Here is a 40,793-nt window from a genome sequence, read left to right as displayed (position 1 = left end):
GTGGCGCTACGGGTGGTGGGTGGCGCGGACGTGCTCGCGACGGTCGTCGGGGCGATGGTGGGCGACGCGGTCGGCCCGGTGGCGGGCTGGCCGGTGATCGGTGCGACCGGCTCGGCACCGCAGCCGGCGAGCAGCGCTGCCGTCAGGGTGAACGTGACAGCGACAACGGGACGGGTGAACATCGGGGCCTCCTCGGCGCGAACGGTCCTGCCTGGTTCGTCCGCCACGCACGCGCAGCGGTTCGGACGAACAAGGAAGCGCCACCTGGTCGAATTGAGGTGCTCGAACATCCCGAAGCCTGCCAGGCTGTGCGGCATGGACGTTCGTCTGGAGCCTTGGTCGGAATCCGCGCTCGGCCTCCTGCGTCGGATCAACTCTGCGCAGATGCGTCGATACGTCGGTGGTCCGGAGCCGGAGGAGAAGCTGCTCGCCCGGCATCGCCGATACCTTGCCATGCCGGCGACTGGCCGCGGTTGCATGTTCGCCGTTCTACGTGGTGACGAGATGGTCGGCAGCATCGGCTACCACCAGCGTGACTGGCGAGGCAGGCAGATCTACGAGAGCGGCTGGAACGTCCTGCCGCCCTTCCACGGTCGAGGCATTGCCACCGCGGCCGGCGCCGCCCTGCTCGCCGTCGTCCGCGAGGCCGCCCGCCAGCACGATGCCCCCCACAGCCTGCACGCCTTTCCCTCGGTCGAGAACGTCTCCTCCAACGCCCTCTGCCACCGCCTTGGCTTCACTCTCCTCGGTCCCTGCAACTTCGAGTACCCGCCGGGCAGCGGCTGTCTGATGCGCAGCAATGACTGGCGCATCGACCTCACCTGCCCTCATGGCGTGGCGTGACGCCGGCGACAGACGGTGATCACCGCCGTTTGGGGATCACGTCCTTGTGGTCCGGCACCGCGCTGCGGGTCGCGCGCAGGCTGGTGACGGTGACGATGGTCAGGACCGCGATGATGACCAGGAGGGAGAGCTCGGTGGGGATCTCCGGGACGCCGGACCAGATGCCGTGCGCCCAGTGCAGGGCGAGCTTGACGCCGATGAAGGCCAGGATGACGGCCAGGCCGTAGGTGAGGTGGACCAGTCGACTGAGCGCCGCGTGCAGCACGAAGTAGAGGGCGCGCAGGCCGAGCAGCGCGAAGGCGTTGGTGGCGAAGACGAGGTACGGATCCGCGGTGATGCCGTACACGGCCGGTACCGAGTCGATGGCGAAGACCATGTCGGTGGCGAGGACCGCGACCACCACCAGCGCCAGCGGGGTGAGCGTGCGCCGCCCGTCGACCCGTACGGTCATCTTCGTGCCGTGGTATCTGTTGGCCACCGGCATGATGCGACGCAGCAGGCGTACCGAGCGCATCCGATCGATGTCGACCTCCTGGTCGTGCCCGCAGAGCGCGTCGCGCAGCAGCTTGGCCGCGGTGAACAGCAGGATCAGCGCGAAGATGAGGAATGTGAAGTCGAGGATCTGCAACGCCGCGTGGCCCAGGGCGATGAGGACTCCCCGCAGCACCAGCGCGCCGGTGATGCCGAACAGCAGCACCCGCTGGGCGAGTGGGCTCGGCACCGCGAAGGCGGCCAGCAGCAGCATGAAGACGAAAAGGTTGTCAACCGACAGCGACTTCTCGACCAGGTAGCCGGTGAGGTAGTCGAAGCCTCGGTCCGAGCCGAACTCGGACCAGATCCAGGCGCCGAAGGCCAGCGGCAGCGCGATGTAGAAGGCCGACCAGCCCAGCGCCTCCTTCAGCGACACCTCGTGCGGGCGGCGGGTGATCACGAAGTCGAACACCAGCAGGGCGATCACACCGGCGATCGTCACCGCCCAGAGCGATGGTGTACCCAGCGACTCCAGGCCGGCGGCGGCATAGGACTGATCAGGCACGACTCCTCCTCGAACACCGTGTCCTGTTCGAGGTCTCCTTCACCCCGTTTCACGGGCGACCACCCGAGGCGCCCTGCGCTGTGCCGGAGCGACCGGGGTGGTTCGTGGGGAGTGCTCCCCTCGCACTGACCAGGTTAGAGCAGCCGGCCCGCCCGCACCGGGTACGACCCATCCGTCGCGAACGCAGTTGCCATCTCCTGCGGTGGCCCACCTCGGAGTCGTCCCGACAGCGCGGTCAGTTGCGGGTCGCGACGAGCCGGATGCCGAGCCCGATGAGCGCGACACCGGTGACCGCGTCGATCGCCCGGCGTACCGGTGGCCGGTCGAGCAGCCGCCGCATCGCCGCCACCAGGTTGGCCACGGTGAAGAACCACAGCAGGGCCACCGTCGCGGCGACCAACGCCAGCAGCACCGCGGCGGCCGGTGCGGCGTCGGCGTGCAGGAACTGCGGCATCAACGCGACGAAGAAGACCGCCGCCTTCGGGTTGAACACGTTGCAGAGCAGCCCCTGGCGGAACGCCGCGAGCAGCGACAGGTCGCCTCGCCCACCGGCCACCCGCAGCGAGCCGGCGTCGCGGCTGGCGGCGACGATCGCCCGCACGCCGAGCCAGGCGAGGTAGGCGGCGCCGGCAGCCTTGACGACCGTGAAGGCGACCGTGGAGGCCGCCAGCAGCGCCGCCAGCCCGGTCGCGGCGGTGACCGCCCAGACGAACACGCCCGCCGCGATCCCGGTCGCCGTCGCCATCCCGTGGGCCCGCCCGGACACCGAGTGGCGTACGACGATGGCGAAGTCCGGCCCGGGGGAGAGCGCGCCCACCGCCATCACGGCGGCGAACCCGAGCACCTGGCCGACGGTCAGTGTCATGAGCCCGCGCGGTCTGCCACCGGCGCCACCCGGTCGGTCAGCTTTCTCGGCGCCAGGAGGCAGTAGCTCTCGGTCAGCAGCTCCGCGACCTCGCCCCAGTCGGTGTCCTCGTCGAGGACCATGCCCAGCACGTCGTCGCCCCAGCCGGGCCGGTAGAACGGTGGGCCGCCGGCGACCAGGGCGTGCGCCTCGACCACCGGCGCCCGCAGGATCAGAACGGCGACCGGTTGGTCGGGCGGGGCTGCCCGGTGCCGGGCAGCCTGGTGGTCGGCGTCGACGGTGAGCACGTGGGCGAAGGTCCGCTTGCGGATGCGCCACCGGACCCCCACCCAGGCCGGCTCCTCGTACGTCTCCGGCAGCCGCAGGCAGACCAGCCGCAGCCGGTCGAGAAGCTCGGGTGCGACATCGGCAGGACTGCTCATGCACAGCACACTAACCGGCCCTCCCGACAGGTTCGCCGTCACGGCTCGGGCCGTGGCACGCCCGCCGGCACCGGTCACCGAGCGCGCGTACGGCGTCGACCAGTTCGGGCGGCCCGGTGACAGTGAAGTCGACGCCGATCACCGCCACCATCCACGCCAGGTCCGTGGCCGTCTCGGCGCCGAGGTGCAGCAGGCAACGGGCGGCGTCCACCGCCTCCACCGTGCCCATCCCGGGCCAGACCCGCTCGGCCACCACGGCGGCCGGCTCGTGCATGGTCACGCTCGTTCGTACCGGCCAGGGCCCGACGGACAGCTGCCGCGTCAGGTACGCCACCGCGTCCCCGCCGGGTGGTTCCCGGCGGACGAACCGGGGGCCGGTCGGGGTCCAGGGACGCAGCCGGTCGACTCGGAAACACCGCCAGTCGTCGCGGGCGGTGTCCCAGGCCAACAGGTACCAGTGGCGCGCGAAGCTGACCAGGGTGTGCGGCTCGACCAGCCGCATCGACCGGCCACCGTGGTGGTCGGTGTAGTCGAACCGCAGCCGCTCCCGCCGGTAGCAGGCGGCGGAGATGGTGGCCAGGACGTCCGGCCCGACGGTCGGTCCCGGATGCCCGGCGCGGACGGTCGCGTGCTGCACCACCGTCACCCGCTGGCGCAGCCGGGCCGGCAGGACGCCCTCCAGCTTGGACAGCGCCGCCGCGGCGGTCTCGTCGATGCCGGTCACCCCGCTGGCGGCGGCGGTCCGCAATCCGATCGCCATCGCGACCGCCTCGTCGTCGTCGAGCAGCAGCGGCGGCAGGACCGCGCCGGCGCCGAGCCGGTAGCCGGTGTGGCCCGGGCTGGCCTGCACCGGGTAGCCGAGCTGCCGGAGCCGCTCGACGTCCCGGCGCACCGTGCGCACGGTGACGCCGAGCCGGTCGGCCAGTTCCGCGCCGGAGCGGTGCCGGTGGGACTGCAACAGGGACAGCAGCTGGAGCAGCCGTGCCGAGGACCTCACCATGACGGTGAGGATGCCAGCCGGTTGGGACCGATCCTGACCTGACCGGCTCCTAACGTCGCTTGCCGTGACGACCACATCCCACGACATCCGCCCCTTCCGTATCGCGATCCCGCAGGCCGACCTGGACGACCTGGCGGCGCGGCTGGCCGCCACCCGCTGGCCCGAGTTGCCCGACGTCGGCTGGCAGCGCGGCGTCCCCGTGCCCTACCTGAGGGAGCTGGCCGGTTACTGGCGGACCGGGTACGACTGGCGCAAGCACGAGGCCGCGCTCAACGACCTTTCGCAGTACGTCACCGACATCGACGGCCAACGCCTGCACTTCCTGCACGTCCGCTCACCCGAGCCGGACGCGACGCCATTGCTGCTGCTGCACGGCTGGCCGGGCTCGTTCGTCGAGTTCCTCGACACCCTCGGCCCGCTGACCGACCCGCGGGCCCACGGCGGCGACCCCGACGACGCGTTCCACCTGGTGGTGCCGTCGCTGCCCGGGTTCGGGTTCTCCGCCCCCCTGGCCGGACCCGGCTGGGGCACCCAGCGGATGGCCGGGGCGCTCGGGCAGCTGATGGCCCGGCTCGGGTACGACCGTTACGGGGTGCAGGGCGGCGACACCGGATCCTGGGTCGCCCCGGCGCTCGGCCGGCTGGCCCCGGACCGGGTCATCGGCGTGCACGTCAACGCGCTGTTCACCTTCCCCACCGGCGCCGAGGGGGAACTGGACGGGCTCACCGAGGTCGAGCAGTCTCGGCTGGAGAGCATGGCCCACTACAACGACGGATACCTGCAGATCCAGGCGAAGTCCCCGCACACCCTGGCGTACGGGCTGCACGATTCGCCGGTCGCCCAGCTCGCCTGGATCGTGGAGCACTTCCAGCGGCTCACCGACCATGCCGCAGACGGGCTGCCCGACGACGCCGTCGACCGCCTGCTCACCAACGTCACCCTCTACTGGCTGACCGGCACGGGCGGCTCCGCCGCCCAGGTCTACTACGAGGACATCACCGCCGCCTCCTGGGGCGACGCGGCGGACGGACGGGAGGCGGCCGGTCGGGGCGTACCCACCGGCGTCCTGGTCGCGACGGCCCGCGACTTCACCGTCCGTCGCCTCGCCGAACGAGACCACCACGTCGTGCACTGGACCGAGTACGACCGGGGCGGGCACTTCTTCGCCATGGAACAGCCCGGCCTCTTCGTCGACGACCTGCGCGCGTTCTTCCGGACGCTGCGCTGAGCCCGACCCGCACCCGCACCCGGCCGGCCCACCGGCCGGGTGGGCGTCCGGTCGCTACCCGTTGTCGGCCCGCTTCAGGAGCACTTTCGCCATTTTGCGGCCATCGTGGCGACCGGGTCGCCACGATGGTGGCAGACCCGTAGGGCGGTCCGGCCTGCGCCCGGGGCGGCGAGGGGGATGACCATGCAGGACGTGGCGGCGGCGAGCACGCCCGTCGGTGCCGGGACACCGGGCCTGGCCGAACAGGTGTGGATCAACGCACGGGAGGATCCCGGCGCGGTGCAGTTCATCCGCCCGGCGCCGGTGTCCCGGGCCTGGCCCGCCCGGCGGCCGGTCCAGGGCACCGCGCTGCCGGTGACGTGCGAGCAGTTCCGGGACGACGTGCTGGTCCTGGCCCGGGGCTTTCTCGCCGCGGGGGTGGCACACGGTGACCGGGTCGCCCTGCTCAGCCGGACCCGCTACGAGTGGACCCTGGTCGACTATGCGCTGTGGGCGATCGGCGCGGTGACCGTGCCGATCTACGACACCGCCAGTGCGGAGCAGGTCGGCTGGATCCTGGCGGACTGCGGCGCGACGGGCTGCGTGGTCGAGCAGCCCGGCCACGCCGAGATGCTCGCCGGCCTGCGGCCGGACCTGCCGGCGCTGCGGGAGGTCTGGCAGATCGACGCCGGCGACCTGATCGCCCTCGCCGGGCAGGGCCGGACGGTGGACGACGCGCGGGTGGCGGCCCGCCGCGCCCGGGTGACCGGCGGCGACATGGCGACGATCGTCTACACCAGCGGCACGACGGGCCGACCCAAGGGATGCGTGCTGACCCACCGCAACATCCACTGCGACGTCACCGCCGCCGTCGACGTGCTGTCGCCGATCCTGCACCCGGGGGCGTCGACGGTGCTGTTCCTGCCGCTCGCGCACGCGTTCGCCCGGCTGATCCAGGTGGGCATGGTGCAGACCCGCGCCACCTTGCTGCACAGCGCCGACGTCACCGGCGTCCTCGACCAGCTGCGCACCCACCGCCCGACGTTCATCCTCGCGGTGCCCCGGGTCTTCGAGAAGATGTACAACCGGGCGCGCGACAAGGCGGCCGACGCGCACCGGGGTTGGTTGTTCACGCTGGCCGCCCGGGTGGCGGTGTCCCACAGCCGCGCCCGTGACACCGTCCGGGGCCCCGGCCTGCCGCTGCGGCTGGCCCACGCCGTGTGCGATCTGCTGGCGTACCGGAAGATCCGGGCGGCGTTGGGCGGACGGTGCCGGACGGCCATCGTCGGCGGCGCGCCGCTCGGCGAGCGGCTGGGGCACTTCTTCCGGGGTGCCGGGGTCACCGTGTTGGAGGGGTACGGCCTGACGGAGACGTCACCGGCGCTGACGGTGAACACGCCGTCGGTCCAACGGATCGGCACCGTGGGCCGACCCCTGCCCGGCGTGCAGCTGCGCATCGCCGACGACGGGGAGATCCTCGCCCGGGGCGACGTCGTCTTCCCCGGCTACTGGAACAACCCGGACGCCACCCGGGCGACGTTCACCGCCGACGGCTGGCTCCACACCGGCGACCTGGGCAGCTGGGACGACGGCTGGCTGCGCATCACCGGCCGCAAGAAGGAGATCATCGTCACCGCGGCGGGCCAGAATCTCGTACCCGGCCCGCTGGAGGAGGCCGTGCGGGCCCATCCGCTGGTCAGCCAGTGCCTGGTCGTGGGGGACGGTCGGCCCTACCCGGCCGCGCTGGTCACCATCGACCCGCAGGCATTTCGCCGCTGGCGTGCCGCGCGCCGCCGCCCGGACGTCTCGGTGGCGCAGGTGCGGGACGATCCGCAGCTGCGCCAGGCGGTGCAGGTCGCGATCGACCGGGCCAACGAGACGGTGTCCCACGCGGAGCAGATCAAGACGTTCCGCATCCTGCCCGAGGACTTCACCGAGGAAGCCGGGGAACTCACCCCCACTCTCAAGATCAAGCGCGACGTCGTCATCGAGCGGTACGCCGCCGACGTCGACACCCTCTACCAGGGCCACTGACGCCGTCCCGGCTGCTGCCGGTGCCCCTCACCGCGCCTCGTCACGGGTGAGGACGAACATGAACGGGTGGGGGGAGCCGCGCGTGTCCATCGCGCCCAGGACGGTGTCGTCGTCGATCCTCCGGAAGACGTCGTGGACGGGGAGCGTGTCGTAGCACATGGTGGCGGTCACCACGCCGCGGTACTCGGTCATCCGCAGCCGAGCTGTCGGTCTCGTCGTGGTCAGCAGCGGCCGTACCAGCCGGAACGCCTGCGCCGCGACGGGCAGGTGGGCCAGTCGCGGGAAGCGCAGCAGCGAACCCAGCGGGATCAACGCGGGGTCGAGGCTCACCACATTCCCGCCGGCCGTGCCGAACAGCAGCGGGTGAGCGGCCTCGGAGGTCTCGAACCGTTTGCCGTACCAGCCGGAGCGCTCCAGCAGCCCGTCCATCGGGTGGCGGGTCGCCAGCCCGATCCCGCGCCACCGGCCCAGCATCTCGCGCACGGTCACCGGCGCGAGGGAGTCGAAGTACCGCAGGGCGGGCCGGATGTCCCGCTTGGCCCGCAGGTCGTCCAGAGCTGATCGGCGCGGGTGGTCGGCGGTCACGGTGGCAGCTCCTTGGTCGGGCGCGGCGCGCGTGGCGGAAAGGGCGGGAATGTCGGTTGTCTTTGACCCGGCGCAGGGTGACCGATCATGCTGGTGTCGTGATGCGACCGTCTTCCGGCAGGCCGGCCCGGCAGCGGCGGGATGCCGTTCCGAGTATCCGTGACGTGGCGGCCGCGGCGGGGGTTTCCTACCAGACGGTGTCGCGGGTGCTCAACGATTCCCCCAAGGTGCGCCCGGACACCCGCCGGCTGGTGCTCGATGCCATCGACCGGTTGCAGTACCGGCCGAACCGGGCCGCCCAGGCGCTCGGCCTGGGGCGGGCGAACGCGGTGACCGTGGTGACCGCGAACACCATGCTGTACGGGTACGCCAGCACGTTGCAGGGCATCGAGGAGTCCGCCCGGCTGGCTGGTCTGGCCGTCGGTGTCCGGGTGGTGGAGTCGGACCAGGACGTCGACGTGCGCCACGCCGTCGAGTACGTCAGCGACCCCAGTGCGGGCAGCGTCATCGTGGTCGCCTTCGATCCGGCCGGTGCCAACGTCCTACGGGCGTTGCCGCCGGACGTGCCGGCGGTCGCGGCGACGGAGGCCGGTGGGGTGCCGGGCAGCGAGCGCACCATGATCTTCCTGGACGAGCGGGAGGCCGCGGCCGACGCCACGCGGCACCTGCTGTCGTTGGGGCACCGTACGGTCCACCACGTGGCCATCCCCTCCGAGACGGTCGCGAGCGCGCGCCAGGCGGGATGGCGTGGCGCGCTGGAGGAGGCAGGTGTCCGGGTACCGGCAATCCTGTCGGCCGACTGGGATCCCCGGTCGGCGTACCTGGCCGGCCGGCGACTGGCAGCGGACGAGGGCGTCACGGCGATCCTGTGCGGCAACGACGACACCGCGCTCGCCGTTCGCCGGGCGCTGTACGAGGCGGGTCGGGACGTGCCGGGGGACGTGAGCATCGTCGGCTTCGACGACCTTCCCGGGGTGGCCTACTGGACGCCGGCGTTGACGACGGTGCGGATGGATTTCGCGGGTCTGGGCCGGGCCTGCCTGGCGGCGCTCGCCACCGAGCTGACCGGTGTCGTCCCGCCCGCGGTGACGCCGGAGGCGCCCCGCCTGGTGATCCGTGAGTCGACCGCACCGCCGCGCGGGCGGTAGGACACCTGCCGGTAACAGAATGGTAACGACCACTTCCGGTGCATCATGTGACCGGTCACACTCGTCCTCACGCCAGACGTGAGGCCGCACTTGCCGAGCCGCCCACCACACCACCGGCACCGACGGCAACCGCAGAGGCCGTCACCGGAGCCGGCCCCGACCGCCCGGCACGCGGTCACGAGTTCGACCAACGACAGGAGCAGCAGTGAGCTGGCGCGACACCAGTCTGATGTGGGGACACCGGGCGTTGCAGTTGACCATCGACATCTCCGGCGACGGCCCCGTCGCCGTCCGGGCCCTGTCCGACGGCGACCGGCGACACCACACCCGGGCGACCCAGCCGATGGTGGAGCTGCTGATCGCCGGCGCGGGCCGGGCCCGGGTCTCGCAACGCTTCTCCGAGACCACGCTCGGCCGGCGCATGGTCTACGCCGGCAGCCAGCAGCGGCGCGACGGACAGTGGCACGAACTCCGCGTCGACCTGCGCGACGAACAGACCGGCCTGCTGGCCCGGACCGTGTTCCGCTCGGCCGACGGCACCAGCGCCGTGCAGGTGCGTACCACCGTGACCAACCACGGCACGCAGCCGCTGCCGTTGCTCGGGGTCACGTCCTTCGCCGCCGGGTTCCTCGGTCACCCGATGGAGAACATCGACCTGGTCCGCGGCGACAGCGAGTGGCTCGGCGAGGGCCGCTGGACCCGCCACCCGCTGCGCGACACCGTCACCGCCGACCTCAACCTGGCGATGCACGGCCAGGACGGTCGCGGCCGGCTCGCCGTGGTCAGCACCGGGACCTGGTCCACCGGCGCCCACCTGCCCACCGGCGGCATCGTCGACCGGGACAGCGGACACGCCTGGCTGTGGCAGATCGAGCACAACGGGCCCTGGCGGTGGGAGGTCGGCGAACGGCTCGACGGGGCGTACGTCGCGCTGCTCGGCCCGACCGACATCGACCACCAGTGGCAGCAGCCACTGCTACCCGGCCAGTCCTTCACCACCGTGCCGGTGTCGGTCGCCGTCTCATCCGCCGGTCTGGACGGTGCGGTCGCCGCCCTCACCGGCCACCGGCGGACCCTGGTGCGCCCGCACCGCGACCGGTCGACGCTGCCCGTGGTCTTCAACGACTACATGAACACGCTGATGGGGGACCCCACCACGGCGAAGCTGCTGCCGCTGGTCGACGCGGCCGCCGACGCCGGGGCCGAGGTCTTCTGCGTCGACGCCGGCTGGTACGACAACGACCTCAACTGGTGGGACAGCGTCGGCGAGTGGCAGCCGTCGCAGACCCGCTTCCCCCGTGGCATCCAGGAGGTGCTGACCCGCATCCGGGACCGCGACATGGTCCCGGGCCTCTGGCTCGAACCCGAGGTGATCGGGGTACGCAGCCCGATGGCGGACAAGCTCCCCCCGGAGGCGTTCCTGCAACGCGGCGGCGTCCGGCTGGTCGAACACGACCGCTACCACCTGGACCTGCGCCACCCCGCCGCGGTCGCCCATCTCGACGAGGTCGTCGACCGGCTGGTCGAGCAGCTCGGCGTCGGCTATCTCAAACTCGACTACAACATCGACCCCGGCGCCGGCACCGACCTGGACGCCGACAGCGTCGGCGGCGGACTGCTGGCCCACAACCGCGCGCACCTGGCCTGGTTGGACCGGCTGCACCACCGCCACCCCGACCTGATCCTGGAGAACTGCGCCTCCGGCGGCATGCGCATGGACTACGCCCTGCTGTCCCGGATGCAACTCCAGTCGACCAGCGACCAGCAGGACTACCGGCACTACCCGCCGATCGCCGTCGCGGCGCCGATGTCCGTCCTACCGGAACAGTCCGCCAACTGGGCGTACCCCCAGCCGGACATGCCCGACGAGCAGCTCGCCTTCACCCTGTGCACCGGTCTGCTCGGCCGCCTCTACCTCTCCGGCCGGCTGGACGCCATGCGGCCCGACCAGTTGCGGGCGGTGCGCGACGCCGTCGAGGCGTACCGGGGCATCCGCGCCGACCTGGCGGACACGGTGCCGCTGTGGCCGCTCGGCCTGCCCGCCTGGAGCGACCCGTGGCTCAGCCTCGCGCTGCGCCGCCGGAACGTCACCTACCTGGGGGTGTGGCGGCGCGCCGACGCCGACCGGTCGGCCACGCTGCGCCTGCCGCACCTGACCGGCCAGCAGGTCACCGTCGAGCTGCTGCACCCGCGTCACCTGTCCCCCTGGACCTGCGCCTGGGCGTCCGCCACCGGAACGCTCACCGTGACACCCACCCACCCGGAGCCGTTCACCGCGCGGATCTTCCGCATCACCACCGAGGCACCCACCCCCTGACCAGCCCCGGCTCCCGGCAGCTCGTCCCCCATTACGGAAGAAGGTTCAGCACGATGAAGCGATGGACCCGCACCGTCGCCGTCGCGGCGGCGCTCACACTCGGCCTCGCCGCCTGTAGCGACCCCAGCGCCGAAGGCCCCACCGACACCACCGTCTCCTGGCCTGCCCCCACCGGCCGGCTCGACGGCGTCTCCCTGACCATCTGGGCCGCGCAGAACAGCAACACCGTACCGAAGAAGGTCATCGAGGGATTCCAGGCCGCGACGGGGGCCAGAGTCGAGGTGGTCACCATCCCCGACCCGTACGAGCAGGGCATCCAGACCAAGGTCGCCACCGGCGACAAGCCGGACCTGGCCTTCTGGCAGCCCACCGCGTCCATGCTGACCGCGATCAACGCCAGGAGCAACCTGCAGCCCCTCACCGACGCGCCGTGGCTGCCGGCGATGGCGCCGCAGCTGCGCGACATCACCGGGCTGCTCGACGGCACCCGCTACGCCGCCCTGGTCACCAGCCCGGCGGTCGAGGGTGTCTACTACAACAAGGAGGTCTTCGCCGCCCACGGCGTCACCGCCCCGCCGAAGAACTTCGACGAGATGGTCACCGTGGCCCGCCAGCTCAAGACCAAGGGCGTCACCCCCTTCTACGAGATGGGCGCCGACCGGTGGGCCACCCAGTGGTGGGTGCAGGTCCAGCTCGCCGACGCCGCCAAGAACGGACTGTGGGACCGGATCAACACCGGACAGGAGAAGTTCACCGACCCGACCGTGCTCGGCGCCATCAAGAAGTACAAGGCGCTGATCGACGAGGGGCTGTTCAACCCCGACATCAAGACGGCGAAGTTCGAGGACCAGGGTGCCGCGCTGCTCGACGGCAAGGCCGCCATGGTCGTGCAGGTGAACTCCTTCTTCGGTCAACTGCAGGCCAAGGCCGACACGGCGACCCTCAACAAGAAGATCGGCTTCTTCCCGATCTCCCCGTCGGGCAACGTCGGCACCTTCATTCCCGACCAGTCCAACGCCCTGGTCGCCTTCGCCACCGGCGAGCCCAAGCGGGAGGCCGCGGCGCGGCAGCTGCTGGCGTACTGGATGGGTCCCGGCTACCAGAACTTCCTCGCCGACCGCAACACGGTGTCCCTGCAGACCGCCGTACCCGACCCCGCCGGGGTGCCCCAGGCCCTGCGTGACGTGCACGCCGCCCTCCCGGCGTCGGTCGGCTCCATGCAGGCACAGGCCGTCGCCAACCCCGACCTGTTCCTCAACCTCGCCGACATGATCGCCGGCACCACCACCCCCGAACAGGCCGCGAAGGCCACCCAGGACCAGTTCGCCCAGCTGGCCAAGGCCGCAGGCGTCTCCGGCTTCTAGCCGGCCGCGCACCGCTCGGCGTACGCAGGCGCCACCGCGCGCCTGCGTACGCCAGGAGTCAAGGGAGCCCACCACCCGATGCCCACGGCAGTACACGCGCCGGCGCCGGACCGGCTCGGTCCGCGACCGCCCTCGACCCGCCCCGGGCGCCGCGCCACGGGACCCATCCACCGCCGGACGCATCCGATGTGGTTCCTCGTGCCCGCGTTCGCCATCCTGCTCGTCTTCTTCGTCCTGCCCACCCTGTTCAACTTCGTCTACGCCTTCACCGACTGGTCCGGCTTCAAGAGCGAGATCAACCCGGTCGGCTTCGACAACTTCGCCGACCTCGCCTCCAACGGCACGCTGTTCAGCGCACTGCGCATCACCGTCGTCTACGCGGCGCTGGTGGCCGTCTTCCAGAACCTCTTCGGTTTCGCCCTCGCCGTCCTGCTCGAACGCGACACCCGACTCAACCGCGTCGCCCGGGTCTTCTTCCTGATTCCCGTGTTGATGTCCGCCCTCGCCGTCGGCTACCTCTTCCAGGCGTTGCTCAAGCCCGACGGCGGCGTCAACCAGCTGATCAGCGCCGTCGCGCGACAGCCCTTCGACTACGCCTGGCTCGCCGACACCACCTGGAGCATCGTCGTGGTCGCGCTGATCCACTCCTGGAAGTGGATGGGGCTGTCCATGCTCATCTACCTCGCCGGCCTCAAGACGATCCCCGAGGACGTGATGGAGGCCGCCCGCATCGACGGCGCCTCACGGTGGCGCACCTTTTGGGCCGTCCGGTCGCCCCTGCTCGCGCCCGCGGTCACCTTCAACGTCGCGACCGCCCTGCTGGGCTCCATGAACGGCTTCGACATCGTCCAGGCCACCACCGGCGGCGGCCCCGCCCGCACCACGGAGATCCTCAACATCTTCATCTACCGCACCTTCGGGCAGGGCCTGTTCGCCCAGGCCACCACCATGAGCCTGGTGCTGTTCCTGCTCGTCGCCCTGATGGCCTTCCCCGTCATCCACCTGCTGCGCAAACGGGAGGAAATCCTGTGACCGCCGCCGCGCCCCACCGTACGCCCCCCGGCCGGCAACGCACCGGGATCAGCGACGCGCGGATCTGGACCCGGCTCCAACCCGTGGTCGCCGCCGCTCTCGTGGTGGCCCTGATCGGCGTCCCGCTCTGGCTCGTCCTGGTCACCGCAGCGAAGTCCCAGGGCGAGGCGATCACCCCCGACCTGTCGTGGCCCGACGACTGGCAACTGTGGGACAACCTCCGCCAGGTCTGGACCGACGCCGACGTCCCCGCCGCGTTTCTCGGCAGCCTGCTGGTCGTCGTGCCCACCGTGGTCGGGGTGCTCCTCTGCGGGTCGATGGCGTCCTGGGTGCTGGCCCGCCGGGCGACCCGCCTCACCGCGGCCCTGTACGCCATCGCGATCAGCGGCATCATCCTGCCACCCGCCGTGGTCACCGTGGTGCTCCTGCTGCGCCAGCTCGGCCTCGCCGGCACGGTCGTCGGGATGATCGGCGTCTACCTGGGCATCTACCTGTCCACGGTGATCTTCTTCGTCACCGGGTTCGTGCGCACCATCCCGACGTCGCTGGAGGAGGCGGCCCAGACCGACGGCGCCGGCCCGCTGACCGTGTTCCGGCGGGTCGTCCTGCCGCTGCTGCGGCCGGTGCTGGCTACCGCGACCATCCTCATCTGCCTGTACGTCTGGAACGACGTCTTCTACGCCTTCTTCGTCGTCGGCAGCCGGCTCGACACCCTGCCGCTCAACCTCTTCCGCGTCGCCAGTGCCGGCCTCTATCTCAACAACTGGCACCTCATCTTCGCCTACGTGATCCTCATGAGCCTGCCGCTGATCGCCGTCCTCGCCGTTGCCCAACGGAAGATCATCTCCGGCATCACCAGCGGCGCCGTCAAGTAGAGGGAGTACCGATGCACACCTTCGTACGGCTCACGGCCGCCCTGGCCGGCCTGACGCTGGCCGCCACCACCCCGATGCCGCCACCCGCCGAGGCCGCCGACGCCACCAACGACGTGCTCGGCGTCGACTTCGCCCGCACCACCGGCGCGTTCCGCGGTGGCGCGACGGGCACCCTCTACGGCTTCGGCGACGAGGGCGCGCCCACCCAGGCGCTGATCAACGGGGCGCACATCACCAACACCTCGCAGAAGGCGCCGTACGGCACCCAACACCCGAGCGGTGACGCGATCAAGGTCGAGGACGGCTTCTTCCGCAAGCACGGCAAGGACATGTACATCTACGTCCAGGACTACTACCCGGACTGGCCGTACCACGGCGGTCGCCGTCCCGGGGACAGCCGCACCTACCGGCAGGCCGACGGCACATACACCAACACGCCGAACGGCGTCTGGGACTACCTGGAGGTCGTGGAGTTCGTGGCGGAAGCCGTCGCCACCACCTCGGCCCGCCCCCGCGACTACGTGTTCATCCCCTTCAACGAGCCCGACGGCGGCAACTGGTACGCCGACTGGAGCGGGTTGGGGGACACCTTCCTGGCCGACTGGAAGGCCAGCTACGACACGATCCAGAAGGTCTACGCCCGCCACGGCCTCGGTCACGCGCGCATCGGCGGCCCTGGCGACACCCGGTGGCAGCCGGAACGCTCCGCCGACTTCCTGCGCTACGCCAGGGCCAACGCCGTCCTGCCCGACGTGTTCATCTGGCACGAGCTGGGCATCGACAACCTGCGCACCTTCCGCTCCCACTACGCCGACTACCGGCAGCTGGAGAAGGACCTGGGGCTCGACCCGATCCACGTCAACATCACCGAGTGGGGGATGCTGCGCGACATGGGCACCCCCGGGCAGCTGATCCAGTGGTTGTCCATCATGGAGGACCTCAAGATCGACGGGCAGACCGCGTACTGGAACTACGCCGGTAACCTCAGCGACAACAGCGCCCGCGCCAACGCCGCGAACGCGGGCTGGTGGATGTTCAAATGGTACGGCGACCTGGAGGGCGCCCGGACCGTCGCCGTCACGCCACCCGCCCTCGACACGGTGGACACCCTCCAGGGCATCGGCGCTGTCGACGTCGCCAACAAACGGGCCACCGTGCTGTACGGCGGCGGCAGCAAACCGGTGTCGCTGCGCCTGTCCGGTCTGGACCCCCGCGTCTTCGGCTCGCGCGTCGACGTCGAGGTCCGCGAGATCACCCTGTCCGGCGCGGAGGGTGTCGCCGGCGCCCCGCGCGTGGTCAAGGTTCTCGACGGCGTCCGGCTCGACCGGAAAACGATCAACCTCGACGTGCCCACCTACGACCGGTACGCCGCGTACCAGGTGCTCATCACCGCCGAGCAGGACCGCACCCTCGTGGCCGGCGGTGTCTGGACGGCCAGCACCGAGGCGGAGCACACCACCCTGACCTCGGCCACGGTGTACGACCAGGACCCGCAGGGCAGCGGCGGGTGGAAGTTCCTCGCCTCCGGTAGCCGCGACGTCGGCTCCTTCAACCGGCCGACCTCGAAGGCCGACTGGACGGTCACCGTCCCGCGCACCGGCCGCTACCGCTTCCAGGTCATCGGCGGGGCACCCGGCGTGCCGGGCCGCCACGCGCTCTTCGTCGACGGCGCCAACCCGACGATCGTGCAGTACACCGCCAACCTGGCCCTCGGCTCCCACCAGAGGTGGCAGTACCGGGGCAGCGCCGAGGTGACCATCCCGCTGACCGCCGGTCAGCACACGCTGTCCCTGCGGGCCAGCCTGGACGGCACCTCCCTGCTGCCGAACGCCGACATCACCCTGGACAAGTTCCTGCTCACCGACGTCACCGACGGCGAGCCCACCAACTACCCGGCCTCGACGCTGCGCTACACCGGCGGCGCGCGGCTCACCTACCGCAGCCCCGGGGCCCGCGGCCACGCCGACATCCGCGGGGCGCTCGCGCGCGCCGACGCGTACGTTCACGCGTGGGAGACCGGCTATCACGACCTGAGCCTCGACTACCGCAGCACCGCCGCAACGGCCGCCGAGGTCACGGTCAACGGCCGCCGGGTGGCCACGGTCGCCGCACCCCGCCGCGGTAGCTGGCGCTCCACCGTGCGCCTGCACCTCAGCCAGGGCATCAACGAGGTCGAGATCCGCTCGACCAAGGGAATCCTGCTCCAACAGTTGACCACCACCCGGGCCGCCGGGGCCGACACCGCCGCGGTCACGGTCGAGGCGGAGCACGTCATCCGCCGGGGTGCCGTCAGCATTGCCCGCTACACCGAGGCGTCGGGCAGCAACGCGTCCGGGCTCGCCGGCCTGGGGCACGTCGGCAACGGCACCGCCAACACCTTCCAGGTGCCGCGCCGGCCCGGTTTCGACCGGCCCGGCGACTACGACATCGTCGTCACCTACGCCAACGCCGAACTCGGCGGCAGCCACGACTACAACCCGCAGGTGATCGACCGTCGGCTGAACGTCACGGAGACCGGCGGCGGCAGCACGCACGCCTACTTCCGCTACACCTACGCGTGGAACAGCTTCCTGGAGCGCACCATCCCGGTGACTCTCTCTACCGCCGACGGCCCGCTCGTCTTCGGTAACCCGGACGCCTACGCCCCCGACATCGACAAGATCACCATCGCCCCGGTCACCCTGGGCACACCGACCACAGTGCGCCGCTGAACCGGCCGACCAGCAGACGCGGCCCGGGGCGACCCCACGTCGCCCCGGGCACGCCCGGGCGGGACCCGGCAGGCGGCCTACCGGCGGGCCGCGGGAGCGAACACGGTGTCCCGCCAGCGCAGCAGTTCCGCACGCGCCGCGGCGAGCTGCCCGGCGGTCACCGGTGCTCCGGACGCGGCGCCGACCACGAGTGCGACGTGCACCGTACCGGCGGGGGAGTCGGCGGCGTCGACCAGCAGGCGCTGTGCGGTACGCGCACCGACCTCCCGGGTGACCGACACCGGCCCGGCGGCGGGTACCCCGTGCACGGTGGCGACGTCGCTCACCACGGCGGTGCCGGCGGCCGGGAACGAGGCGGGCAGGTGCAGCTCGGTCGGACCGTTCGGGCGGGTGGCCGGCTGACGCCAGACCAGCAACCCGTACTGGCGGCCGGCCACCAGCGCCGACACCGCCGGCATGGTGGCCGGCGGGGTCAGCCACGCGCGCTGCTGTCCGGCGCCACCGTAGCCGGAGCGGGCCAGGTCCTCGTAGGCGAAGGCGAGGGTGTCACCGGCCACCGCACTCGGGTAGAGCCGGTCGAGCAGCCGTCGGTCCAGCCGGAGCGTCACCGCCCCGGCGTCGTCCATCTCGACGACCGAGTGATCCTCGTCGTTCCAGGCGTCCCCCTCGGTCTGCACCTTGTCCGGGTTGCCGTTCATCAGCTCGTGGTGCCGGTCGTGGTAGATGTCCCACTGCCACTGGGTGCCCGACAGCACCGTGCCGCCCGCGCGGGGGTCGGCCCACCACCGGGCGCCGGCCACCCCGGCGTCCATGCCCTGGTACATCGCGCGCAGCATCCACGGGGTCCGGTCGCTGCCGTGCCCGGAGAGCTTGTTGCCGAACTCGGAGACGAACGGCGCGGTGGCCAGGTCGCCGGCCCGGTTCCGGATCCGGTTCATCGCCGTCGCGTACGTGCCGTCGCCGGCGGGGGAGGGGTCCAGGGTGATCCGGGCGCCGTCGTAGTAGTGGCTGTTGAACACGAAGCGCGCGCCGAGCGGCGGGGACTCCGGTAGCCCACCCTGCTCGAAGAAGCCGGTGTTCCAGAAGACCAGCGGCTCGACGAAAGCCGGCTTCGCCGCCCAGCCGGCGGTGTCCATGGCCGCGCGGAAGCGCTGGTAGAACGGGATCAGGTGGTTGCGTTCCCACTCCGCGCCGGATCGGCTCTCCATACCTCCGTCGAAGGGTTCGTTGAACGGGTCGAATCCGATGATGTTGCGGAATGACGCGGCCGGCAGCCGCCGCGCGAGGTGCCGCATGGTCGCCGTCGCCTGGGTGAGGAACGCATCCTGGACGCCGACCTCACCGGCCTCGGTGCGCAGGGTCCGGTTGCGCCAGAAGTCGGCCATCGCCTGGCGCACGGCGGTGTTGTTCATCATGTTCTGCCCCCAGAGAAAGCAGATCCCGCACGACTCGCGCGGGTAGCCGCCGGCGCGGATCACCCAGGCGGGTGCGCCGTCGCCGGTGTACCAGCTGTCGCGGTGGAACAGGTGCGCGGAGTAGAGGTCCTGGTGGTAGTCGAGCAGGACGTGGAAGCCGCGATCGGTGAACTCGCGGATCTGTTCCACCGCCCGGTCCAGGTAGCCGGTGTCGATCCGGTTCGGAGCCGGCTGGACCCCCTCCCAGGAGATCAGGAAGCGGATGGTGTTCGCCCCGGTCAGGTCCCGCATGGCCTGGGCGGAGGCGGCGGCGTCGGCCCGGCTGCGAAACGGCAGGAGGTTGTTCTCGTACAGCTTGGTACTGCCGGAGACGTTGAAGCCGCGCAGCACGATCTCGCGGCCCTGCTCGTCGCGGAACACCCCGCCGTGGGCGGGGTGCGGGCTCACCGTGACGGCCGCACTGCCGGCGGCCGCCGGAGTGCGCGGGCCGGTGGCGGGCCGGGGGACGGTGGCACCGGCCGATGTGGTCAGGGCGAGGGAGAGGCCCGCCGCTCCCAAAAACGTGAATACTGCTCGCGAAGCACCCATGGATAGATGCTAGTGCATTCCCGGCGGGGTGTCCCGTGGTTCGGTCGCCGGTGTTCGGGCACTCGGGCCGCGGCCGTGCCGGCGGTGGCTCCCCGGTGTCCTGCGGACAGGATCACAGTGCCGAATCCTTTGTTGCATATCACTGGCAATTACGTGATGCTGGCATCCCGACGGTCGGCCCCGATCATCGGGTCGATCGTGCCCTTCGGGGCGGGCGGCCTCGTGCCGCCGCACCACCTGACCACTCACGGGAGCATCTGATGGGTACCCCGCTGTCCACCCGCGCGGCGATCCTGGCCGTCGCCGCCCTCATGGCCACGGCCGGCTGCTCGTCCCCGGCGGCCACCTCCAGCGGGGCCGGCGGCGCCGGCACCATTGTGGTCGCCACGGCCGGCGAACCGGACACGCTCAACCCGGTGCTGAACTACGGGGTCGACGGCGGCTCGCTGATCTTCGACGGTCTCGTCACCCGAGACGCCGGCAATCGGCTCGTCCCGGCGCTGGCCCGGGAACTGCCGACCGTGTCGCCGGATGGACGGAGCGTCACCGCGACCCTGCGCGAGGGCGTACGCTTCCATGACGGCAGTCCGTTGACCGCCCAGGACGTGGTCTTCACCTACCAGGCCGTGCTGGATCCGAAGGTCGACTCCACGCTCCGGTCCGACCTGGACATGCTCGCCTCGGTCGTCGCGCCGGATCCGTCCACCGTGGTGTTCCGACTGAAGTACGCCTACGCGCCGTTCCTGCAACGGCTCACCCTCGGCATCGTGCCGGCCAAGGCCCTCGCCGGGCAGGACATCAACCAGGCCGGCTTCAACCGCAAGCCGGTGGGCACCGGCCCGTACCGGGTGACGTCGTGGACGCCGGGCGACCGGCTCGTCCTGGCCGCCAACGAGGCGTACTGGGGCGGTCGGCCCGCCAACTCCGGGGTCGTGGTGGCCTTCGTCGCCGACGACAACGTCCGCGCCCAGCGGATGCGGGCCGGGGAGTTCGACGCCGCAGAGTTGGCGCCGAAGCTGGCCTCCGGCTTCGACCGACAGGCCGGCTACCGGGTCGAGCGGGTGCCCACCGCCGACTACCGGGGGGTGATGCTGCCGATGGGCAACCCGGTCACCGGGGACGTGGCGGTGCGCCGGGCGCTGAACGCGGCGGTGGACCGCCAGGCGATGGTCACCGGCGTGCTCGGCGGCGCGGGGGAGCCGGCGCACGGCCCGATCCCACCCTCGTCGGAGTTCGCCACGCCGTCGGCCGCCGGCCCCGCCACCGCCGATCCGGCCGCCGCCACCGCCGCTCTCGACGCCGCCGGCTGGCGACCCGGCGCGGACGGCATCCGGGTCCGCGACGGCCGCCCGGCCGCGTTCACCCTGATGTACCCGGCCACCGACAGCCTGCGCAAGGAACTCGCCCTCGCCGTCACCGCCGACGCCAAGAAGATCGGCATCAGGATCACCCCCGAGGGCCTCACCTGGGACGCGATCACCCCCAGGATGCGCACCGACGCGCTGATCATGGGCTACGGCACCCCGTACGATCCGGACTTCGTCTCCTACAAGCTGTTCGGCTCCGCCTTCGCCGGTCAGGGCTTCTTCAACCCCGGCTCGTACCGGTCGCCGGTGGTCGACAAGGCGCTGCAGGACGGCCGCGACACCGCCGACCCGGCCGGCCGCAAGGCCGCCTACGCCCTCTTCCAGCAGCAGCTCGCCACCGACGTGCCGTGGGTGTTCCTCACCTACCTCAAGCACACCTACGTGGTGAAGGAGGCGGTCGCCGGGGTGACGCCCCGGGTCGAGCCGCACGAGCACGACGTGGCCAACAGCCTCTGGTGGAACATCCACACCTGGACGAAGGCGTCGTGACGCCGACCGCCGCCACCCTGGCCAGGCGCCGGCGGCTGGCCGGCGCCGGTGCGGTCGTCCGCCGCCGGTTGCTGGTCGCCGTACCGGTCCTCGCCGCGACCAGCGTCGGCATGTTCGTCCTCGGCGCGGCCTCCCCGATCGACCCCGCCCAGCAGTACGCCGGTGCGGCGGCGTTCACCACCAGCGAGGAGAACCTGGCCCAGATCCGCGCCAACTGGGGTGTCGACGACCCGCTTCCGGTGCAGTACGCCCGCTGGGTCGGCAACCTGCTCCGCGGTGACCTGGGCTGGTCGACCAGCCGCCACGAGCCGGTGGCCGACGTGCTGGCCGCGCGCGCCGGCTGGACGCTACTGCTGGTCGGCGCCGCCCTGGCCCTGGTGCTGGCGGCGAGCCTGCTGCTGGGCACCGTCGCCGCGTACCGGCGCGGCGGCTGGCTCGACCGGGCGGTACGCGCCGGCGCGTACGCGGTGCAGTCGATGCCGGTGTTCTGGCTCGGGCTGGCCGCCATCGCCGTGTTCGCCCTGGCCCTCGGGTGGCTGCCGGCCGGCGGACTCACCGACGTGACCGCCACCGGAACCGAACCCGCCGACGTGGCCCGGCACCTCGTCCTGCCGGTCACCGTGCTGGCCATCTCCCAGGCGCCGTGGTTCGTGCTGTTCGTCCGCGACACCGTCGCCGAGAGCCTGCGCGACGACCACGTCCTCGCCGCCCGGGCCCGCGGCCTGCCCGGGCGTACCGTCCTGTTCGGCCACGCCCTGCGGACCGCGCTGCTGCCGTTCCTCACCCTGGTCGGCACCCACCTGCCCGAACTGGTCGGCGGCGCGGTGCTGGTGGAGACCGTGTTCTCCCTGCCCGGCCTCGGCGCGGTCACCGTCCAGGCGGCCCTGGGCAGCGACTTCCCGCTGTTGGCCGCCACCACCCTCGCCACCACCGTCGTGGTGCTGACCGCCAACCTCCTCACCGACCTGGCCTACGCCGCCGCCGACCCCCGGGTACGCCTCGATGACTGATCTCGCCCTGCCCGCCCGCCTCCGGCGACCGCTGTTCCGGCCCGGGATCGTCCTCGCCTCGGTCGTCCTGGTCGCCGCGGTCGCCGCCTGCCTGGCCGCGCCCCTGCTCTGGCCCCTCGACGAGAGCGCGGTGGATCTGGCTCGTACCCGGCTCGCCCCCTCCTGGGCACACCTGGCCGGCACCGACGACCTGGGCCGCGACGTCGCCCACCGCAGCCTCTACGGGCTGCGCGTCTCGCTGCTGGTCGGGGCGGTCGCGGCGCTCGTCGCCGCCGGGATCGGCGGCCTCGTCGGCACGGTCGCCGCCACCTGCGGCGGCCGGGTCGACCGGGCGTTGATGCGGGTGGTCGACACCATCGCCGCTCTGCCACACCTGCTGCTGGGCATCTTCATCGTGGCGATGCTGCGTCCCAGCCTCGCCGCGGTGATCCTGTCCATCGGGCTGACCCACTGGCTGTCCACCGCCCGTATCGTCCGCTCCGAGCTGCTCAGCCTGCGTACCCGCCCGTTCGTCGACGCGGCGGTCGCCGGCGGTGCCAGCCGCACCCGGGTGCTCACCCGTCACCTGCTGCCCCACGTCCTGCCGCGAATCGCGCTGGCTACCACGCTGATGGTGCCGCACGCCGTCTGGCACGAGACCGCGCTGTCCTTCCTCGGCCTCGGCTTGCCCCCGCACCTGGCCTCCCTCGGCAACATGATCAACGACGGACAGCGCTCCCTGCTCACCGGCGCCTGGTGGGCCAGCCTGGTGCCCGGTCTGCTGCTCGTCGCGGTCACCCTCGCGCTGGCCGCCCTGACCGGCCGGTGGCGCGACCGCCTCGACCCCCGCGTACGAGCGGAGCTGCACCTGTGACCACCACCGCCCCCGCCACCACGACCGGCGCCCGCGCCGGCCGTGCGCCAGCCCTGTTGGACGTCGAGGGGCTGACCGTCCGTTTCCGGCTCCGCGACGCCGTCGTGCACGCCGTCACCGACCTGCGGCTGACCGTCCACCCCGGCGAACTCCTCGCCGTGGTCGGAGAGTCCGGCTGCGGCAAGTCCGTGCTCGCCCACGCCCTGCTCGGCCTGCTGCCCGGCAACGCCACCGTCACCGGGCAGGCCCGCCTGCACCCACCCGCCGGGAACCCGGTCGACCTGCTCGGCTGCGGCGAGCGCCGGCTCGCCCGTGAGGTGCGCGGGCGCGCGCTCGGGCTGGTGCCACAGAGCCCGGCCACCGCGCTGACCCCGGTACGCACCGGCCGGCGGCTGCTGGTGGAGACCCTGCGCGCCTACGGCCACCCCCGCCGGGACGCCGACCCGGCCGCCGACCGGCTCGCCGTCGAGGTCGGCCTCGACCCGGCCGACCTCGACCGGTACCCGCACGAGCTGTCCGGCGGGATGGCGCAACGTCTGGTCACCGCGCTGGCGCTGGCCCCCGACCCGCCGCTGTTGCTTGCCGACGAACCCACCACCGGCCTGGACCGGCCCCTGGTCGACCACACCCTCGACCTGCTGCGGCGACGCTGCGACACGGGTGCGGCGGTTCTGCTCATCACCCACGACCTCGCCGCCGCCCGGCGGGTCGCCGACACGATCGCCGTCATGTACGCCAGCCGCATCGTCGAGCACCGCCCCGCTGGCGCCCTGTTCGACGCCCCCGTCCACCCCTACTCCGCCGGGCTGCTCGACGCCCTGCCCGACCGGGCCTTCCGGCCCGTACCCGGGCATCCGCCGATGCTCACCGACCTGCCGCCGGGCTGTGCCTTCGCCCCGCGCTGCGAGCGCGCCACCGACACCTGCCGGACCGCGCCGGCCCCGGCGCTGCCCGGCCCCGGCCGGGCGGCCTGCCACCACCCGCTGGGAGCACCGGCATGACCAGCGCACTCGTCGCCCACCAGATCACCGTCCACTACGACCGGCAGCGCGTCCTCGACCGGGTCGACCTGCGGATCGCCGCCGGCGAGACGGTCGGGTTGCGCGGCCCGTCGGGCAGCGGCAAATCCACCCTCGCCCGGGTCCTGGCCCTGCTGCACGCCCCCGACGGCGGTCACGTCGCCCTCGACGGCCAGCGACTGGCCGGCGTCCGTCACCGGCTGCCGGCCGCCGTCCGTACCCGGGTCGCGATCCTCTTCCAGAGCCCGCGCGCGGCCACCGACCCGCGGCTGACCCTCGCCGAGCTCATCGCCGAGCCGTTGCGCGCGACCGGCACCCCACGCGAGGCGGCCCGGGCCCGGGCCCGCGAACTGGCCGATCTCGTGGGCCTCACCCCGGACCTGCTCGCCCGCCGTCCGCACGCGGTCAGCGACGGGCAGCTGCAACGGGCCTGTCTCGCCCGTGCCCTCGTCCATCGGCCCGGCTACCTGCTCTGCGACGAGGCCACCGCCATGCTGGACGCCTCCACCCAGGCCCACCTCGCCGCCGTCGTCACCGACTACCAACGCCAGCACGGCGCCGGGGTCCTGCTCGTCAGCCACGACGCGGCCCTGCTGACGCGCTGGGCGACCCGGGTGGTCGAGCTGCCCGCCGGAGGGCGACCCACCGGTTGAGCTGCGGCGTCACCGCTGCTGTCGGGGCGGGGCGGTGCTGTCGCGCAGCACCAGCCGGGTGGGCACCAGCGTGGTGCCGGTCTCGGTGGCGCCGGTGCGAACCTGACGCAGCGCCGCCTCCACACAGCGGCGGCCGACCTCCGCGAAGTCCTGACGGACCGTGGTCAGCGGCGGGATGAACGAACCCGCCTCGGCGATGTCGTCGAAGCCGACCACGCTCACGTCGCGGGGCACCGACCTGCCGCGCTGGTGGAACGCGCGGAGCACGCCGAGGGCCATCTGGTCGTTGGCGACGAAGACGGCCGTGCAGTCGGGCTCCTCGACCAGTTCCAGCCCGGCCCGGTAGCCGGCCTCGGCGGACCAGTCACCCCGGCGCAGCGGCGGCACCCGCCGCCCGGCCTCCCGCAGCGCCCCACGCCAGGCCAGCGCACGTCGTTCGGCGGCGAAGGACTCCGGCGGCCCGGCCACGTGCCACACCGTCCGGTGCCCGAGGTCGAGCAGGTGGTGGATGGCCTGCCGGGCCCCGTGCGCCTGGTCGGTGTCGACCACGCAGTAGCGCTCCCCGGCGTCGGAGTCGACGATGACGACGTGGACGCCCGGCGGCAGGACCACCGTCGCGGTGTCCAGCAGATGAACCTCCATGATCACGATGACGGCGTCGACGGCGAGTTCGCCGAGCCGGGTGAAGGCGCCGTCGACCCGGTCCTGGGTGGGGGAGGTGACCGGGATGAGGGTGATGACGTAGCCGGCCTCGGCGGCGTACGTGGCGATCGCCTCCAGGGTGCGGCTGTTGCCCGTGGTGGCCAACGTGAACAGCACGACACCGATGGTGCGGAACTCGCCGTACTTCAGGGCCCGCGCGGCGCCGTTGGGCCGGTAGCCGAGTTGCCGCATCGCGGTGAGGACCTGCTCACGGGTTGCGGGGACCACGCCCGGGTGGCCGGTCGAGACACGCGAGACGGTCTGGGCGGACACCCCGGCGAGGCGGGCCACGTCGGCCATCGAGACGCGGCGTCGACGCGGCGGGCGCGAACCGGTCCCGGGTGGACCGGCCGAGAAGGTCTCGGGTGGCCGGATCGTGCTCATCCCGCTCGCTCCCTCCGGCGGTCCACGGCGCCCGGCGCCGACCTGGTGGTCATGTCTTGACGGGCCGATGGCCGGCTGACACTATCCCGGCACCCATGTTTACGTAAACATTGCCGGCCGGTGTCCGCTGAGATCCCCTGGCATTCCTCCCCGGCGGTTGCGATGTTTGCGCGAACCTGGCCGCCCGGCCGTCGGCCAACGGCGCTCCGCACAACGAAGGAGACCCGCCCACCGTGAAGGGACACCCAGCGGTCCGACGGCTCGCCGCCGCCGTCACCACCGCCATCGTCACCGCCGGCACCGTCACCGCCGGCGCCGCCGTCACCCCCGCCGTCGGCGCGGCCCAGGCCGCCGTCGCGCAGGTTCCGACGGTCAGCGTCCGACCTGACCCGTCGTACCAGGGGCAGGAGTTCGAAGGCTGGGGCACCAGCCTGGTCTGGTTCGCCAACGCCACCGGCAACTACCCGCCCGAGGTCCGCGAGAAGCTGGCCCAACTGGTCTTCGGCCCGCAGGGTCTCAACCTCAACATCGCCCGCTACAACATCGGCGGCGGCAACGCCCCCGACGTCCCCGACTACCTGCGCCGCGGCGGGGCCGTGCCGGGCTGGTGGAAGGCGCCCGCCGGCACCACCCGCGCCGACAAGGACTGGTGGAACCCGGAGGACCCCAACCACTGGAACTGGGACGCCGACCAGACGCAGCGGTGGTGGATCGACCGGATCAAGGCCGACATCACGCACTGGGAGACCTTCAGCAACTCGCCCCCGTGGTTCCAGACCGTCAGCGGGTACGTCTCCGGCGGATTCGACTCCACCAAGGACCAGATCAGGGCCGACAAGGTCGACGACTTCGCCACCTACCTGGTCCGGGTCACCGAACACCTCGAGAAGGCGCACGGCATCACGGTCGACACCATCGACCCGCTCAACGAACCGAACACCAATTACTGGGGCACCCGTCTGGGCGCCGACGGCAACCCCGTCGGCGGCCGGCAGGAGGGTGCACATGCCGGTCCCGCACTGCAACAACAGGTGCTCCGCGCGCTGGCGAAGAAACTGCGGGCCGCCGGCAGCGACACCGTCATCTCCGCCATGGACGAGACCAACCCCGGCACGTTCCTCACCAACTGGAACGCCTACGCCGACGACGTGCGTGGCGAGGTCGCCCAGCTCAACGTGCACACCTACGGCACCGGTCAGCGCACCGCCGTCCGGGACATCGCCAAGGGCGAGAACAAGCCGCTGTGGATGAGCGAGGTGGAGGGTTCCTGGGGCAACGGCCACAGCCTCACCAACATGGCGCCCGGCCTCGGCATGGCCCAGCACATCATCGACGACCTGCGGGAGCTGGAGCCGTCGGCCTGGGCGTTCTGGCAGCCGGTCGAGGACTACGACAACATGAAACCCGGTGGCGAGTTCCCGCAGGGTTCCAACTGGGGCAGCATCCAACTGCCGTTCGACTGCACGGCCGAGGACACGCTGGAAACCTGCCCGATCTACACCAACACCAAGTTCCACACGGTGCGTAACTTCACCCACCACATCCGCCCCGGTGACCGGATGATCGCCGTCGACGACACCTCCAGCGTCGCCGCCGTCTCCGCCGACAAGCGGGCCACCGTCGTGCACGTCAACTCCGGCACCCAGGCTCGCAACGTCCGCCTCGACCTGTCGGCCTTCGGCACCGTCGCGCCCGACGCCACCGTCACCCCGGTGGTCACCAGCGCCGCGGGGGCGTTGCGCACCGGCACCCCGGTCGCCGTCCGGGACCGCGCGGCCAGCCTGCAGGTGCCCGCCCAGTCCGTGACGACGTTCCTGGTCACCGGCGTCTCCGGCGTCGCCAAGGACGCCGGGCTCATCCAGGACGGCCACGTCTACCGCCTCCGTGGCGTACAGAGCGGCCGGTCCCTCGCCCCGTCCGGCAGCACCTCCGGCGCGGTGATCCGCACCGACGACCCGCTCAGCGCCGACCAGTTGTGGCGGCTGACCAAGCTCACCGGCGGGCAGAGCAACCGGGAACGTTACGCCCTCAGCACCGCCCGGGGGAACCGGCAGCTCGCCGTGATCGACGGCACCGTCACCCTGGTGCCCGCCGTGCCCGCACCCGCGCCGACGGCCCAGTGGATCCTCTCCACCACCGGAGACGGGACGTACACTCTGGTCAACGCCGCCACCCGGCGGCTGCTCGAGGTCGGCGGCCAGGCCACCCAGGACGGTGCCGCGGTGTCCACCTGGCTGGCCAACTCCGGCGTCAACCAGCGCTGGCGGATCGTCGACGAGACCGTCCTCGGCATCGAGCGCACCCAGGCGTTCACCGTGCCGGGTAAGTCGCCGACACTGCCGGCGACCGTCGTCCCGATCCGCCGGGACGGGCCCCGGGGGACACTGCCCGTGACGTGGCGACTGCCCGGCGCGTGGACCTGGCAGAAGCCGGGCACGGTCACCGTCATCGGTCGGGCCACCGACGTGCTCGGCCGCACCCACACCGCCCAGGCCACGGTCGTCGTCGACACCCTGGTCAGCACCGAACCGGGCCGGGCCAAGACCATCCCCGGCGGCCAACCGCAGCTGCCGGCCACGGTGACCGCGGTGGCCCGGGGCGGCGCGCGCGTCGACCGCCCGGTGACCTGGCAGACCCCGCCGGCGGGGGCGTACGACACGGTCGGCGTCGTCACCGTCGCGGGGCAGGCCGACGCCGGTGACGGCCGGACCCTGCCGGCCACCGCCCGGGTCCAGGTCACCGCTCCGGTCGAGCGGAAGACCCCGACCGGTACGGTCACCGCCACCTTCACCGAACCGGGTTACTCCACGACCGGCCTGACCAACGGCAACCTCACCGACAAGGCATGGTCGAACTGGAAGTCGGAGAACAAGAACACCAGCGACACGCTCACCGTCACCCTGCCCGAGCGGAAGACCCTCACCCGGGTCGTGACCCACTTCTACCGCGACGGCGGCGACAGCTACCCCGACACCCTGCGGGTGCAGGTCCGCGACCCGCAGGGCAACTGGGTCGACGCCGGGAATCCGGTCACCGTCCCGACCGGCACCCCGACCGGGCCCGTGGTCGAGGCCCCGGTGCCGCCCACCGTCACCGACGCGTACCGGATCGTGCTCACCGCGTACCCGAACCGGCACATGACCATCAGCGAGATCGAGACCTACGCGCACGGGCCCGGCACCTCGTCGGACGCCGGCGCCACCGCGATCCTGCTCGACGGCAAGCCGGCCGCCGGGTTCAACCCCGACCGCGGCACCGTCTACGTGGTGGCCAAGGGGGCGCTGCCGTCGGTCAGCGCGGTGACCGCCGACCCGTACGCCGAGGTGACGGTGCGTCAGGCCGACGCCCGCACCCGGACGGCGATCGTGACGGTCACCAGTGAGGACGGCTCGCGTACGCGCACCTGGTCGGTGCAGTTCCGGCGGTGATCTCGGCCGGTCCGCGTCGACGCGGGCGACGGCCGGCGGGTCCGGTGGTGACCACCACACCACCGGACCCGCCTTCGCGTCGGCGTCGGCGCGACGAGCGAATGCACTGAGTCGCTCCCGGCCCTGATCTGGGCTGGATGCACGCCGACCCGGATCATGAGGTCGGCGTGTCACCGTGGTGCTTGACGACCTTCGCGAGCAACGCGACCAGGGTCTGCCGTTCCGCGGTCGACAGCGGGGCGAGCAGCTCGTCCTGCACTGTGTCGAGCGTGCGGTCCAACCGGCGCAGTTGCTGCCGTCCCGCCCCGGTGATCGTGACAATGTTGCGCCGACGGTCCGCCGGGTCGGCGGAGCGCTCGACGAAGCTCTGTCTCTCCAGCTCTGTCACGGCCTGGACGACATCGCTGCGGTCCATGCGGCAACGCCGCCCCAGCTCCGCCTGGCTCGCGGGACCGAATTCCTGCAACGCCGCGAGCACACGATAGTGGTAGCCCCGCGAGCCGGCGGCGGCGAACTCATCGCCGATGAGTCGCCGTACGTGCACGGCGGTCTGGCTGACCAGCCAGCTTGCCTTGGTGGCGAGACGACTCGGTGTTGACTCCATAGGTGATCACGCTAACAGAAACGTTGGCAACGCCAACGGTTCTGTCATATCGTTGGTGTCACCAACGAAATGGAGGATCGGCATGTCCCACCTCACCGACCGCGTCGAGATCGCCGAGCTGGTCGCCAGGCTCGCCCGGGCATTGGACGAGCGGCGCTTCGACCACCTGCGGACCGTGTACACCGTGGACGCCGAGACCAGCAGCCCGCGCGGCACCCTCAACGGCATCGACGACATCGTCGACGTGGTGCGCCGGACCAGCCCCGAGGAGGAGTTGACGCAGCACTTCAACACCGACGTGGTGATTGATCTCGACGGCGACCGCGCCGAGGTCAACACCCATCAGCTCGTGTACTTCTTCCGTCAGGGCGAGGCGCCGCACCGGACGGCCGGAGTCCACGTTCGATACGCCGCGGTACGTACGCCGGTCGGCTGGCGCTTTGCGCGGGCCCATATCTCCCCGCTCTGGCGACACGTCTCGTAGTCGCCGCGTGGAACGGCTGGTACGCCGCCAGGTCGAGCCGGTTCAGCAGGAGGCGTGGCGGTCAGGCGACCCGGGGAGCCGGCACGACCGGTAGCGCCACCCGACGGGCTGCATCCGAGACATCGCCGGTCTGGACGACCTCCGCCGCCTCCGGTGCCGCCTCGCGCCCGACGGCTGCACCGGCCGGTGGCGCGGCACGGGCCTCGATCGCCTCCAGCAGCGCCCGCAGTCGACCCGCCTCCTCGACGGCCAGCCGGAATGATCCCCGGCAGACGGCTCCGCGCCACAGCGACAGCACCACGGCCGACCGCTCCGGGTGGTAGCTGACCCGCATCATCCGATCGTCGCCCCGCAGATCGGTGAACAGGTCACCAACACCGGGCATCGGCAGCACCTCTCCCATCCACCAAGGATGCCCGAGGCGCGGTACCGGGGAAAGGTGGCGTCAGTCGGGCAGGCGAGGCATCTCCACCCCGGGAGCGCGGCCGAGCAGCGTGGCCCGGGTCAGCGCGGCGGCGCCGAACCGGTCGCGTACGGCGTCGACGGCCGCGTCGAGTTCGACACCCGGGTCGGGTGCGAACGGCAGCTCCGGCTGCACCGGGGCGTCGTCGAGGTTGCCGACCGAGAGCCCGACCAGGGTGACGCCCCGGCGGTCGATCTCCGGCAACGCGGCCCGCAGCAGCGCCCGAGCCGTGTCGAGCAGGGCGGCGGTCTGGGCGGTGGCCTTGCCCAGGGTGTGCGAGCGGGTGACCCGGGTGTAGTCGGCGAACCGCAGCCGCAGTACCACCGTGCGGCCGGACCGGCCGGCGGCCCGCATCCGCCGGGCCACCCGGTCGACCAGGCCGGACAGGAGCGCGTCCAGATCAGCCGGGGTCCTCGGTCCGCCACCCAGCGCGTGCTGCGCGCCCATCGACGACCGGCGGCGGCCCACCTGCACCGGCCGGGGATCCCGGTTGTGGGCCAGGGCGTGCAGATGCCGGCCGGTGCCGCCACCGAGCAGCGACACGCACGTCGCCTCGCCGAGACGGGCGACCTGCCCGACGGTACGGATGCCCCGCTCGCGCAGCTTCGCCGCGGTGACCGGGCCGACGCCCCACAGCCGCTCCACCGGCAACGGGTGCAGGAAGCCGAGCTCGCCCTCGGGCGGCACCAGTAGCAACCCGTCCGGCTTGGCGACCCCACTGGCCACCTTGGCGAGGAACTTCGTCCGGGCCACCCCGACCGTGATCGGCAGGCCGACCCGCTCGCGGACCTCCGCCCGCAGCCGTACCGCGATTTCCAGTGGCGGGCCCACCAGCCGGCGCAGCCCACCCACGTCGAGGAACGCCTCGTCGATGGAGAGCCCTTCGACGACCGGAGTGGTGCGCCGGAAGATCTCGAACACGGCGCGGCTGGCCGCCGTGTAGGCGGCCATCCTGGGCGGCACGACGACCGCGTCCGGACAGAGCCGCCGGGCCTGCCGCCCGCCCATCGCGCTGCGCACCCCGCGCGCCTTGGCCTCGTAGCTGCACGCCAGCACCACGCCGCCGCCGACGATGACCGGCCGACCGCGGAGCCGGGGGTTGTCGCGCTGCTCCACCGACGCGTAGAACGCGTCCAGGTCGGCGTGCAGGATGCTGGCCTCGGTCGACACGAACACATGTTCGCATGGCGGGCCACTGTCGCCGTGTTGACCTGCCCAAACGCCCTACAGGTCGAGGAATGGCGCGGCGTACGCGAACGCGCCGCGGATCTCCGGACGCCAGGCCGCCAGCGGGCGGGCCATGAAGTACGGCGGCTCCCACGGCCCCGGTGGGGTCACGCCCAGCTCGACCGCCGGCCGGAACCCGAACCGCGGGTAGTACTCCGGATGCCCGAGCAGCACGACCAGCGGCACGTCGAGGGCGTCGGCGGCGGCGAGCACGGCGTGCATCAGCGCCGAGCCCACCCCGTGGCGCTGCCGTGCGGGCAGCACACCGAGCGGGCCGAGACCGACGGCGACGGGCTCGCCGCCCACGGTGCCCCGGGTGCCCACCACATGCCCCACGACCTGGCCGTCGGGGTCGGTGGCGACGAGGGACAGGGCTGGCAGCCAGCCGGCGTCGGCGCGCAGGGCGTCGACCAGGGAGGCTTCGACGGGTACGCCGTCCGGCGAGCCCGCCCGGGCGAAGGCGGCGGTGTGCACGGCGCGGATCGGCTGGATGTCGGCGGAGGTTTCACGTCTGATCAGCATCGAACCGGGATCCTGCCGGAGACGGCGGGCCGGCGGCCACGGGTTTTCGCAGACGGCGGGGGAGAGCGGCTCAGCCGACGGCGGTGGCCGACGGGGGAGCGCTGCCGCCCTGAGGTGCCTCACCGGTCATCAACGCGACGATCTCCGCCTGGTCGGCGGCCGACGGCAGACCCCACCCGGGCCGGTAGCCGTAGACCTCGTGCAGCGGCCTGGACGAGGTACGCCCGTCGAGAATCTCCACCGTGTCGGTGTCGATCAGCCCCGGGTGCGGCACCCCGCACGCCTCGGCCACCTTCACCAGATCCCGCCGTAGCGTACGCACGTAGTTGGCGGCCCGTACCGACTTGACCGTCGGGTCCAGTCCTCGGGCCAGCCACCGGTTCTGGGTGGCCACCCCGGTGGGGCAGGTGTCGGTGTGACACTTCTGCGCCTGGATGCAGCCGATCGCCAGCATCGCCTCCCGGCCCACGTTGACCATGTCGCAGCCGAGCGCGAACGCGACGACGGCGTTGTCCGGTAGGCCCAGCTTGCCGGCCCCGACGAAGACCACGTCCTGGTGCAACCCTCGCTCGGCGAAGGTCCGGTAGACGCGGGCGAAGCCCTGCTGGAACGGCAGCGACACCGTGTCGGTGAAGATCAACGGCGCGGCGCCGGTGCCGCCCTCACCGCCGTCCACGGTCACGAAGTCCACGCCGCGTCCGGTGTCGCGCATCAGTGTGGTCAGCTCCTCCCAGAAGGCGAGGTCGCCGACGGCGGACTTGATGCCCACCGGCAGGCCGGTCTCGGCGGCGAGCAGCTCCACCCAGTCCAGCAGGCTGTCGCAGTCGGAGAACTCGGCGTGCCGGGACGGGCTGACACAGTCCTCGCCCGCCGGGACGCCCCGGGTCGCGGCGATCTCCGCCGACACCTTGGCCGCGGGCAGCAGCCCACCCAGGCCGGGCTTCGCGCCCTGGCTGAGTTTCACCTCCAGCGCCCGCACCGGCGCCCCGGCCACCAGGTCCTTGAGCCGGGCCAGGTCGAACCGGCCCCGGGAGTCGCGGCAGCCGAAGTACGCGGTGCCGAGCTGGAAGACCAGGTCGCCGCCGTTGCGGTGGTACGGCGACAGCCCGCCCTCGCCGGTGTTCTGCAGGCAGTCCGCCAGCGCCGCGCCCCGGTTCAACGCCGCCACCGCGTTGCCGGACAGCGAACCGAAGCTCATCGCGGAGATGTTGACCACCGACGGGGGCCGGAACGCCTTCGCCCGCCCGCGCGCCCCGCCGAGCACCTTCGCCGCCGGCAGGCGCACGTCGTGACCCGCCGCCGGGGCCGACGGCGGCACCGCCCGGCCGAAGGTGCGGTGCTTGATGATCGGATAGCCGGGGGTGTACTCGATGTCGTTGTCGGTGCCGAAGCCGAAGTAGTTGTTCTGCCGCTTGGCCGAGGCGTAGATCCAGCGCCGCTGGTCGCGGGTGAACGGGCGCTCCTCGTTGTTGCCGGCGACGATGTACTGCCGCAGTTCCGGCCCGATCGACTCCAGCAGGTAGCGGGCCCGGCCGATCACCGGGAAGGTGCGCAGCAGCGCGTGGTCGCGCTGGAGAAGGTCGCGGGCGGCAAGGCCCGCGAGGGCGGCGGCGACGACGGGTACGGCTCGACCGGTCCACTTCATGCCCGGCACTCTTTCCGGTCCCGCCGCCGGTCAAACAGTCCCGGTCAGGTCGGCGACTGGCTGATGTTGACCATCCAGGGAGTACCGAAGCGGTCCTCGCACTGCCCGAACTCGTCGCCCCACATCTGCATCTCCAGCGGCATGCTCACCACCCCGCCGGCGGAGAGCTGCTCCCACCAGCGGCGCAGCTCCTCGGCGTCGTCGCCGCTGAGGCAGACGCTGTGGGCGTTGCCGCGTCGGAGTTCCATGCCGGGTGGCATGTCCGAGGCCATCAGCACGTGCCCGCCGGCGGTGCGCAGCATGCCGTGCATGATCTGGTCGGCGACGGCCGGGTCGTCGGTGCCGAACTCGCCGAACGTGGTCAGCGACAGGTCTCCGCCGAACACCTGCTGGTAGAACTCCATCGCCTCGCGCGCGTTGCCGGCGAAGATCAGATACGGGTTGAGCTGCGACGCCACCATGCCTCCTCGTTGTCGACGACCGTGGCCATCGTCGCACCGAGAGGTGCCGTGGCGGGGCTGGACCCGCTGGTCAGGTCACGACGAAGGCACCTGCCCGGGCGGCGACCGCCGCCGCCCGGGCCGCCTGCACGGCGCGGGCCGGGTCCGCGTCGGCGCGCAGCAGGAGCAGTTCGTGATAGACCGGCGCGGTGGCCGCGACCAGCAGCGCGTGGGCATCGGTGCCGGCGGGTGCCTCGCCCCGGTCCACCGCCCGCCGGACGACCACGGCGCAGCGCTCGTAGCGGTCGGCCCAGAAGGCGCTCAGTGCGGCCGCGGCCGGCGGGGAGCGGAACGAGGCGGCGATGAGCGCCCCGGTCAGTGGTGGCTCGGCGGTCAGGGCCTCGTGCACCTCCAGGTTGATGGCCGCCAGGTCGCCGGGCAGCGAGCCGGTGTCGCGGGGCTGCCAGTCGTCGCCGGTGGCCTCGGCGAGCACGTCGGCGAGGAGCCCTCCGACGTCGCGCCAGCGCCGGTCGGCGTCACCTGCGGCACCGACGGGGCGCTCTGGTTCGTCGAGATCGGCGCCGGCCAGGTCGGCCGGATCACCGTCGACGGCGAGGTCCGCGAATATCCGCTGCCGGACCGGTCGGCCCGGCCCCACGCGATCGCCGCCGACCCCGCCGGGGGCTGCTGGTTCACGCAGTGGGGCGGCAACCGGGTCGGCCACGTCACCGCCGAGGGTCGGATCGAGGAGTGTCCTGCCGACGCCGGCCTCGGAACCGCACGGGATCACCGTCGCGCCCGACGGGGTCGTGTGGGTGGCGCTGGAGACCGGCGCCGTCGCCCGCGTCACCCGGTGAGCCGCGCCGGGGCGCGTCGCGTGGGAGGACCCGCCCGCTACCGGTCCGGATCGTGATCGACGGTGAGGGCGGCCAACAGCCCGGGATGGTCGGTCGTGCCGTTCATGCCAAGCGGCCGGCGGCCGTCGACCGTGATGTCGCTGGTCACCACGATCTGCTGCACGCCGCCGTCGTCGACGCGCCGGTGGCCCGGGGGCACACAGGTCCGCACGTCGGGAGAGCCGCCGTCGCGCAGGTTCAGGTCGCCGCCGAGCACGGTGGGCAGGTATCCGGCGCGGCGGCGGATCTGCGGGACGACGCGGTCGATGAGATGGCGGCACTGCGCGAGGGCGACCGCCCGGTCGAAGGCGGCCAGGTGCGTGGTGCAGGCGTGGGCGACGCCGGGGGCGTGGACGCAGAGCCAGGCGCGCAGCTCGGGATCCTTGACGTCCTGTACCGGGTAGGTCCCGCTGAGGACCGTGTGCTTGACCTGCGGCACCGCGAGATGTGCCAGCAGCCCGATGCCGTACGGCTGCCCGTCGTGGCACCGGGTGACGTCCCCGCTGGGGCGGTCACCGGCGGCCTGGAACGCCGCCACGACCCTGCCCTCGGGGTGGACGCCCGCCAGCACGCGCTCCAGTGTGGGCACGTCGTCCTGGCAGATCTCGTTCAGCGTGACCAGGCGGGGTGCCTCGGCCCGGATCAGCTCGGCGGCCCGGGGCACGGCCCGGCCCGTGTAGCAGCCGGCACGACCGCTGTTGCACAGGTTCATCTGGAGTACGCCCAGCGAGGCCGAGCCGCTGCCGGCCGCCGACTCGGCCGGCAGCGCGGCGGCGGCGATCAGGCAGATGGCGGCCACGAGCCGCCGCAGAACGTCGTACGAGAGATCCGCCATGCACCCGCCCAGACCCGGTCGAGGCGAGTGTAGTCGGCGACCCGTGCGACTGCGCGCCGCTGCCGACGACAGGGGTGACACCGGAGAACGGGCACGGCTGTGTTCGAGCCGTCAATCGGTCGCGGTTTCGAGGTATCCGGTGAGACAGGCCAGTGCCGCGGCGAGGTCCTCTCCGTCTCCGTGCGGTCTGCGGAGGTCGTCGATGAAGGCGGCGACTTCGGCGAGCGCCCCCCACCGTCGGAAGAGGGCGATGCCGGCGGGGTGGACGCTCCGGCCGGTCGCCTGGGCGTACCTGGCCAGCACCTCGTCGTCGTCGCCGGCCTGGCCGACACCGATCAGGCTGGCGAACGCCGTGGTGAGCAGCCACAGGTCCCGCTCCGGTGGGGCGATCTGTACCGTTGCCCAGTCGAGGAGCCGCTGCCCTTTCGGTGTCCGGATGACGTTGCCGGGGTGCGGCTCGCCGTGGGTGACCACCCAGCCCGGTGCCGTGGCACGGACGGCATCGACCAGGCGGTCGAAGTCGGCCAGCCACCGCTGGACCCGCCCGGCGTGGCGGGCCAGCAGGTGGCGGGCCGGCTCGGCGTGTGGTCCGCCGGTCCACGGCCGGCTGTCGTCAGCCGGCGAAGCGGTCGCACGCCTGCCGCAGGTGTCGCCGGGTCTGCTGCGTGCCGAGGTGTCCCGCGCCCTCGACCACGATCAGTTCGGAGCCCGGCCAGGCGCGGTGCAGCTCCCACGCGGTGGTCAGTGGGCTGCCCAGGTCGAGTCGTCCGTGGATCAGCACGCCGGGGACGCCGGCCAACCGGCCGGCGTCGCGGATCAGTGCGCCCTCCGCAAGCCAGGCCCCGTGTGCGAAGTAGTGGGCGCAGATCCGCACCATCGCCGCGCGGGCCGGCGCGGGCCGGTCAGCGTACGGGGTGCCGACGCCCTCGGCCGAGACCACCGTGTCCTCCCACGCGCACCAGTCGTGGACCGCCCGGTCCCGCACCGCCGGGTCCGGATCCGCCAGCAGCCGGGCGTACGCGCCGACGACGTCGCCGTGCCGGTCGACGCCGGCCCCGGCGAGGAACCGTTCCCACTGCTGGGGGAAGAACCGGCCCACGCCCCGGTACAGCCAGTCGATCTCCGATCGCCGGGTGCTGGTGACGGCGGCGATGACGATCTCCGAGACCCGTTCCGGGTACCGCTCGGCGTACGCCAGGATCAGCGTCGATCCCCACGAGCCGCCGTGCAGCAGCCAGCGGTCGACGCCCAGGTGCGAGCGCAGCACCTCCATGTCGGCCACGAGGTGGTGGGTGGTGTTGTGCCGCAGGTCGGTGGTCGGGTCGGCGGCGTGCGGGGTGCTGCGACCGCAGCCGCGCTGGTCGAAAAGGACCACCCGGTAGCGGGCCGGGTCGAACAACCGGCGGGCACCGGTCCAGCAGCCCGAACCCGGTCCGCCGTGGACGACCAGGGCGGGCTTGCCGGCCGGGTTGCCGCAGACCTCCCAGTACACGCGGTGGCCGTCGCCGACGTCGAGCATCCCGTGGTCGTACGGCTCGATCGGCGGATACCACTCGTCCATCGTCAGACCTCCCCGGCGGATGCAACAGTGCTGTTACATTACGGCACATGCCCTCCGTTCACGGCCCCGCGCTGCTCGGCACCCGGCTGCGTCATCTGCTCGAACTGCTCGACCGCGACGTGGCCGCGGTCTACGCCGACCTGGGCCTGCCCGGCTTCCGCCCCCGGTACACCCCGGTGCTGCGCGCCCTGGCCGACACCGGTCCGGCGGCGATCCGGACGCTGGCCGTGGCCACCGGCGTCACCCACTCCGCCGCCAGCCAGACGGTCGCGCAGATGGCCAGGGACGGGCTGGTCACGCTCGTCCCGGGGGCGGACGCCCGGCAGCGGGTGGTGCACCTCACCGCGCGGGCCCGGTCGCTGCTGCCGGTCCTGGACGCCGAGTGGGCCGCCACCGCGACCGCGGCCGAACGCTTCGAGGCCGAGCTGTCGTACCCGCTGAGCCGGCTCGTCGACGAGGCGGTCGCCGCCCTGCGCCGGCGTCCGATGCGGCAACGGATCGCCGACGTCGCGCCCCACCTCGCCGCACCGGAGGCCGGCGTGGGCTGACCGGCGGCGACCCCGACCCGCGGACGCCCGAACCGGTTCGTCGGCACGGTTGTCCGAACGCCGGGAAAACAACCGATGCGCCGATGGCCCCGATCACCGTCCGGGTGAGAATGATCAGCGTGCCACTGATCCTCGACAGCTCCCGGCAGACCGGGGGGACCGCAGCGTGACCGCCGACTGGCAGCTGTCCGGTTACACGCCCGTGCGCCAGCTCGGCGCCGGGGCGTCCGGCCGTGTCCTGCTGGCGACCCACGACGCGAGCGGCGTACCCGTCGCCATCAAGTACCTCAACAGTTCCGTCGGCGACGACCCGTCCTTCCGGTTGGCGTTCCGACAGGAGGCACTGCTGCTCGTCGAGGTCGACGACCCGCACGTCGCCCGGCTCTACGAGTACGCCGAGTCAGCGCTGGGCGCGGCGATCGTGATGGAGCTGGTCAACGGGGTGTCGCTGCGGCAGATGCTGCGGACGCACGGCCCCACCGAGCCGGAGGCGGCGCTCTGCGTCCTCAAGGGCTCCCTTGCCGGACTGGCCGCCGCCCACCGCCGGGGCGTGGTGCACCGCGACTACAAGCCGGAGAACGTGCTGGTCGACGTCGACGGGCGCAGCAAGCTGGCCGACTTCGGCATCGCCGTGCAGGTCGGCCGGGGCGACGGTGCCTCGGTCAGCGGCACGCCCCGCTACATGGCGCCGGAGCAGTGGATCGGGGCACCGGCCAGTCCCGCCTGCGACATCTACGCCGCCACGGCCACCTTCTACGAGTGCCTCACCGGTCACCCCCCGTACGACGGCGGTGACCTGTTCACCCTCCGGGACCAGCACACCTACGCGCCTGTTCCGCTCGATCCGGCACCCCGGCCCGTGCGCGACCTGCTGCGCCGCGGTATGGCGAAGCGGCCGGTCGAGCGGCCCCAGAGTGCACACGCCTTCCTGGCCGAGCTGGAGCGCACCGCCGTGGCCGGGTACGGTGCGCACTGGGAGGAGCAGGGCCTGCGACAGCTGGCCCGACGCGCCGCGCTGCTCGCCGCGGTGTTCCCGTTCCCCGACGGCGCCGGTGGCGCCACCAGCGTCGCGACCACGAAGGTCGGCCTGTCGCGGTTGCTGCCGCGACGCGGCAGCAACCGCGCCGCGCTGCTGGGCAGTGGCCTCGTCGCGGCCTTGCTGCTCGGCGGGGTCGGCATCACCTTCGCCTCCCGCAACCCTCCCGAGCTGGCCCTCGTGGACGGCAAGCCCGCGCCTCGCGTATCGGTGCTCAGCACGGTCGACCCGACGCTGCCGGTGGCGGCGCCACCCATCACCGCCGTGTCGCCGAGCCAGAGCCCGACCTCCACGCCGAGCCCGACCGGGCCGGCGTCGGCCAGCCCGCCGACCGCGCGGGTGCAGTCGGCGACCGCGACCCCCAGCCGGGGCCGTACCGAGCCACCTTCGCGGCCGAGCCCTCCGCCGAGCACCAGTCCGCCCCCGCCGGCGGACGTCACCGCGCCCGTCGTCGGCAAGACGGACGTCAGCCCCACCGTCCTGTATCCGGGTGACTGCGTGTTCGGTGAGCAGTCCAGCACGGTCACCGCGACCGCGTCCGACGACCGCACCACCGCGGAGGAACTGCGGCTGTTCCTTCGTTACCAGTTGGACGGTGCCGTGCAGACCGTGCGGATGACGAGCACGGGCGGTGGGGCCTTCCGCGGCACCTTCGGTGAGCTTCCGGCTCCGGAGTCGACCACCCGCATCCCGGTCGAGGTCGTCGCCGTCGACGCCGCCGGTCACGTGTCGGCCCCGGCCGGCCCGATGCACGTGTCGCTCCGGTCGGACTGCCCCATCGGCTAGGCGACCCGGTGCGACATTTCCCAACCGAAGAAAGCGCCGGACCGACCGGACCGGGCGAGCCGACCGTGCACCTCGGCGTGCCTCACGGCACCGCCGGCGAGACGGTGCGGCTGGGCCCGGCCGGCGAGACCGTACGCCTGGGCCCGGCCGGCGGCCCCGGCCCGGCCGGCGAGACGGTGCGGCTCGGCGCGTCCGGCGAGACGGTACGCCTGGGCACCACCGGTGACACGGTGCGGCTCGGTGACGACCCGACCGGCTGGTTCGACGGAGCCGATCGCACCGTCGGCCTCGACGCGACCTGGCCGGATGCGGCTACCCACCCCGCACCGCCCGGCCGGCCCTGGGCCGGGTACCCCGAGTCCACCCCCGCCCGGGCGCGGGACGCCATCCCGACGACCC

The 40,793-nt window shown here is 72.5% G+C and carries 33 protein-coding genes and 4 pseudogenes; 19 read left to right on the top strand and 18 right to left on the bottom strand.

Annotation, left to right across the window (positions count from 1 at the left end):
* Nucleotides 1-182 (bottom strand): annotated as a pseudogene (locus tag E1166_RS31485) (hypothetical protein); the annotation flags it as partial.
* 133 nt (nucleotides 183-315) lie between these two features.
* On the opposite strand from E1166_RS31485, the gene E1166_RS10095 reads away from it, so the two are divergent.
* Complete coding sequence (locus E1166_RS10095; RefSeq protein WP_132337843.1) at nucleotides 316-843, top strand: GNAT family N-acetyltransferase; 528 nt, start codon at nucleotides 316-318, stop codon at nucleotides 841-843.
* 19 nt (nucleotides 844-862) lie between these two features.
* Here E1166_RS10095 and E1166_RS10090 read toward each other — a convergent pair whose 3' ends face one another.
* The 4 genes from E1166_RS10090 to E1166_RS10075 all read right to left on the bottom strand — a co-directional run bounded on the left by E1166_RS10090 (nucleotide 863) and on the right by E1166_RS10075 (nucleotide 4,166).
* Complete coding sequence (locus E1166_RS10090) at nucleotides 863-1,879, bottom strand: TerC/Alx family metal homeostasis membrane protein (protein WP_132337825.1); 1,017 nt, start codon at nucleotides 1,877-1,879, stop codon at nucleotides 863-865.
* 235 nt (nucleotides 1,880-2,114) lie between these two features.
* Nucleotides 2,115-2,744: a LysE family translocator gene (locus E1166_RS10085; RefSeq protein WP_132337823.1), complete on the bottom strand. Its 630-nt coding sequence runs from the start codon at nucleotides 2,742-2,744 to the stop codon at nucleotides 2,115-2,117.
* The gene (locus E1166_RS10080; protein ID WP_132337821.1) at nucleotides 2,741-3,166 is read right to left on the bottom strand and encodes an MmcQ/YjbR family DNA-binding protein; all 426 of its coding nucleotides are present in this window, start codon (nucleotides 3,164-3,166) and stop codon (nucleotides 2,741-2,743) included. Before E1166_RS10080 ends, E1166_RS10085 begins: the two co-directional genes overlap by 4 nt.
* A 10-nt stretch (nucleotides 3,167-3,176) precedes the next feature.
* The gene (locus tag E1166_RS10075) at nucleotides 3,177-4,166 is read right to left on the bottom strand and encodes a YafY family protein (protein WP_132337819.1); all 990 of its coding nucleotides are present in this window, start codon (nucleotides 4,164-4,166) and stop codon (nucleotides 3,177-3,179) included.
* Between the two features lie 85 nt (nucleotides 4,167-4,251).
* Between E1166_RS10075 and E1166_RS10070 the strand changes: the two genes are divergently transcribed.
* Both E1166_RS10070 and E1166_RS10065 read left to right on the top strand, forming a co-directional pair.
* A complete protein-coding gene (locus E1166_RS10070) occupies nucleotides 4,252-5,394 on the top strand; it encodes an epoxide hydrolase family protein (RefSeq protein WP_207914145.1) in 1,143 nt (380 codons plus the stop codon).
* Between the two features lie 183 nt (nucleotides 5,395-5,577).
* Nucleotides 5,578-7,407 (top strand): long-chain fatty acid--CoA ligase, encoded by a 1,830-nt coding sequence (locus E1166_RS10065; protein ID WP_165944305.1) that lies wholly within the window; start codon nucleotides 5,578-5,580, stop codon nucleotides 7,405-7,407.
* 27 nt (nucleotides 7,408-7,434) lie between these two features.
* On the opposite strand, the gene E1166_RS10060 is transcribed toward E1166_RS10065, so the two are convergent.
* Nucleotides 7,435-7,992 (bottom strand): DUF4334 domain-containing protein, encoded by a 558-nt coding sequence (locus tag E1166_RS10060; protein WP_243710278.1) that lies wholly within the window; start codon nucleotides 7,990-7,992, stop codon nucleotides 7,435-7,437.
* A gap of 164 nt (nucleotides 7,993-8,156) precedes the next feature.
* Between E1166_RS10060 and E1166_RS10055 the strand changes: the two genes are divergently transcribed.
* The 6 genes from E1166_RS10055 (at nucleotide 8,157) to E1166_RS10030 (ending at nucleotide 17,439) form a co-directional block, all read left to right on the top strand.
* Nucleotides 8,157-9,140 carry a substrate-binding domain-containing protein gene (locus E1166_RS10055; RefSeq protein WP_243710277.1) on the top strand — a complete coding sequence of 328 codons (984 nt, stop codon included), beginning with the start codon at nucleotides 8,157-8,159 and terminating at the stop codon, nucleotides 9,138-9,140.
* A gap of 205 nt (nucleotides 9,141-9,345) precedes the next feature.
* The gene (locus tag E1166_RS10050) at nucleotides 9,346-11,457 is read left to right on the top strand and encodes a glycoside hydrolase family 36 protein (protein WP_243710276.1); all 2,112 of its coding nucleotides are present in this window, start codon (nucleotides 9,346-9,348) and stop codon (nucleotides 11,455-11,457) included.
* Between the two features lie 53 nt (nucleotides 11,458-11,510).
* Nucleotides 11,511-12,821, top strand: a complete 1,311-nt coding sequence (locus tag E1166_RS10045; protein WP_132337811.1) for an ABC transporter substrate-binding protein — start codon at nucleotides 11,511-11,513, stop codon at nucleotides 12,819-12,821.
* Nucleotides 12,822-13,007: 186 nt separating this feature from the next.
* A complete protein-coding gene (locus tag E1166_RS10040) occupies nucleotides 13,008-13,853 on the top strand; it encodes a sugar ABC transporter permease (RefSeq protein ID WP_165944304.1) in 846 nt (281 codons plus the stop codon).
* On the top strand, nucleotides 13,850-14,728 hold the full coding sequence (locus tag E1166_RS10035; RefSeq protein ID WP_243710275.1) for a carbohydrate ABC transporter permease: 879 nt from the start codon (nucleotides 13,850-13,852) through the stop codon (nucleotides 14,726-14,728). Before E1166_RS10040 ends, E1166_RS10035 begins: the two co-directional genes overlap by 4 nt.
* Nucleotides 14,729-14,739: 11 nt before the next feature.
* Complete coding sequence (locus tag E1166_RS10030) at nucleotides 14,740-17,439, top strand: hypothetical protein (protein ID WP_132337809.1); 2,700 nt, start codon at nucleotides 14,740-14,742, stop codon at nucleotides 17,437-17,439.
* A 77-nt stretch (nucleotides 17,440-17,516) separates the two neighbouring features.
* On the opposite strand, the gene E1166_RS10025 is transcribed toward E1166_RS10030, so the two are convergent.
* On the bottom strand, nucleotides 17,517-19,442 hold the full coding sequence (locus E1166_RS10025) for a cellulase family glycosylhydrolase (RefSeq protein ID WP_243710274.1): 1,926 nt from the start codon (nucleotides 19,440-19,442) through the stop codon (nucleotides 17,517-17,519).
* 260 nt (nucleotides 19,443-19,702) lie between these two features.
* Between E1166_RS10025 and E1166_RS10020 the strand changes: the two genes are divergently transcribed.
* From E1166_RS10020 to E1166_RS10000, 5 genes are read left to right on the top strand one after another with little or no spacing between them, the layout of a single operon-like run.
* Nucleotides 19,703-21,298 carry an ABC transporter substrate-binding protein gene (locus tag E1166_RS10020; protein WP_132337807.1) on the top strand — a complete coding sequence of 532 codons (1,596 nt, stop codon included), beginning with the start codon at nucleotides 19,703-19,705 and terminating at the stop codon, nucleotides 21,296-21,298.
* A complete protein-coding gene (locus E1166_RS10015) occupies nucleotides 21,295-22,308 on the top strand; it encodes an ABC transporter permease (protein WP_243710273.1) in 1,014 nt (337 codons plus the stop codon). Before E1166_RS10020 ends, E1166_RS10015 begins: the two co-directional genes overlap by 4 nt.
* A complete protein-coding gene (locus tag E1166_RS10010; RefSeq protein ID WP_132337805.1) occupies nucleotides 22,301-23,161 on the top strand; it encodes an ABC transporter permease in 861 nt (286 codons plus the stop codon). The genes E1166_RS10015 and E1166_RS10010 overlap by 8 nt, the downstream gene beginning before the upstream one ends.
* A complete protein-coding gene (locus tag E1166_RS10005; protein ID WP_132337803.1) occupies nucleotides 23,158-24,162 on the top strand; it encodes an ABC transporter ATP-binding protein in 1,005 nt (334 codons plus the stop codon). Before E1166_RS10010 ends, E1166_RS10005 begins: the two co-directional genes overlap by 4 nt.
* A complete protein-coding gene (locus tag E1166_RS10000) occupies nucleotides 24,159-24,833 on the top strand; it encodes an ATP-binding cassette domain-containing protein (protein ID WP_132337801.1) in 675 nt (224 codons plus the stop codon). Before E1166_RS10005 ends, E1166_RS10000 begins: the two co-directional genes overlap by 4 nt.
* Before the next feature lie 9 nt (nucleotides 24,834-24,842).
* Here E1166_RS10000 and E1166_RS09995 read toward each other — a convergent pair whose 3' ends face one another.
* On the bottom strand, nucleotides 24,843-25,919 hold the full coding sequence (locus tag E1166_RS09995; RefSeq protein WP_132337799.1) for a LacI family DNA-binding transcriptional regulator: 1,077 nt from the start codon (nucleotides 25,917-25,919) through the stop codon (nucleotides 24,843-24,845).
* A 233-nt stretch (nucleotides 25,920-26,152) separates the two neighbouring features.
* On the opposite strand from E1166_RS09995, the gene E1166_RS09990 reads away from it, so the two are divergent.
* Nucleotides 26,153-29,347: a glycoside hydrolase gene (locus E1166_RS09990; RefSeq protein ID WP_132337797.1), complete on the top strand. Its 3,195-nt coding sequence runs from the start codon at nucleotides 26,153-26,155 to the stop codon at nucleotides 29,345-29,347.
* A gap of 154 nt (nucleotides 29,348-29,501) precedes the next feature.
* Here the strand turns inward: E1166_RS09990 and E1166_RS09985 are convergent, their stop codons facing one another.
* The gene (locus tag E1166_RS09985) at nucleotides 29,502-29,951 is read right to left on the bottom strand and encodes a MarR family transcriptional regulator (RefSeq protein ID WP_132337795.1); all 450 of its coding nucleotides are present in this window, start codon (nucleotides 29,949-29,951) and stop codon (nucleotides 29,502-29,504) included.
* Nucleotides 29,952-30,033: 82 nt separating this feature from the next.
* On the opposite strand from E1166_RS09985, the gene E1166_RS09980 reads away from it, so the two are divergent.
* The gene (locus tag E1166_RS09980) at nucleotides 30,034-30,435 is read left to right on the top strand and encodes a nuclear transport factor 2 family protein (RefSeq protein ID WP_165944303.1); all 402 of its coding nucleotides are present in this window, start codon (nucleotides 30,034-30,036) and stop codon (nucleotides 30,433-30,435) included.
* A gap of 61 nt (nucleotides 30,436-30,496) precedes the next feature.
* On the opposite strand, the gene E1166_RS09975 is transcribed toward E1166_RS09980, so the two are convergent.
* From E1166_RS09975 to pip, 9 genes and pseudogenes are all read right to left on the bottom strand, one after another.
* Nucleotides 30,497-30,838 carry a hypothetical protein gene (locus tag E1166_RS09975; RefSeq protein WP_132337791.1) on the bottom strand — a complete coding sequence of 114 codons (342 nt, stop codon included), beginning with the start codon at nucleotides 30,836-30,838 and terminating at the stop codon, nucleotides 30,497-30,499.
* A gap of 42 nt (nucleotides 30,839-30,880) precedes the next feature.
* Nucleotides 30,881-32,068 (bottom strand): DNA polymerase IV, encoded by a 1,188-nt coding sequence (gene dinB / locus E1166_RS09970; RefSeq protein WP_132337789.1) that lies wholly within the window; start codon nucleotides 32,066-32,068, stop codon nucleotides 30,881-30,883.
* 54 nt (nucleotides 32,069-32,122) lie between these two features.
* Entirely contained in the window at nucleotides 32,123-32,647 is a 525-nt protein-coding gene (locus E1166_RS09965) for an N-acetyltransferase (protein WP_132337787.1), read from the bottom strand.
* A 70-nt stretch (nucleotides 32,648-32,717) separates the two neighbouring features.
* Complete coding sequence (locus E1166_RS09960) at nucleotides 32,718-34,292, bottom strand: FMN-binding glutamate synthase family protein (protein WP_132337785.1); 1,575 nt, start codon at nucleotides 34,290-34,292, stop codon at nucleotides 32,718-32,720.
* A 44-nt stretch (nucleotides 34,293-34,336) separates the two neighbouring features.
* Nucleotides 34,337-34,753 carry a VOC family protein gene (locus E1166_RS09955; protein ID WP_347813018.1) on the bottom strand — a complete coding sequence of 139 codons (417 nt, stop codon included), beginning with the start codon at nucleotides 34,751-34,753 and terminating at the stop codon, nucleotides 34,337-34,339.
* 70 nt (nucleotides 34,754-34,823) lie between these two features.
* Nucleotides 34,824-35,261: pseudogene (locus tag E1166_RS09950) on the bottom strand (TetR-like C-terminal domain-containing protein); the annotation flags it as partial.
* Between the two features lie 365 nt (nucleotides 35,262-35,626).
* On the bottom strand, nucleotides 35,627-36,463 hold the full coding sequence (locus E1166_RS09940) for an endonuclease/exonuclease/phosphatase family protein (RefSeq protein WP_132337783.1): 837 nt from the start codon (nucleotides 36,461-36,463) through the stop codon (nucleotides 35,627-35,629).
* 111 nt (nucleotides 36,464-36,574) lie between these two features.
* A pseudogene (locus E1166_RS09935) lies at nucleotides 36,575-37,033 on the bottom strand (phosphotransferase); the annotation flags it as partial.
* 43 nt (nucleotides 37,034-37,076) lie between these two features.
* Nucleotides 37,077-38,024 carry a prolyl aminopeptidase gene (gene pip, locus E1166_RS09930; protein ID WP_132337781.1) on the bottom strand — a complete coding sequence of 316 codons (948 nt, stop codon included), beginning with the start codon at nucleotides 38,022-38,024 and terminating at the stop codon, nucleotides 37,077-37,079.
* Nucleotides 38,025-38,071: 47 nt separating this feature from the next.
* On the opposite strand from pip, the gene E1166_RS09925 reads away from it, so the two are divergent.
* From E1166_RS09925 to E1166_RS09915, 3 genes and pseudogenes are all read left to right on the top strand, one after another.
* Nucleotides 38,072-38,572 (top strand): MarR family transcriptional regulator, encoded by a 501-nt coding sequence (locus E1166_RS09925; RefSeq protein ID WP_132337779.1) that lies wholly within the window; start codon nucleotides 38,072-38,074, stop codon nucleotides 38,570-38,572.
* A gap of 166 nt (nucleotides 38,573-38,738) precedes the next feature.
* A complete protein-coding gene (locus tag E1166_RS09920; RefSeq protein ID WP_243710272.1) occupies nucleotides 38,739-40,394 on the top strand; it encodes a serine/threonine-protein kinase in 1,656 nt (551 codons plus the stop codon).
* A 77-nt stretch (nucleotides 40,395-40,471) separates the two neighbouring features.
* Nucleotides 40,472-40,793 (top strand): annotated as a pseudogene (locus E1166_RS09915) (hypothetical protein); the annotation flags it as partial.

Origin of the sequence: Micromonospora sp. KC213 (assembly GCF_004348325.1) — a bacterium.
Taxonomy (GTDB): Bacteria; Actinomycetota; Actinomycetes; order Mycobacteriales; family Micromonosporaceae; genus Micromonospora.
The sequence above is the reverse complement of the archived record's forward strand: the minus strand, read 5'-3'. Positions and strand labels throughout refer to the sequence as shown.

What these genes read in the sequence shown, in the direction of transcription:
- E1166_RS10095 (WP_132337843.1), top strand. Translation starts at nt 316, where the DNA reads ATGGACGTTCGTCTGGAGCCTTGGTCGGAATCCGCGCTCGGCCTCCTG.
- E1166_RS10085 (WP_132337823.1), bottom strand. Translation starts at nt 2,744, where the DNA reads ATGACACTGACCGTCGGCCAGGTGCTCGGGTTCGCCGCCGTGATGGCG.
- E1166_RS10080 (WP_132337821.1), bottom strand. Translation starts at nt 3,166, where the DNA reads ATGAGCAGTCCTGCCGATGTCGCACCCGAGCTTCTCGACCGGCTGCGG.
- E1166_RS10075 (WP_132337819.1), bottom strand. Translation starts at nt 4,166, where the DNA reads ATGGTGAGGTCCTCGGCACGGCTGCTCCAGCTGCTGTCCCTGTTGCAG.
- E1166_RS10065 (WP_165944305.1), top strand. Translation starts at nt 5,578, where the DNA reads ATGCAGGACGTGGCGGCGGCGAGCACGCCCGTCGGTGCCGGGACACCG.
- E1166_RS10045 (WP_132337811.1), top strand. Translation starts at nt 11,511, where the DNA reads ATGAAGCGATGGACCCGCACCGTCGCCGTCGCGGCGGCGCTCACACTC.
- E1166_RS10040 (WP_165944304.1), top strand. Translation starts at nt 13,008, where the DNA reads ATGTGGTTCCTCGTGCCCGCGTTCGCCATCCTGCTCGTCTTCTTCGTC.
- E1166_RS10030 (WP_132337809.1), top strand. Translation starts at nt 14,740, where the DNA reads ATGCACACCTTCGTACGGCTCACGGCCGCCCTGGCCGGCCTGACGCTG.
- E1166_RS10025 (WP_243710274.1), bottom strand. Translation starts at nt 19,442, where the DNA reads ATGGGTGCTTCGCGAGCAGTATTCACGTTTTTGGGAGCGGCGGGCCTC.
- E1166_RS10020 (WP_132337807.1), top strand. Translation starts at nt 19,703, where the DNA reads ATGGGTACCCCGCTGTCCACCCGCGCGGCGATCCTGGCCGTCGCCGCC.
- E1166_RS10010 (WP_132337805.1), top strand. Translation starts at nt 22,301, where the DNA reads ATGACTGATCTCGCCCTGCCCGCCCGCCTCCGGCGACCGCTGTTCCGG.
- E1166_RS10000 (WP_132337801.1), top strand. Translation starts at nt 24,159, where the DNA reads ATGACCAGCGCACTCGTCGCCCACCAGATCACCGTCCACTACGACCGG.
- E1166_RS09995 (WP_132337799.1), bottom strand. Translation starts at nt 25,919, where the DNA reads ATGAGCACGATCCGGCCACCCGAGACCTTCTCGGCCGGTCCACCCGGG.
- E1166_RS09985 (WP_132337795.1), bottom strand. Translation starts at nt 29,951, where the DNA reads ATGGAGTCAACACCGAGTCGTCTCGCCACCAAGGCAAGCTGGCTGGTC.
- E1166_RS09980 (WP_165944303.1), top strand. Translation starts at nt 30,034, where the DNA reads ATGTCCCACCTCACCGACCGCGTCGAGATCGCCGAGCTGGTCGCCAGG.
- E1166_RS09975 (WP_132337791.1), bottom strand. Translation starts at nt 30,838, where the DNA reads ATGGGAGAGGTGCTGCCGATGCCCGGTGTTGGTGACCTGTTCACCGAT.
- E1166_RS09965 (WP_132337787.1), bottom strand. Translation starts at nt 32,647, where the DNA reads ATGCTGATCAGACGTGAAACCTCCGCCGACATCCAGCCGATCCGCGCC.
- E1166_RS09960 (WP_132337785.1), bottom strand. Translation starts at nt 34,292, where the DNA reads ATGAAGTGGACCGGTCGAGCCGTACCCGTCGTCGCCGCCGCCCTCGCG.
- E1166_RS09955 (WP_347813018.1), bottom strand. Translation starts at nt 34,753, where the DNA reads ATGGTGGCGTCGCAGCTCAACCCGTATCTGATCTTCGCCGGCAACGCG.
- E1166_RS09940 (WP_132337783.1), bottom strand. Translation starts at nt 36,463, where the DNA reads ATGGCGGATCTCTCGTACGACGTTCTGCGGCGGCTCGTGGCCGCCATC.
- pip (WP_132337781.1), bottom strand. Translation starts at nt 38,024, where the DNA reads ATGGACGAGTGGTATCCGCCGATCGAGCCGTACGACCACGGGATGCTC.
- E1166_RS09925 (WP_132337779.1), top strand. Translation starts at nt 38,072, where the DNA reads ATGCCCTCCGTTCACGGCCCCGCGCTGCTCGGCACCCGGCTGCGTCAT.